Origin of the sequence: Streptomyces sp. BE303 (assembly GCF_036290945.1) — a bacterium.
In the GTDB taxonomy this organism is placed as follows: domain Bacteria; phylum Actinomycetota; class Actinomycetes; order Streptomycetales; family Streptomycetaceae; genus Kitasatospora.
The window spans coordinates 1-57,671 of record NZ_JAQYWZ010000717.1; the positions used below are offsets into that span (position 1 = coordinate 1).

Genomic DNA, 57,671 nt, shown 5'->3' on the forward strand with positions numbered 1-57,671 from the left:
TGACAGTTTCATAGTGTTTCGGTGGTCATAGCGTGAGGGAAACGCCCGGTTACATTCCGAACCCGGAAGCTAAGCCTCACAGCGCCGATGGTACTGCAGGGGGGACCCTGTGGGAGAGTAGGACGCCGCCGAACAATCATTCCAAAAAGACCCCCTCCCGTTCGGGAGGGGGTCTTTTTGCGTTAACGTCTCTCCACCACGTCCAAGCCCGGTGGAGAGGCACGAGCCCTTGCAGAACCTGACCCTTACCTGGGAGTCCGCCGGGGGCGCCGCGGTCGCACTCTACGGTGGCTCGTACGCGGCCGCCCGGGTCCGGCGGGGGGCCGTCTCGGCGGTCCTGCGGGAGGCCGGCACCCTGCTCGCACTGTTCGCGCTCTGGCAGCTGGTCGGGAGCCTCTCGCTGATGAGCACCGAACACGCGCTGGACCGGGCGAGCTGGATCCACCGGACGGAGCTGGCACTCGGGCTGCCGGACGAAGCGGCCTGGCAGGAGGCGGTGACGCCGTACCCGGTGCTGGTGAGGCTGGCCAACTACTACTACGCGGCGATGCACTTCACGGTGATGATCGCGGTGCTGGTCTGGGTGTTCCTGCGGCACCGCGAGCGGTACGCGTGGGTGCGGACCACCGTGGTGGTCACGACGGCGGTCTGCCTGGCCGTGCAGTTCATCCCGGTGGCCCCGCCCCGGATGCTGCCGCAGGAGGGCTTCGTGGACGTCGCGGCGGAGTACGGGCAGTCGGTGTACGGGGGAGCGGTCGCAGGGGTGGTCAAGGCGGCGCAGCTGTCGGCGATGCCGTCGGTGCACGTGGCCTGGTGCGTGCTGGTGGCGGTCGCCGTGATCAAGGTGTCGCCCAGCCCGCTGCGCTGGCTGATGCTGCTGCACCCGGTCCTGACGGTGACGGTCGTGGTCGTCACGGCCAACCACTTCTGGGCGGACGGCCTGGTGGCGGTGGCGATCCTGCTGCTGGCGTACGCGGCCCAGGCCGGTGTCGCCCGTCGGCGGGCCCGGCGCGAGGCTGCGGTGCGGTCCGCGGCCGAGCCGGAGCGGGTGTCCGCGGGCGGTTGAGCCGTCACCGGACAGCAGCGTCGCCCCGGCAGCAGCGTCGCCCCGGCGGCGGTGGCGGCCGGGGCGACGGCGGGGCGAGGGTGAAGCGTGATGTGCCGGTGGGCCGGGCCCCGTGGGGGGTGGGTCCGGACCACCGGCACCCCTGCCGTTACTTGACGGGCAGGGCGTCCCGGCCCCACGCGCTGTTGGTCAGCGACGCGGTGGCCCAGTACCAGGCCGTCAGCCCGGAGGCTGCTGCGACCCAGCCGGCGGCCTTGGCGAGGCCCCCGGAGGTGTTGAAGACGGCGAGTGCGGAGAGCAGCAGCGAGACCGTCAGCAGGCCGTAGACGGCCCGGCTGAACAGTCCTGCGTTCCAACTGGCCGCGGTGAGGGTGAGCGCGAGCAGGGCCCACAGGAGCAGGAACAGGCCGGCCGCGTTCTTGTGGGCGCCGGAGGCCGTGGACCAGGTGGCCCAGAAGGCGCCGAGGCTGGTGAAGGCGGTGCCGGTGAAGCCCTCGCCGCCGCGGAACTGCCAGAGACCGGCGATGAAGAGGGTGAGACCGCCGACGACGTGGGCGAGACGGGCCGAGTCCCCTACGGCGGTGCCACTGAAGATGCCGGTGGAGAGGAGGCCGTAGGCGAGGAGAGTCAGGCCGAGTGCGAGGTAACCGAGGTTACCCGCGTCGGCGCCGGTTGAGCGGGCGTTCAGTGCCCCGGTAGCTTCGTTGCTCACCGGAGGCTCCTTTCACTCTGGGCGCGCGCAGGGCGCAGTGAACTCGGGTGAGTTTCGATGAGGTGGATGCGCGCGATCGCGCCGAGGGCGCACGGCTGGAGCGTGCGACGGCTGCGATCAGAATGCTGGGCCAGCGGAGAACCGCTGGTCACGTCCCCGCCGGGGGATTCCCCGGTGAGATCGGTGTACCCAGGGTGAGCGGGCTTGTACCCTTGTGAATCGCACAATTTGTGACGCCGTCAGCCAGGGATCGTTCACGGTCCGACAGGACCCGAACCCGAGCCCGGAGTCGAACGGCCCGAACCCGCGTCGACCCGAACCCGGTCCGGACCCGAGCCCGGGTAGGGCTCAGGCGGTGCGCTGGGTGGGGACCCGCAGGGTGAGGATCGCCATGTCGTCGGACGGCGGCTCGGGGGCGAACCGCTCGACCGCCCGCTGCACCCGCATCGCGACCGCGCCCGCGGTCAGCCCGGTGCAGCCGGTGAGCACCTCGGCGAGGCCGTCGTCGCCCAGCATCCGCCGGCCCTCACGGCGTTCGGTGACCCCGTCGGTGACACACAGCAGGACCTCGCCGGGCAGGAGCACCAGGCGCTCGGCGGTGAGTTCGAGGTCCTCCATGACGCCGAGCAGCGGCTGCGGGGTCGCGGCGCGGTCGACCTGGCCGTCGGTGCGCAGGCGGAGCGGCAGCGGGTGGCCGGCGCAGACCAGGGAGAGCTCGGTGCTGCCGTCCGGAAGGGGCGTCAGCTCGCCGTACAGCAGGGTGAGGAAGCGGCTGCGCGAACCCTCGTCCAGGATGGCGGTGTTGAGCCGGCTGAGGACCTGCGGGGCGTCCAGGCCCTCGCGGGCGAGCAGGCGCAGCGAGTGCCGGGCGAGGCCGGTGACGGAGGCTGCCTCCGGGCCGGTGCCGCAGACGTCGCCGATGGCGAAGCCGTAGGTGCCCTCGCGGATCGGGAAGAGGTCGTAGAAGTCGCCGCCGACCTCGTTGCCCTCGCCGGCCGCCTGGTAGTAGACGTCCACCTCGACGCCCGGGATCTCCGGCAGGTCCGGTGGCAGCAGGCTGCGCTGGAGGGCCTGGCTGGTGGCGGTGCGCTCGGAGTAGAGGCGGGAGTTGTCGAGGGCGAGGGCGGCCCGGCGGGAGAGGTCCTCGGCGAGTTCGAGGACCTCCTGGCGGAACCGGACACCGGTCGGGGTGCCGAGGACGAACAGGCCGATCACGCGGTTGCGGGCGGTCAGCGGCAGGACGACCGTCTCGCCCAGGAGCCCGGACAGGTCGGGACTGTCGGCGAGTCCGTTGCCGCGCGCGGTGTCGGTCGGCGCGGTCCAGAAGCGGGCTCCGTGGGTGGGGCCGGCGTCGGGCGCTGGGGTCTTGTCGAGCAGGGCGCGCAGCGGGTCGATGCGGTCCTCGTCCTCGTGCAGGACGAAGGCGAGCGAGGCCGCGGCGCCGTGGTCGCCGTTGGTGTAGACGGCGCACCAGGAGGAGAGGGTGGGGACGGCCATCTGCGCCATCAGGGCGAGGGTCTGCTCGTGTTCCAGGGTGCCGGCCAGCAGGTCGGAGGCCTCGACGAGGAAGGAGAGCGAGCCGCGGCGCAGCCGTTCGAGTTCGGTGAGCCGGGTGGACTCGACGGCCAGGGCGAGCCGGTCGGCGGCGAACTGCAGGCGGAGCGCGTCCTCGTTGTCGTACCGGCCGGGTGCGGCGGTGGCGATGCCGAGCGAGCCGATGAGCCGGCCCTCGACCTTGAGCGGGACGGTGAGCAGGGAGCGCATGCCGCTGCCGCCGAGGACGGGCAGGCCGGTGGGCCGGGAGACGAGGTCCTCGTGGACGGAGGGGAGGCGGGGCGAGTCGTAGCGGTTGCCGGTGTCGACCGGGAACCGGCTGTGCCGGCGGTGGCCGGAGGTGAGTCCGGTGGCGGCGCGGACCTCGAACTCGGTCTCGTCGTCGGTGGTGAGCAGCAGGTAGGCCGCGTCGGCGTCGAGCAGGTCGCGGGCGCGTTCGACGGTGTGCTGGAGCATGGTGTCGAGGTCCTCGCCGGAGCCGAGGCCGGCCAGCAGGTCGAGGCGGGCGGCGGTCTCGGGCTTCTCGCCGGGCAGGGCCCGGGCGGGGGAGCGCAGGACGGCGCGGTCGTCGTCGAGGACGAGCAGGCAGAGCGCGGAGGGTGTGCCGTCGGTGTCGCGGAGGCGGACCTGGACGCCGTAGACGTCGACGGTGGAGCCGTCGGCGCGGCGCAGGGCGTAGCCGCCCTCCCACCGGGCGAGGCGGAGGGTGGCGGCGAGGCCGAGCCCGGGGGTCTGGGGCCAGACGGCGAGGTCGGCCCAGGGACGGCCGAGCACGGTGTCGGCGGGGTGCTGGAAGAGCGCCTCGGCGTCGGGGTTCCAGGCGAGGACGCGGCCGTCGTCGTCGAGCTGGACCACGGCGACGTGGACCGGGCCGCTGCTGCTGGGCAGTTCGCTGCCGGGGGTGGCGGGGACGGCGTAGCGGGTGCCGGCGACGTGGGCGGGAAGGGCGAGGCGGAACCAGACGGTCTTGCGGCCGGCGCCGTACTCGACGCCCCAGCGTTCGGCGAGGGCGGCGCACATCAGCAGGCCGCGGCCGCCCTCGCCGTCGGGGTCGGCGTAGTGGTCGGAGGCGGTGGCCGGGACGTCGGCGAACGTGGGCAGGCCGCGTTCGGGGTGGTGGTCGGTGACCTCGATCCGGACGGTGTCCGCCTCGCGCAGGCAACAGACCTCGGCGGCGGTGCCGGCGTGGACGACGGCGTTGGTGACGAGTTCGCTGACCAGCACCACGGCGTCGTCGACGACCTCGGGCAGGCCCCAGCCCAACAGGGCGTCGCGGACGAACGAGCGGGCGGCGGAGGCCGACCGACCCACCGGTTCGAAGGTGGCGGCTGCGCGCGCGGTGACCACGTTGCCACGTCTCCTCTGCTCTGGCCCTGGCTGTCCGGTGTGCGGCGCCGGCTCGCGGTGTGCGCCGACGGGGTGGGCGGCGGCTCGGGGCGGGGCGCGGCCCGGTGCAGCGCTCCACCCTACTTTCCGCTTGGTTCCCCGTGGGGGCGGGGCGTCGAAACAGGCACCGGAGGGTGATTCTGACCACCTGTTTCGGCCGGGGCGGTACCAACCGAGCGCAACCGGCCTTATACCCGGCGCGAGTACTGCCAGACTGGGGGGTCCGCGGTGTCCGGTCCGAGCAGTACGGTCGTTGCGGGTGCCGGTGGTCCGCGTGCGGGTCACCGGGACGTCACCGGGACGGTACCCGGTGCCGGGCCCGTCCGGGGCGCGGTCGCGCGGTGCCGGACAGTTCACCATTTGGGAGGGGCCCGTTGAGTTCGGCCACCAAGGACGCAACCGGTACGACGCCGCCCGCCCAGCGTGGCGGACGCTCCGGGGCCGCGCCGCGGAGCGCGGCCGGCCGGCGTGCCAATCACAGCCGCGGTGCCGAGCCGGCCGAGCTGCGCAAGCTCCTGTCGGCGCTGACGGCGATGCGCGACGGCAACTTCCGGCGCCGGCTGACGGTGCCGGGGGACGGTCCGCTGGCGGAGATCGCCGCGGTGTTCAACGAGGTCGCCGAGCGGAACCAGCACCTGACGGGTGAACTCGCGCGGGTGCGGCGTGCGGTGGGCCGGGAGGGCCGGCTGAACGAGCGGCTGGAGACCGGTGCGGGCGAGGGCGCCTGGATGGCGGCGGTCGACAACTGCAACGCGCTGATCGACGACCTGGCGCGGCCGATGGCCGAGGTGGGCCGGGTGCTGGCGTCGATCGCCGAGGGCGACCTGGACCAGAAGATGGAGCTGCGCTCGCTGCACAGCAACGGGGTGAGTCACCCGCTGCGCGGCGAGTACCTGAAGATCGGGCGGACGGTCAACGGGCTGGTGGACCAGCTGTCGGAGTTCACCGACGAGGTGACCCGGGTGGCCCGGGAGGTCGGTACCGAGGGCAAGCTCGGCGGCCAGGCCAAGGTGCGCAGCGTGTCCGGCAGCTGGAAGGACCTCGCGGACTCGGTCAACACCATGGCCGGCCGGCTGACCGCGCAGGTGCGGAACATCGCGCAGGTGACCACGGCGGTGGCCAAGGGCGACCTCTCCCGCAAGGTGACGGTCGAGGTGGCCGGCGAGATGCTGGAGCTGAAGAACACCGTCAACACGATGGTGGACCAGCTGAACGGCTTCGCGGCGCAGGTGACCGGGGTGGCCCGGGACGTGGGGACGGAGGGCCGGCTCGGGGGCCAGGCGCAGGTGCCGGGCGTCGCCGGGGTCTGGCGCGACCTCACCGACTCGGTGAACTTCATGGCCGACAACCTGACCGGCCAGGTCCGCAGCATCGCGCAGGTGACGACGGCGGTGGCGCGCGGCGACCTCTCGCAGAAGATCGAGGTGGACGCGCGCGGCGAGATGCTGGAGCTCAAGAGCACCATCAACACGATGGTGGACCAGCTCTCCGGCTTCGCCGAGCAGGTGACCCGGGTGGCCCGTCAGGTGGGCACCGAGGGTCGGCTCGGGGGTCAGGCGCAGGTACCCGGCGCGGCCGGGGTCTGGCGGGACCTGACCGACAACGTCAACTTCATGGCGAACAACCTCACCGATCAGGTGCGGAACATCGCGCAGGTGACCACCGCGGTCGCCCGGGGCGACCTGTCGCAGAAGATCCAGGTGGACGCGCAGGGCGAGATCCTGGAGCTGAAGAACACCATCAACACGATGGTGGACCAGCTGAGCGCCTTCGCCGACGAGGTGACGCGGGTCGCCCGGGACGTCGGCACCGAGGGCATCCTCGGTGGTCAGGCGAGCGTGCCCGGGGTGTCCGGCACCTGGAAGGACCTGACCAACAGCGTCAACCTGATGGCCAACAACCTGACCAGCCAGGTCCGCAACATCGCCGAGGTGACCACGGCGGTGGCGCTCGGGGACGTCTCGAAGAAGATCACCGTCGATGCGCGCGGGGAGATCCTGGAGCTGGTCACCACCGTGAACACCATGGTGGACCAGCTGTCGGCGTTCGCCGACGAGGTCACCCGGGTGGCGCGCGAGGTGGGTACGGAGGGGATCCTGGGCGGCCAGGCCCGGGTGCGCGGGGTGTCGGGCATCTGGAAGGACCTGACCGACAACGTGAACTTCATGGCGTCGAACCTGACGGGCCAGGTGCGGAACATCGCCGAGGTGGCGTCCGCCGTGGCCCGCGGTGACCTCTCCAAGAAGATCACCATCGAGGCCCAGGGCGAGGTCGCGGCGCTGGCCGGGACGCTCAACACGATGGTCGACCAGCTGTCCGCGTTCGCGGTCGAGGTGACCAGGGTGGCGCGCGAGGTGGGCACCGACGGCACCCTGGGCGGTCAGGCGAGCGTGCCGGGGGTGGCCGGGATCTGGAAGGACCTGACCGACAACGTCAACCTGATGGCCAACAACCTGACGGGCCAGGTGCGGAACATCGCGCTGGTGATCACGGCGGTGGCCCGCGGCGACCTTTCGCAGAAGATCGACGTCGACGCGCGGGGCGAGTTCCTGGAGCTGAAGACCAGCATCAACACCATGGTCGACCAGCTGGGCTCGTTCGCCGACGAGGTCACCCGGGTCGCCCGCGAGGTGGGCACCGACGGGCGGCTCGGCGGCCAGGCCCGCGTGCCGGGCGTGGACGGCACCTGGCAGGACCTGACCGAGTCGGTCAACGAGCTGGCCAACAACCTGACCCGGCAGGTGCGCGCGATCGCGCAGGTCGCCACCGCCGTGACCAGGGGCGACCTGTCGCTGCGGATCGACGTGGACGCCGCCGGGGAGCTCGACGAGCTCAAGGACAACATCAACCAGATGATCGCCAACCTGCGCGAGACCACCCGCACCAACCAGGAGCAGGACTGGCTCAAGACCAACCTGGCCCGGATCTCCGGCCTGTTGCAGGGCCGCCGGGACCTGGAGGCGGTCGCCTCGCTGATCATGACCGAGCTCACCCCGGTGGTCTCGGCCCAGCACGGCGCCTTCTTCCTCGCCCAGCCGGCCGGGCGCACGGCGGAGCTGATCACCGAGGACGACGACGAGAACGACACCGTGCTGCGGCTGATCGGCAGCTACGGCTACCAGCGGCGGGCGATGCCGACCACCTTCCGTCCCGGCGAGTCGCTGATCGGCCAGGCGGCGGTGGAGAAGCGGGCGATCATCCTCAAGGAGGCCCCGCCCGGGTACCTGAAGATCGCCTCGGGCCTCGGCGAGGCCTCGCCGGCCCACATCGTGGTGCTGCCGGTGCTGTTCGAGGGCAGGCTGCTGGGCGTGATCGAACTGGCCACCTTCAGCTCGTTCACCACCGTCGCACTGGACTTCCTCAACCAGATCGCCGACCTGATCGGCGTCACCGTCAACACCATCAGCGTCAACACCAAGACCGAGGGCCTGCTGTTGGAGTCCCAGCGGCTGACCGCCGAACTCTCGATGCGGTCCGCCGAGTTGGAGGCGCGTCAGGAGGAGCTGGAGCGCACCAACGAGGAGTTGCAGGAGAAGGCCGAGCAACTCGCCCAGCAGAACCGGGACATCGAGATCAAGAACAGCGAGATCGAGGAGGCCCGGCAGGTGCTGGAGGAGCGGGCCGAACAGCTCGCGCTGGCCTCCCGGTACAAGAGCGAGTTCCTCGCCAACATGTCGCACGAGCTGCGCACCCCGCTCAACTCGCTGCTGATCCTCGCCAAGCTGCTCTCCGACAACAACGAGGGCAACCTCTCGCCGAAGCAGGTCGAGTTCGCCGACACCATCCACGGCGCCGGATCGGACCTGCTCCAGCTGATCAACGACATCCTCGACCTCTCCAAGGTCGAGGCCGGGAAGATGGACGTCCGGCCGGCCCGGATCGCGCTGGTCCAGCTGGTCGACTACGTGGAGGCCACCTTCCAGCCGGTCGCGCTGGACAAGAACCTGGAGTTCGGGGTCCGGGTCTCGCCGGCCCTCCCGGTCACCCTGCACACCGACGAGCAGCGGCTCCAGCAGGTGCTGCGCAACCTGATCTCCAACGCGGTGAAGTTCACCGACGCGGGCGCCGTCGACTTCTCGATCACCCCGGCCGGCCCGGACGTCCCGCAGCACGTGCGGGAGCGGCTGCTGGAGGCCGGGGCGATCCAGGGGCCGGACGACCCGCTGATCGCCTTCGCGGTCTCCGACACCGGCATCGGCATCCCGGACAACAAGCTGCGGGAGATCTTCGAGGCGTTCAAGCAGGCCGACGGCACCACCAGTCGCAAGTACGGCGGCACCGGTCTCGGACTGTCGATCAGCCGGGAGATCGCCCGGCTGCTCGGCGGCGAGATCCACGCCGAGAGCGAGCTCGGCAAGGGATCCACCTTCACGCTGTACCTGCCGCTGCGCAGCGAGGCTCCGGAGGCCGTTCCCGGGGCCGGCCAGATGCCGCGTGCCGCGGTGGGGGTGACCCCTGCCGGGACGCCGGTGCCGGTCGGTGAGAACCCGGCCGACCACTGGGCCCAGGAAGTGCGCGAGCTGGCCGAGGTCCGCCGCCGGGGCGCGGTCGAACGACGCCGCGCCGCGGCCCTGGAGTCGCCGCCCGCCGAGGGCAGGTCCGTCGGCGGCCGTCCGGTCGAGCCCGTTCCGACGATCCGCCACTCGGCCCGGGTGGACACCCGGTTCGACGGCGAGCAGGTGCTGATCGTGGACGACGACGTCCGCAACGTCTTCGCGCTCACCAGCGTGCTGGAGCAGCACGGCCTGACGGTGCTGTACGCGGAGAACGGCCGCGAGGGCATCGAGATGCTGGAGCAGCACGAGAACGTGGCGCTGGTCCTGATGGACATCATGATGCCGGAGATGGACGGCTACGCGACCACCGAGGCGATCCGCCGGATGCCGCAGTTCGCGGGCCTGCCGATCATCGCGCTGACCGCCAAGGCCATGAAGGGCGACAAGGAGAAGTCCCTGGAGGCCGGTGCCACCGATCACATCACCAAGCCGGTGGAGACCGACCACCTGCTCGCGGTGATGCACGAGTGGCTGACCGCCCGGAGGCGGTAGGCGGCATGGCGGGGGCGTGAACTCCGTGATTCGCTCCGGGGTTCACGCCGTGGCGGCGGGCGGTTTGCTGGCGGGGAGGGGTGGGAACCGGGTAGGGTCACCGATCGTTGCGAACAGTGACCGGGCGGCGACTCGCTGGTGAGCGTGCGCCGGTGCACTGTGTGCGTGCCGTTCCGGAACCAGACGCGACGGAGCGATGTGCCGGGCGAGGGGGTGCGGCTAGCATGACCGGGGTAGTGGTGGGCAGTACGCGGGTGCCTTCCCCAGGTAGGCAAGCGACAGGAGGGCGCGTCGTGATGCAGAAGGCGAAGATCCTCCTGGTCGACGACCGACCGGAGAACCTTCTCGCGCTGGAGGCGATCCTCTCGGCGCTGGACCAGACCCTGGTCCGGGCGGCCTCGGGTGAGGAGGCGCTCAAGGCGCTGCTCACCGACGACTTCGCGGTGATCCTGCTGGACGTGCAGATGCCCGGGATGGACGGCTTCGAGACGGCCGCCCACATCAAGCGGCGCGAGCGCACCCGGGACATCCCGATCATCTTCCTGACCGCGATCAACCACGGGCCGCACCACACCTTCCGCGGCTACGCGGCCGGTGCGGTCGACTACATCTCCAAGCCCTTCGACCCGTGGGTGCTGCGCGCCAAGGTCTCGGTCTTCGTCGATCTGTACATGAAGAACTGCCAGCTCAAGGAGCAGGCGGCACTGCTCAGGCTCCAGCTGGAGGCGAGCGGCGCCGAGCCGGCCCTCGGCGGTGCGCTGCTGGGCGAGCTGTCGGCGCGGCTGGCGTCGGTGGAGGAGCAGGCCGAGGCGCTGACCAAGCAGCTGGACGGCACCGAGGACAGCGGGGTGGCGGCCACGGCGGCGCACCTGGAGCGCAAGCTGGCCGGCCTGCGGCGCGCGCTGGACGCCCTGCGCCCCGGCGCCGACTAGGAAGCCCCGGGCGCGGCGTCGAGAGTGCCGCGCCGTTCCTTCTTCCGGGTGAACCGCGACCGGGGTGACGGTGTGTCTGCGACACGTTCCGCCGCCCCGGTACGACGACATGGGCACAGGTCGCGGACCCCGGTAGGCTGCTGACCCATGGCCACACGCACGCCCGGAAGCGCGGCACGCAACCCGAGCCCGGGACCGTCCAAGAAGGCCGCGGCGAAGGCTCCGGCCAAGGCGCCGGTGAAGAAGGCGGCCGCCAAGAAGGCCGCCCCGGCGAAGAAGACGGCGGCCAAGCCGGCTGCCGCGCCGCCCCCCGCGCCCAGGCCGATACTCTTCCGCGCCGTGCGCGCCGTCTGGCTCGGCACGGCCCACGGCATCGGCGCGGTCTTCCGCGGGTTCGGCGACGGGGCCAAGAACCTGGACCCGGCCCACCGCAAGGACGGCGTCGGCCTGCTGCTGCTCGCGCTCGCCCTGGTCACGGCGGCCGGGACCTGGTTCAGCCCGCAGGGCTGGCTGGGCGAGGCCGCCACCAACGTGGTCTCCGGCCTGTTCGGCCGGCTCGACGTGCTGGTGCCGTTCCTGCTGGCCGTGGTCGGGGTCAGGCTGATGCGCCACCCGGAGCTGCCGGAGGCCAACGGGCGGATCATGATCGGTCTGACCACCCTGCTGATCGGCGTGCTGGGACTGGTCCACATCGGCTGCGGCGCCCCCATGATGGGCAGCGGGGCGACCAGGATAAGGACGGCCGGCGGGATCGTCGGCTGGGCCGCCTCCACCCCGATGATGGCCGCCGCCGGGCCCGCGCTCGCGGTGCCGCTGCTCCTGCTGCTCGCCTTCTTCGGCCTGCTGGTCACGACCGCCACCCCGGTCAACCGGATCGGTGAGCGGGTGCGCGGCGTCGGCGTCCGGCTTGGCGTGGTCGAGCCCGGTCCCCAGGACGAAGTCTCCGGGGGGCGTACGCCGGAGCGCGAGCACTCCACCGAGCCGCCGGAGGACGCCGACCCGTCGGCGCTGCCCTTCACGGTGGACACCGAGGGTGACGGCGCCGTCGACGAGGTGGGCGCCCGCCGGCGCCGCCGACGGCGCAAGCCGGCCGAGGAACAGGCCGCGGAGCCGGACCCCTTCGCGAAGGAGGCCGTCGACCCGTACGCGACCCGGGACCTCGCCGCCGGGGCCGCCGCCGACCTGGACGGCGCACTGGTCTACGGCGTGCCCGCCTCCTCGGCGGTGGCGGACATGATGCACCAGGTGCAGGACCGCACCGCCCTGCCGGAGGAGCCCGCGGTCCCGGCAGCCCGCACCGGCGGCCTCGCCGCCGCCGAGGAGCACGGCGCGGCGCCGGTCCGGATGGAGCAGCTCCAGCTCTCCGCCGGCCTCACCTACTCGCTCCCCCCGCTCGACCTGCTGGAGCGTGGCGGCCCGGCCAAGGCCCGCAGCGCCCTCAACGACGAAGTGGTCGCCCAGCTCACCGTGGTCTTCGCCGAGTTCAAGGTGGACGCCCGGGTCACCGGCTTCACCCGGGGCCCGACGGTCACCCGCTACGAGGTCGAGCTCGGCCCGGCGGTCAAGGTCGAGCGGATCACCGCGCTCGGCAAGAACATCGCGTACGCGGTGGCCAGCCCGGACGTGCGGATCATCAGCCCGATCCCGGGCAAGTCGGCCGTCGGCATCGAGATCCCGAACCGGGACCGCGAGATGGTCAACCTCGGCGACCTGCTGCGCTCGCGCACCGCCGCCGAGGACACCCACCCGCTGGTCGTCGGCATGGGCAAGGACGTCGAGGGCCACACCGTGACGGCCAACCTCGCCAAGATGCCGCACATCCTGGTGGCCGGTGCGACCGGCGCCGGCAAGTCGTCCTGCATCAACTGCCTGATCACCTCGGTGCTGGCCCGCGCCACCCCGGACGAGGTGCGGATGGTGCTGGTCGACCCCAAGCGGGTCGAGCTCACGGCGTACGAGGGCATCCCGCACCTGATCACGCCCATCATCACCAACCCGAAGAAGGCCGCCGAGGCCCTCCAGTGGGTGGTGCGCGAGATGGACATGCGGTACGACGACCTCGCCGCGTACGGCTTCCGGCACGTGGACGACTTCAACGCGGCGGTCCGGGCCGGCACGGTCACCCCACCGCTCGGCAGCGAGCGCGAGCTGACCCCGTACCCGTACCTGCTGGTGATCGTCGACGAGCTGGCCGACCTGATGATGGTCGCCCCGCGGGACGTCGAGGACTCGGTGGTCCGGATCACCCAGCTCGCCCGAGCGGCCGGCATCCACCTGGTGCTGGCCACCCAGCGGCCGTCGGTGGACGTCGTCACCGGGCTGATCAAGGCCAACGTGCCGTCCCGGCTGGCGTTCGCCACCTCGGCGATGGCTGACTCCCGGGTCATCCTGGACCAGCCCGGCGCGGAGAAGCTGATCGGCAAGGGCGACGCGCTGTTCCTTCCGATGGGTGCGAGCAAGCCCATCCGGATGCAGGGCGCGTTCGTCACCGAGGCGGAGATCGCCGCGGTGGTGAACCACTGCAAGGACCAGCTGACCGCCGTCTACCGGGACGACGTGACGGTCGGCGGCGGGCCGAAGAAGGAGATCGACGAGGAGATCGGCGACGACCTGGACCTGCTGATCCAGGCCGCCGAGCTGGTGGTCTCCACGCAGTTCGGGTCCACCTCGATGCTCCAGCGCAAGCTGCGGGTCGGCTTCGCCAAGGCCGGGCGGCTGATGGACCTGATGGAGTCGCGGGGGATCGTCGGCCCGAGCGAGGGCTCCAAGGCCCGCGACGTGCTGGTGAAGCCGGACGAGCTGGACGGGGTCATCGTCACCATCCGGGGGTGACGGACCGCCCGGGCGGAGCAGCGGGCACCCACCGGTTCCGCGCCGCTCCGCACCCCGGGAACCCGGTCGCCGCGGGGGCCGTCGCCCCTCGCCGGTCCGGCCCGTCCGAGGGGTGTTCACCCGTTCGGAGAGGGGTAGGCGAGCGGTGCGGAACCGATCGGGTGCGTACCGCGTCCCATGAGCCACACCGGATGCGCGGCCGGGAGCGGGCGCTCCGGCGGCGGTGACCCCCCGTACTGACGGGCGGTCAGTGCACGCCCGGCCCCGCGTCGGGCCGGCCGCGCGCATTCGGGCCTGTTCCGCTTGAGAAACGATCCGCCCCCGCCCCTAGACTGTTCCCCAGCAGGTGGCCCACCGCTCGAAAGGCGTGCACCGTGACCATCGGCAAGTCCCCCGACCGCGAGAACGCCCCGTCGTCCGCGCCGCCCCCCGGCGCGGCGGAACAGACGGCCGATGCGCCGAGCATCGGCCGGGTGCTGTCCGCCGCCCGGATCGAGGCCGGACTCACGGTGGATCAGGTGAGTACCGCCACCCGGGTCCGGGTGCCACTCGTGCATGCCATCGAAGAGGACGACTTCGACCGGTGCGGCGGCGACTTCTACGCCCGCGGCCACATCCGCTCGATCGCCCAGGTCGTCGGTGTGGACGGCGAGGCGCTGGTCGCCCGGTACGACGCCGACCACGGTGGCTCCCCGGCCTCCCGGCGGCCCACCCAGCTGATCGAGAGCGGCCCGATCAAGGTCCCGGGTCGCGGCCGGCCGAACTGGACGGCGGCGATGGTCGCGGCGATCGTCGCGGTCGTCGGGCTGATCGGCTTCAACCTGGTCAGCGGCAAGACCGGCGGCAGCACGACCACCGGCTCGGCCAGCGCCCCGCTGCCCGCCGGCTCCGGCACCGGTTCGGTCGCCCCGGCGGCCCCCGTGCCGACCCCGGCCGTGCAGCCGCCCGCGCCGGTGCCCAGCGCCGCCGCGATCGCCGCCGCCCCGGCCGACAAGGTCACCGTGAAGCTGGTCGCCGAGAAGGACACCAGCTGGGTCTCGGCGGTCGACGGCAACGGGAAGTCGCTGTACCAGAACAACATCGAGGAAGGTCAGGACCAGACCTTCACCGACCCCAAGCAGATCAAGTTGGTGATCGGCAACGCCGGCGCCGTGCACGTGTACGTCAACGGCAAGGACCTCGGCCCGGCGGGCAAGAACGGCCAGGTGGTGCACGTCACGTACACCCCGGGCGACCCGCAGGCGGGCTGATCGCAGGGGGCGTCCGGCCCGGTCCGGACCCCGTGAACCGAGGCGCGCGGCCTCCGGGGCGAACGGCTCCGGCGGCCGCGCGTTAATCTTGGCCCTATGCCTGAACGCCGTACTGTCGCCCTTGTCACGCTCGGATGCGCCCGCAACGAGGTGGACTCCGAGGAACTCGCCGGGCGACTGGAAGCCGACGGCTGGTTGCTCGTGGACGACGCCGCCGAAGCCGACGTCGCCGTCGTCAACACCTGTGGCTTCGTCGAGGCCGCCAAGAAGGACTCCGTCGACGCCCTGCTGGAGGCCAACGACCTCAAGGGCCACGGCCGCACCCAGGCGGTCGTCGCGGTCGGCTGCATGGCCGAGCGGTACGGCAAGGAGCTGGCCGACGCCCTGCCCGAGGCGGACGGCGTGCTCGGCTTCGACGACTACTCGGACATCTCCGACCGCCTGCAGACCATCCTCTCCGGCGGCCACCACGCCCCGCACATCCCCCGCGACCGCCGCAAGCTGCTGCCGCTGAGCCCGGTCGAGCGGCAGTCCGCCGCCGCCGAGGTCGCCCTGCCCGGCCACGGGGCCCCCGAGGACCTCCCTGAGGGCCTCGCCCCGGCCTCCGGGCCGCGCACCCTGCGCAAGCGGCTGGACGACAGCCCGGTGGCCTCCGTCAAGCTCGCCTCCGGCTGCGACCGGCGGTGCTCGTTCTGCGCGATCCCGGCCTTCCGCGGCTCGTTCATCTCGCGCCGTCCCTCCGACGTGCTGCACGAGGCCCAGTGGCTGGCCGAGCAGGGCGTCCGCGAGGTGGTCCTGGTCAGCGAGAACAACACCTCGTACGGCAAGGACCTCGGGGACATCCGGCTGCTGGAGACGCTGCTCACCGAGATCTCGGAGACCGACGGCGTCGAGCGGGTCCGGGTCTCCTACCTGCAGCCCGCCGAGATGCGCCCCGGGCTGATCGACGCGATGACCGGCACCGAGGGCGTGGTGCCCTACTTCGACCTCTCGTTCCAGCACTCGGCCCCGGCGGTGCTCCGCCGGATGCGCCGCTTCGGCTCCACCGACCAGTTCCTGGAGCTGCTCGGGACGATCCGCTCCAAGGCCCCGCAGGCCGGCGCCCGGTCGAACTTCATCGTCGGCTTCCCCGGCGAGAGCGAGGCGGACTTCGCCGAGCTGGAACGGTTCGTCACGCACGCCGGGCTGGACGCGATCGGCGTCTTCGGTTACTCCGACGAGGACGGCACCGAGGCCGCAGGCTTCGAGGACAAGCTGTCCGAGGACGTGGTCGCGGACCGGCTGGCCCGGCTCAGCAGGCTCGCCGAGGAGATGACCGCCCAGCGTGCCGAGCAGCGGATCGGCACCGAGATCGAGGTGCTGGTCGAGTCGGTCGACGGCGACCTGGTCGAGGGCCGCGCGGCCCACCAGGCGCCCGAGACGGACGGTCTCACCACGCTCACCGGCGTCGAGCACCCCGAGGTGGGCGGGTTCTACCGCGCCCGGGTGGTCGCCAGCGAGGGCGTCGACCTGGTCGCCGAGGCGCTGGAGCAGGTGCGCGTCCGCCGGGCACCCGGAGCAGGGGAATGACCCACGGGCCCGGCGCCCCGGCCGCGGCCCACCCGGGCAGACCGGAGGCCGCGGTGCCCCCGGAGCCGGGGATCTGGAACATCGCCAACATGCTCACGATGCTCCGGCTGCTGCTGGTGCCGGTCTTCGTGACGCTGCTCTTCGCCGACGGCGGCCACGACCCCAAGTGGCGCTCGGTCGCCTGGGCGTCCTTCGCCGTCGCGATGATCACCGACCTGTTCGACGGGGAGCTGGCCCGCCGCAAGGGCCTGGTCACCGACTTCGGCAAGATCGCCGACCCGATCGCCGACAAGACGATCATGGGCGCGGCGCTGATCGGCCTCTCGGTGCTGGGCGACCTGCCGTGGTGGATCACCGTGGTGATCCTGGCCCGCGAACTCGGCATCACGCTGATGCGGTTCTGGGTGATCCGCTTCGGCGTGATCCCGGCCAGCCGGGGCGGCAAGCTGAAGACGCTCACCCAGGGCATCGCGGTCGGCATGTACGTCCTGGAACTCACCGGCTGGCTGGCCACCGCCCGGGCCCTGCTGATGGGGCTCGCGGTGCTGCTGACCGTCGGTACCGCGCTGGACTACGTCGGCCAGGCGCTGCGGCTGCGCCGTGAGGGCCTCGCGGCGGCCCGTACGGAGCGCTGAGACCCCGGACGGAGTGCCGCGGTCCCGCCGGCGACGGTTCCCGTCCCGGCGGGGCCGTTCCGACTTTTGCCGGTCGAGGCGGGGGGCTGCGGGGGCTGCCGGGCGCACAATGGCGGGTACTCCGGGGCGGGCCCGGGGGGTGCGAGGGAGGGACGTCGGGATGAGTGGCAGAGCTGCGACGGACGGCAGAACCGACTCAGTGACGGCCGCCGGGGGCGGGCAGGCGGTGCCCGGGCAGTCCGGGGACGCGGGGCGGTCCGGGCAGTCCGGGCCCGGACCGGTGCCCGGTGGGCGGGCCGCGGACGGGCCGGCGGACCGGGGGTCGACGGACCGGGGACCGGCGGACTACGGGCTGGCGGAGCGGGCGCACGCCGCACTGCGGGCCGAGGGCGGGACGGTGGCCGTCGCCGAGTCGCTGACCGGCGGGCTGCTGGCGGCCGCGCTGGTGGACGTCCCGGGGGCGTCCACCACCTTCCGGGGCTCGGTGACCGCGTACGCGACCGAGCTGAAGGCCTCGGTGCTCGGGGTCGACGAGGGCCTGCTGGAGGTCAACGGGCCGGTCCACCCGGTGGTCGCCCGGCAGATGGCCGAGGGCGTACGGAAGTTGCTGGGTGCCACCTACGGGGTCGCGACGACCGGGGTGGCCGGTCCGGACCCGCAGGACGGACAGGCGGTGGGCACGGTGTACCTCGCGGTCGCCGGCCCCGGGGGAAGTCTGGTCACTTCGCCACGGTTGTCGGGAGAGCGTGCCACAATCCGTCACGGGGCGGTGACCGCCGCTCTGGAGCTGCTCGTCGGGCGGCTTCCGTCCGGTACGCCCACGCACTGAGTCCTCGTCCGCCGCCGCTCCCGCCGCTCGCCCGACGTCCCGCAGCGGCGGTGCCGTCGAGGTGCCGCCGCAGCGCCGCCGGTCCCGTCCGCCGAGATCTCCACCGAACCGAGATCTGCCGAACTGGCGTACGGGCATCGTGCGGCTGGAGGATCGTGTTACATCAGTGGGCCCGGATGGGCAGAAACCAGGTGGCGAACGAGTGGCGCGGCGGTAGCCGGGTGCCGCCCGGAGGGTACGACGAGGTGCCCGCAGACCCGGGTGCGACACCGAAATTGGGGAGGGGACAGCCTTGCAGCCCAGAGTGAACACGACCATGGTCCCCGCACGCGAAGCGGGCAAGGCGGTACGGTGGGGGCGTGACATCTCGATCCGCAGTCCGAGGAGGGAGGCACCGATGATCCTGCTTCGTCGCCTACTGGGCGATGTACTGCGTCGGCAGCGCCAGCGCCAGGGCCGCACACTCCGCGAGGTGTCGGCAGCCGCCAGGGTTTCGCTCGGTTACCTCTCCGAGGTCGAGCGGGGACAGAAGGAGGCCTCCTCGGAGCTGCTCTCCGCCATCTGCGACGCACTCGACGTCCGGATGTCCGAGGTCATGCGCGAGGTCAGCGACGAACTGTCGCTCGCCGAACTTGCGGCGATGGCCACCCTCTCCGAAGGTGAACTGCTGAGGCCGGTGCTCGAACCGGTACAGCTGCCCGCCCCCGGCGCCGACCGGGCGAACATGTCGCCCAAGGCCGCCGCGATGGACGTGGTCGCCGCCTGATCCGGCCTCGACACCCGGGCGCCTGGTGCCCGGGGCGAGCGAAGGAGGGCGGTCGTGCGGAGAACGGTGGTGGCGCGTACGCGTACCGGGGCCCGAATACGGCTCCGGCGGCGGTGGCCGCAGCCGGTCCGCCGTGGTCTGCCGGTCCTGGCCGGCGGACTCGGTTGGTGGCTGCTGGCCGCCCCCGGACAGCTGCCCGACGGTGCGGTGCCGGTCCTGCTGGCGGCCGGCGGCTGGGGGCTCGGGTTGATCCCGGTCCACGCCGACCGGAACGCCACGGGCCCGGCGAGGCGCCGGACGGGTGAGCCGACGGCCCGGGCGGAGGCGGAGTCTCCGGTCGGGTGAGGACGAACGCGGACGAGGGCCGCGGCACCGGGAAACCGGCGCCGCGGCCCTCGTCGTGTGTCCGGCGGGCGGTGGGCGGCGGGCCGGGACCGGGGCCGGGCGGTGACGGGGACGGTGCCTAGGGCCGCAGGCGCAGGCCGCGCGGGGTGGCGTGGAAGCCGGCCTCCTCCAGGGCGGCACCGAGGTCCGAGCCGAGGGCGGGCGTGCCGTTCGCCCGTTCGACGGTGACGCTGCCGAGCGCCCCCGAGCGGACCGCGGTGGCCAGCGCGGCGGTCGCCGTGGCGAGCGTCGACGCGTCCTCCGGCCAGGCCAGCAACGACTTGCCGCCGCGTTCGACGTAGAGGCTCAGCTCGCCGTCGACCAGGACCACCAGGGCGCCCGCCTTCCGGCCCGGGCGGTGTGCCCGGGTCGCGGCGCCGTCCCCCGTGCCGCCCGCACCGGCCGGCGGCTCGGGCCAGGGCAGTGCGGCGCCGTAGGCGTTGGCCGGGTCCGCGGCGGCCAGCACCAGGGCCTGCGGCGGCTCCGCGGAGGGGGCGGCCGGCCACTCGGTGGCCCGGGTGCGCTCCAGCCGGCCGTTGACCGACCGCAGGCGGTCGGCCGCGCCCTCCATGGCGAACTGGGCACCGCCCAGCCCCTCCACGAAGTAGCCCCGGCGGGTCCGCCCGCGCTCCTCCATCGCGGCGAGCACCCGGTACACCCCGGCGAAGCCGCCCGGGACCCGTTCGGCCGCCACCGCGCCGCGGGTGAGCAGGCCGTGCCGGTCCAGCAGGCTCTGCGCCTGGGCGGTGGCCCGGACGGTCTGTTCGGTGGTGAAGGCGGGCAGCAGCGACCAGCGTCCGCCGACCGTCGGCGGACCGCTGCGCAGCGCGCCGCCGGCCCGGCCGAACGGGCGCCCCGCGCCGCCGTAGCGTCCGCGCGGGACGGCCCGGGGCGCCCGGTGCGCGGTGGACCCGGCCGTCCGGCCCGAACCGAGCAGGGCGCGCAGCGGCGCCAGGGTGTCGTTGCTGACGTAGCCCGCCCAGACGAGGTCCCAGAGCGACTCGACGAGCTCCTGCTCGGGGGTGTCCGGGAGGTGTGCGACCAACTGGCGGAAGAAGAGGCCGTAGCCGCCGGCCAGTGCCTCCATGAGCGCGGTGTGCACCGGGGTGACGGTGGGCGGGATCGGTTCTGGGCGCAGCAGCTGGGCGTTCTCGGCCAGGTGCAGGCTGATCCAGCCGTCCTTGCCCGGCAGGGCGCCGGCGCCGGTCCAGCCGATCTCGCCGGCCGCCATCAACTCGTCCAGCAGGCCGGGGGAGTAGTCGGTGAGCCGGGCCGGGAGGACCAGCTTCTCCAGGGCCGACGCGGGCAGCGCGGCGCCCTGGAGCTGCTCGACCACCCGGAGCAGGCCGTCCGGGCCGCGCAGCCGGTGGCCGGCCAGGTGCTGCCACTGCGGCAGGAAGGCCGCCAGGGCGCGGGGCGGGACGGGTTCGACCTCCTGGCGCAGGGCGGCCAGCGAGCGACGGCGCAGCCGGCGCAGCACGTCGGTGTCGCACCACTCGACGGCGGCGGTGTGGCCCTCGACCGGTCGGAACTCGCCCTGGACCAGGCGGCCGGCGGCGGTGAGCCGGTGCAGGGTGCCGGTGACCACGGCGGTGCCGAGACCGAAGCGGTCGGCGGCCTCGGCGGCGGTGAACGGCCCGTGGGTGCGCGCGTGCCGGGCGAGCAGGTCGCCCAGCGGGTCCTTGACCGGTTCGGTGAAGGCTTCGGGGACGCCGACCGGGAGGGGGGTGCCGAGGGCGTCGCGCAGCCGCCCGGCGTCCTCGATGGCGGCCCAGCGCCGTTCGCCGGCGATCCGGACCTGGATCACCCGGCGGGCGGACTCCAGTTCCAGGGCCCAGAGCGGTTGGGCGCCGCGGGCGGTCAGCTCCGCCTCGGTGAGCGGGCCGAGCAGGCGCAGCGCGTCGGCGACGCCCTCGGCGTCCTTGATCCGGCGCTCGGGGGTGAGCCGCTGGAGCTCGGCCTCCAGCTCGGCCAGGACCTCCGGGTCGAGGAGCTCGCGCAGTTCGGCCTGGCCGAGGAGTTCGGAGAGCAGCCGGGAGTCGAGCGAGAGCGCGGCGGCCCGGCGTTCGGCGAGCGGGGAGTCCCCCTCGTACAGGAACTGGGCGACGTAGCCGAAGAGGAGCGAGCGGGCGAACGGGGAGGGCTCGGTGGTGGTGACCTCGATCAGGCGCACGGCGCGGGATTCGAGGTCCCCCATCAGCTCGACCAGGCCGGGGACGTCGAAGACGTCCTGGAGGCACTCGCGGACGGCCTCCAGGACGATCGGGAAGGAGCCGTACTCGGAGGCGACCTCCAGGAGCTGGGCGGAGCGCTGCCGCTGCTGCCACAGCGGGGTGCGGCGGCCGGGGCTGCGGCGGGGGAGCAGCAGGGCGCGGCCGGCGCACTCGCGGAAGCGGGAGGCGAACAGGGCGGAGCTGCCGACCTGGTCGGTGACGAGCTGTTCGATCTCGCCGGGCTCGAACAGGGCGGCGTCCGCGCCGACCGGGGCGTCGTCGGCGGGAGGCCGCCCGGCGGGGTTGCCGAAGTCGAAGTCGACGGACAGCAGGTCGGCGTCCGGGAGACGGAGCACGATGCCGTCGTCGGCGTGCATCACCTGCGGGTCGAGGCCGTGCTTCTCCCGCAGCCGGGCGCCGAGGGCGAGCGCCCAGGGGGCGTGCACCTGGGCGCCGAAGGGGGAGTGGATGACGATCCGCCAGTCGCCGAGTTCGTCGCGGAACCGCTCGACCACGATGGTGCGGTCGTCGGGGAGGTGGCCGCAGGCGGTGCGCTGCTCGGCGAGGTAGGCCAGCAGGTTGCCGGCGGCCCAGTCGTCCAGGCCGGCCCCGCGGAGCCGGGCGGTGGCGGCCTCGGTGTCGAGGGCGCCGAGCTCGCGGGTGAAGGCGCCGAGGGCGCGGCCGAGTTCGAGCGGGCGGCCGAGGGAGTCGCCCTTCCAGAACGGGAGGCGGCCCGGGACACCGGGGGCGGGTGTGACCAGCACCTTGTCGTGGGTGATCTCCTGGATCCGCCAGGAGGTGGTGCCGAGGGTGAAGACGTCGCCGACACGGGACTCGTAGACCATCTCCTCGTCCAGCTCCCCCACCCGTCCGCCCCCCTTCTTGGGGTCGGCCCCGGCGATGAAGACGCCGAACAGGCCGCGGTCCGGGATGGTGCCGCCGGAGGTGACGGCGAGCCGCTGCGCGCCGGGCCGGCCGGTCACGGTGCCGGCCACCCGGTCCCAGACCAGGCGGGGCCGCAGCTCGGCGAAGGCGTCCGAGGGGTAGCGGCCGGCCAGCATGTCGAGCACGGCGTCGAAGGCGGACTGGGGCAGGGAGGCGAACGGCGCGGCGCGGCGGACCACGGCGAGCAGCTCGTCGACCTGCCAGGTCTCCATCGCCGTCATGGCGACCAGCTGCTGCGCCAGTACGTCCAGCGGGTTGCGGGGGATGCGCAGCGCCTCGATCCGGCCGGTGCGCATCCGTTCGGTGACCACGGCGGACTGGACGAGGTCCCCGCGGTACTTGGGGAAGACGACGCCGGTGGAGACGGCGCCGACCTGGTGGCCGGCCCGGCCGACGCGCTGCAGGCCGGAGGCGACCGAGGGCGGGGACTCGACCTGGACGACCAGTTCGACGGCGCCCATGTCGATCCCGAGCTCCAGGCTGGAGGTGGCGACCACGGCGGGCAGCCGGCCGGCCTTGAGCTCCTCCTCGACCAGGGCGCGCTGTTCCTTGGAGACCGAGCCGTGGTGGGCGCGGGCGATCACCGGCGGGGCGCCCTTGGCGGCGCCGGAGCCGCCCATCAGGAGGGCGGGGGCGTGGTCCTCGGGGAGGGCGGCGCCGGTGGCGCGCTCCAGGGCGATCTCGTTCAGCCGGTTGCAGAGCCGCTCGGCGAGGCGGCGGGAGTTGGCGAAGACGATGGTCGAGCGGTGCGCCTGGACGAGGTCGACGATCCGCTCCTCGACGTGCGGCCAGATCGAGTTCTGCCGGGCCGGGTCGTCGTCGGAGGCGCTGCCGGCGGTGGGGGAGGCGGGCAGGTCGTCGAGGTGGGGTACGGGCACCACCACGGAGAGGTCGAACTCCTTGGTGGACGGCGGCTGGACGACGACGGCGCCGCGCCCGGGGCTGAGGAAACGGGCCACCTCCTCGACCGGGCGGACGGTGGCGGAGAGGCCGATCCGGCGGGCCGGGCGGTCCAGCAGCGCGTCCAGCCGCTCCAGGGAGAGCGCCAGGTGGGCGCCGCGCTTGGTGCCCGCGACGGCGTGCACCTCGTCCAGGATCACCGTGTCGACGCCCCGCAGCGCCTCGCGGGAGGCCGAGGTGAGCAGCAGGAAGAGTGATTCGGGGGTGGTGATCAGGATGTCCGGCGGGTGCGTGGCGAAGCGGCGGCGGTCGGCGGCGGGGGTGTCGCCGGAGCGGATGCCGACCTGGACGTCGGGCTCGGGCAGGCCGAGCCGGACGGCGGCCTGCCGCAGGCCGGCCAGCGGGGCGCGGAGGTTCCGTTCGACGTCGACCGCGAGGGCCTTGAGCGGCGAGATGTAGAGGACCCGGCAGCGGCGCCCGGCCTCGTCGGGCGGCGGGACGGAGCTGAGCCGGTCCAGCGCGGACAGGAAGGCGGCGAGCGTCTTGCCGGAGCCGGTGGGGGCCACGACCAGGACGTCGGTCTCCCGGCCGATGGCGCGCCAGGCCTCGGCCTGGGCGGCGGTCGGGGCGGAGAAGGCGGCGCCGAACCAGGCCCGGGTGGCCGGGGCGAAGCCGGCCAGCGGGTCGGACGGGGACGGTGTCTGGGTCTGCGGCGCCATGCCCCCATGGTGCCGGGTGCCACTGACAGAGGGGGGACCCGGAGACGGCACGGCGGGTGTGTGGCCGTTCGGTGGAGCTGATCGGGCAAAACAGACAATCCGACCATATGGTGATGGTTCAGACCTGCGATGCCCCTGTGAAGACCAGCCCTCCGGTGGCCGCCCGACCGCGTCCGGCCACCGGGACCGACGAGCGGAGACCGTGCCATGGCGCAGGTGGACCCGTCCGGCCGCGGTCCCGTCCACGTCCCCGTCCGGACCGCCCGTACCGGCCCGGCCGCCCGGCGCCGGGTGCGGGGCCCCTTCCGGGTCCTGCTCGCCATGCTGCTCACCGCGCTCGTGGTGGGCGGCGCCGTGCCGTACGTCTCCGGGCCCGGCCGGTCGTACCTCAGCTACCTGGTCCTCGCCGAGCAGGCGGACGCCGCCGGGGCCGCCCTGGCCGCGGGAGAGGCCCGGGCGGCCGGCGGAGAGGTGGTTCAGGAGTACCCGCAGATCGGCGCCGTCCTCGCGTACGCCGCCGGGGGCTTCGCCGGCAAGGTCAGGGACCGGCCCGGGGTGGCCGCGGTCGGCGCGACCAGGACCGCGCCGGTGCCGGGGCCGCCCCGGTCGCTCGACGGGGCCGGCGACTTCGGCGCGGGAACGGTGCGGGCGGGGAGCGCGGACGGCCGGGACGACACCACCGCCACAGTGGCCGACCCGGGCGAGCGCGACGCCTGGAACCTCGCCCTGCTCGGCGCCGCCGCCGGCCCGGGCGGCGACGCCACCCCCAACCTGCTGGGCGGCCCGGACGCCCCCGCCGCCGGGGCCCTCGGCAAGGTGCTCGTCGCGGTGCTGGACTCCGGCGTCGACGACACCCACCCCGACCTGCGCGCCGCCGTCGACCCGAAGGCCTCCGCCTCCTGCGCCGACGGGCGCCCGGACGCCCGCACCGGCGCCTGGCGGCCCGACGACGGGGTCGGCGAGAGCGGCCACGGCACGCACGTCGCCGGGATCGTCGGCGCCGCCCGGGACGGTCACGGCGTGAGCGGGGTCGCGCCGGGCGTCCGGATCGCCGCGGTCCGGCTGCTCGGTCCGCTCGGCCAGTACTACGCGGAGAACATCGTCTGCGGGATGCTCTGGGCCGCCGACCACGGCGCCAGGGCGATCAACAACAGCTACTTCGCGGACCCGTGGAAGTACAACTGCCCCGACGACCGCGACCAGGCCGCGCTGACCGCCGCCGTCGGCCGGGCGGCCGACTACGCCCGCCGCCGGGGTGCGGTGGTGGTCGCCTCGGCGGGCAACGACGGCCAGGACCTCGGCGCCCCCCGCCCCGACGAGCGCAGCCCGAACGACCGCACCGCCGGCCCGGCGGAGTCACGGTTCGTCGGCCCCGAGTGCGTGCGGCTGCCCGGAGAGCTGCCCGGCGTGGTCACGGTGACCGCCGTCAACCGGGACGGGCGTCCGTCCGCGTACACCAACCACGGACGCGGCAGGGTCTCGCTGGCCGCGCCCGGCGGCGACCCGGACGGCGGCGCCCAGGGGGCGGTCGTCTCCGACTGGCCCGGCGACCGCTACGCCGCGCTGGCCGGCACCTCGATGGCCGCCGCGCACGTCACGGGCGCCGTCGCGGTGGCCGCCGCGCTCCACCCGGACTGGGACGCCGGCCGGCTCGCCGACCTGCTGGCCGCCACCGCGGCGGCCGCCTGCCCGCCCGGCCCGCACGCCTGCGGCGACCGGCAGTACTACGGGGCGGGGACGCTGACGCTGCCGCGCTGACGCGGCGGGCGGGCCGCGCGGGGGCGAGGTCGCGGGCCGGGCGGGTCCCCGGCGGGTGCCGGGGGCGCGGCAGGGGCGTGAGGTGCGGAAAACCGGGTGACGGGCGGGGCGGGGTGGGTGAGGATCGGAGCATGGAGGTCTTCCTCACCACCGAGCGGCTGGTGCTGCGCCGCTTCACCGCCGCCGACGCCGACCACCTGGAGGAGCTGGACGGCGACCCCGAGGTGATGCGCTACCTCACCGGTGGCCGGGCCACACCGCGCGAGGTCGTCGAGAACACCCTGCTGCCGCTGTACTTCGACCACTACCGCCGGTACGGCGACCTCGGCTGGTGGGCCGCCGAGGAGCGGACGGGCGGGGCCTTCCTGGGCTGGTTCGAGTTCCGGCCGCCGGACGGCGACCGCACCGAGGTCGAGCTCGGCTACCGCCTGCGGCGCGCTGCCTGGGGGCACGGCTACGCCACCGAGGGCGCCCGGGCGCTGATCCACCGGGGATTCACCGAGCTCGGGGTGGAGCGCGTGGTGGCCTACACGATGGCGGTCAACCACGGATCGCGGCGGGTGATGGAGAAGTCCGGGCTCTCCTACGTCCGGACCTTCCACGAGGATTACCCCGAAGCGATCCCGGGCAGTGAGTACGGCGAGGTCGAGTACGCACTGGTGGCGGCGGACCGGCGGGCCTGACGGCGGGCCGGTCCGGGATACTGGTGGGCATGAGGCTGACGGAGTTCTGGCGGCGGATGCACGCACACTTCGGCGAGGTGTACGCCGAGTCCTTCGCGACCGACCACGTGATGAGCGAGCTGGGCGGTCGGACGGTCCGGCAGGCGCTGGAGGCGGGCTGGGAGGCCAAGGACGTCTGGCGGGTGGTCTGCGAGACCCAGGGAGTCTCCGCGGTTCTCCGCTGATTCCGGCCCGATGCTCGAACGGGCGTCGGACATGGGTCAGACTGTGCGGGTGAAAAGCAGTGCAGAACCGCAGAATTCGGACAGGTCGGCGCAGGTCGCCGACGAGGCCGCGGGCTCCCCGCCCGCCTCGCCGCCCCGGACCGCCACCGACGGTCTCTGGGGTTCCGGGATGCCGCGCTGGCTGCCCCGGGCCATGGTGCTGGCACTGCTCATGGTCGGGCTGTTCCAGCTCGCCGACTGGGCGTTCCACCAGCTGATCGACCTCTTCGTGATGCTGCTGGTCTCCTTCTTCCTGTCCTTGGCCCTGGAGCCGGCGGTCGACCGGATGGCGGCCCGCGGGGTGCGCCGGGGGGTCGGCACCTTCCTGGTCTTCGTCGCGGTGGCGATCGCGGTGGGCGGTTTCCTGGCCGCGCTCGGCACCCTGCTGGTCGACCAGGTGGCGAAGATCGCGGGGGACCTGCCGCACCTGCTCGACAGCCTGATCGACTGGATCAACCGGACCTTCAACCAGGACCTCTCGCTGGACGAGCTGCAGAAGAAGCTGCTCAAGGACTCCGGCGCCATCGAGACCTACGCCCAGCAGGCCGCCGACAACGTCTGGGGCGTCTCCTCGACCCTGATCGGCGGACTGTTCCAGGCCTTCACCGTCGGCCTCTTCACCTTCTACTTCACCGCCGACGGCCCCCGGGTGCGACGGACCGTCTGTTCGCTGCTGCCGCCCGCCAAGCAGGGCGAGGTGCTGCGCGCCTGGGAGATCGCGCTGGCCAAGACCGGCGGCTACCTCTACTCCAGGGCGCTGCTCGCCGTGGCGTCGACGTTCGCGCACTGGGTGATGTTCGCCGTGGTGGACCTGCCGTACGCGGCCGCGCTGGCGATCTGGGTCGGCGTCATGTCGCAGTTCGTGCCGACCATCGGCACCTACCTGGCGGGGGCCCTGCCGGTGCTGGTGGCGCTCACCGTGGAGCCGGTGGACGCACTCTGGGTGCTGGCGTTCGTGGTGGTCTACCAGCAGATCGAGAACTACCTGCTGCACCCGCGGATCACGGCGAAGACGGTGGACGTCCACCCGGCGGTGGCGTTCGGTTCGGTGATCGCCGGGGCCGCGCTGCTCGGCGCGGTCGGCGCGCTCATCGCCATCCCGGCGGCGGCCACCCTGCAGGGCTTCGTGGGGACGTACGTGCGCCGCTACGAGGTGGCGACCGACCCGCGGATCGACCGGGGCGAGCAGCGCCGGCTGCGGCGGGCGCTGCGCCGGGAGGCGGCCCGCCGGCTGCGGCGGATGGTCGGCGGGGGGTCGGACGGCGCCGCGGGTAGGGGCGCCGGCTCGAACAAGGACGCCGGCTCGAACAAGGGCGCCGGGTCGGACCGGGGCACCGGCGCGGGGCCCGGTGCCGGTCAGGGACCGAAGGGCGGGGACGGCAAGGAGGGCGGGGGGAAGCGGGGCGAGTAGGCCGAACGGCTTCGGCTTGAATCGAACACTTGTTCTTTGTACTCTCCGGCGAAGAGTTTTCCCCAGGCCGAGCCCGGTCAGGGTCGATTGTCAGTGGGACGCGCTAGCGTCGATGACGATGAAGCGCACAGCACAGAACCCGAGGGTGGAAGCCATGGCAGGCACGGACCGCGAGAAGGCTCTTGAGACCGCACTCGCCCAGATCGAGCGGCAGTTCGGCAAGGGCTCGGTGATGCGCCTGGGCGAGAAGGCCAACGAGCCGATCGACGTGATCCCCACCGGGTCCACCGCCCTGGACGTCGCCCTCGGCGTCGGCGGCATCCCGCGCGGCCGGGTGGTGGAGATCTACGGTCCCGAGTCCTCCGGCAAGACCACGCTGACCCTGCACCTGGCGGCCAACGCCCAGCGGGCCGGCGGCACGGTCGCCTTCGTCGACGCGGAGCACGCGCTCGACCCGGACTACGCCAAGAAGCTCGGCGTGGACACCGACGCCCTGCTGGTCAGCCAGCCGGACACCGGCGAGCAGGCCCTGGAGATCACCGACATGCTGATCCGCTCCGGCGCGATCGACCTGGTGATCATCGACTCGGTCGCCGCGCTGGTCCCGCGCGCGGAGATCGAGGGTGAGATGGGCGACTCGCACGTCGGCCTGCAGGCCCGGCTGATGAGCCAGGCACTGCGGAAGATCGCCGGTGCGCTGAACCAGTCGAACACCACCGCGGTGTTCATCAACCAGCTGCGCGAGAAGATCGGCGTCATGTTCGGCTCGCCGGAGACCACGACCGGTGGCCGCGCGCTGAAGTTCTACGCCTCGGTCCGCCTCGACATCCGCCGGATCGAGACCCTGAAGGACGGCACCGAGGCGGTCGGTAACCGCACCCGGGTCAAGGTCGTCAAGAACAAGGTCGCCGCGCCGTTCAAGCAGGCCGAGTTCGACATCCTCTACGGCGTGGGCATCAGCCGCGAGGGCGGTCTGATCGACATGGGCGTCGAGCACGGCTTCATCCGCAAGTCGGGTGCCTGGTACACCTACGAGGGCGACCAGCTCGGCCAGGGCAAGGAGAACGCCCGCAACTTCCTGAAGGACAACCCGCAGCTGGCCGACGAGATCGAGCGGAAGATCAAGAGCAAGCTCGGCATCGGCCCGAAGACGGCGGAGCCGGTCGAGGCCGAGGCTGCGGACACCGCCGAGGGCGGGGCCAAGCCGATCACCGCGACCGCCGCCAAGACGGCCGCGGCGAAGAAGACGGCGGCGGCCGCCAAGGCCTGATCCGTTGATGCAGCACAGTGGGCCGGCGGGCAGCGCGCCGGTGGACGGCCCGGACGACGATGACGACGGCCCGCCGGACTGGTTCGCGGCCGTGGCCGACCCCGCGCCGGCAGCACCGCCGCCGGCCCGGGCGGCGGACCGGTGGCCGTCCGGTCGAGCAGCGGCGGACGGCCCGGCGGACGCGGGCGACCTCGGGTTGGTCACGGCCTCCGAGCTGCCCGCAGGGCGGCGCCGTCGCCGCTCGGCGCTGGAGGAGGAGAGCTCCGGCCCCGGTGCCGGGGAGAGCCGGGCCGGGGCGGCCGGTCACGGGGGTGTGGCCGCCCCGGCCCGATCTGCAGCGTCCCGGACCGCAGCGCCCTCCGCCGGGCGGCCCGCGTCCGGGCGGCGGTCCCGTGGGCGGGCCGGGCGGTCGGAGCCGAGCGAGGCGCCGGGCGCCGACGCGCGACGCTCCCGGGCGGAGGAGTCCGTCGACCCCGCGACGCGGGCACGGGACATCTGCCTGCGGCTGCTCACCGGCGCGGCCAAGAGCCGCAAACAGCTCGCCGACGCCCTGCGCAAGCGGGAGATCCCGGACGAGGTCACCGAGGAGGTGCTGACCCGGCTGGAGGAGGTCGGTCTGATCGACGACGCGGCCTTCGCCCGGGCGTGGGTGGAATCCCGGCACGCCGTCCGCGGACTCTCCCGTCGGGCGCTGGCCCAGGAGCTGCGGACCAGGGGAGTGACCGGGGAGCAGGCCGAGCAGGCCCTCGCCCAGCTCGACCACGACGACGAGACCGAGGCGGCCCGGGCCCTGGTCGACCGCCGGCTCCGGACCACCCGGGGCCTGGAGCGGCAGGCCCGGACGCGCCGGCTGGTCGGCATGCTGGCCCGGCGCGGCTACTCCGAGGGCCTGGCCTTCCGGGTGGTCCGCGCGGCGTTGGACGAGGAGGAGCCCACGGAGTCGGTGGACGCCGGAACGGACGGGGACGGACCGTCCGACGCCTGGGACTGACGCCCGGGACTGACGCCCGGTCGGCTCCGGGCGGATCGTGGCGTCGGCCGACTACCAAGCCAGTCTTGACCGTTTCGTAACCCGCGCTTAGCCTCGCACTCAGTGCGGGAGCACATCGATCATTCCTCGGCCGCCCCCGGCCGGTCGCCCGGTCGCGCCCGTGACCGGGCAGGTCCGGGACCGGCCGCGCGGCTGGTCCCGGGCGTCGTGCCGCCACGGGACGGGGAGTGGGCAGGATGAGGATCGCGGTGAGTGCCGGATCGGCCACCTCCTCGCTGGTGGCGGTCCTGCCGGCCGTCGCCGTGGTGGCCGTCGTCGCAGTGGCGGCCCGGCTGACCGTCGGGCGTCTGCGGCACGTGCGGCGCCGGGCGGCCGCCGAGACCGAGCGGACGAGGCAGCGGGCGGAGCAGCAGGCCACCCGGCTCCGGGCCGAACTCGACCGGCGCGAGGAGCGGTTGACCGAGGAGCTCGACCGGCTCCGGACGCGCGAGGGCGAACTGGCCGAACGCTCGGCCGCGTTGGAGCGGGCCCGGGGCGAGGCGGCGGCACTGGTCCGCCGCCGGGCCGAGGAACTGGAGCGGACCGCCGGGCTCTCGGCGGACCAGGCCCGCGCCGAACTCGTCCGCGAGGCGGCGTCCGAGGCCCGCCGGGAGGCGGCGGTCACCGTCCGGGAGATCGAGCGCGAGGCCCGCGACGAGGGTGAGCAGCGGGCCCGGGGGATCGTCGCCGGGGCGATCCAGCGGCTGGCGGCCGAGCAGACCGCCGAGACCGCGGTGTCGTCGTTCCGGCTGCCGAACGAGGAGATGAAGGGCCGGGTGATCGGGCGTGAGGGCCGGAACATCCGGACGTTCGAGGCCGTCACGGGCGTCAACCTGATCATCGACGACACCCCGGCGGTGGTGCAGCTCTCCTGCTTCGACCCGGTCCGCCGGGAGGCGGCCCGGCTCACCCTGGAGCACCTCGTCGAGGACGGCCGGATCCACCCGTTGCGGATCGAGCACGTCCACGAGCGCAGCCGTGAGGAGGTCGAGCGGCGCTGCGTGCGGGCCGGCGAGGACGCGCTGCTGGCCGTGCGGATCGGCGGGATGCATCCGGACCTGGTCCGCACCCTCGGCACGCTCCGCTACCGCGCCTCGTACGGGCAGAACGTACTGGGCCACCTGGTGGAGTCGGCGCACCTGGCCGGGCTGATGGCCGCCGAGCTGGGGGTGGACCCGGAACCGGTGCGCCGCGCGGCGCTGCTGCACGACATCGGCAAGGCGCTCAGCCACGAGGTGGAGGGGAGCCACGCGGCGGTCGGCGCGGACCTCGCCCGGCGGCACGGCGAGTCGGCGGACGTGGTGCACGCGATAGCGGCGCACCACGGGGAGGTGGATCCGCGGACCGTCGAGGCGGTGCTCACCCAGGCGGCCGACGCCTGTTCGGGCGGTCGGCCCGGCGCGCGCAGGGAGTCGTCGGAGACGTACGTGCGCCGGCTGGAGCGGTTGGAGGAGATCGCCCGGGCGCACGACGGCGTGGCCGCGGTGTACGCGATGCAGGCCGGCCGGGAGGTCCGGGTGATGGTCCGGCCGGAGGTGGTGGACGACCTCCGGGCGCAGGTGATCGCCCGTGAGGTCGCCAGGAAGGTCTCCGAGGAGCTGACCTATCCGGGTCAGATCCGGGTCACGGTGGTCCGGGAGAGCCGGGTCACCGAGGTGGCCCGCTAGGTTCGGCGGCCGGCTCGGGCTCCGACCCGGCCGCGGGTTCGGCCGAGGAACCGGCTCCCGACCGGGGCTCGGCGTCGGGCTCGGTGACGGCCTCGGGCTCGGTCTCTCCGCCGGTCAGCGAGGCCGGACCGCCCCGGGCCCCGTCGGCCAGGGCCCGGAGGTCCTCGGCCGCTGCGCCCCGGGTGACCCCGACCAGGTGCCCGTCGGGCCGGATCAGCAGGACGGTGTGCGGTCCGGCCCCCGGGTAGGCCTCGGTGACCAGGACCTCGGCCGGCACCGGCAGCGACGCGGCGACCTCGGCCAGCCGGGGCATCAGCCCGGCTCCCAGCCAGTGCTCGGCGGACCAGACGGTGGTACCGGGGGCGACCAGCAGCAGCAGGAAGTGGGTGCCGAGGCGGGCGTGCAACTGGTCCGGGGTGCCGTCGGCGGCGAGTACCGGCAGGTCCGGGACGAGCACGCCGGGGGCGGTGGCTGGCAGCAGTTCGCTGAGCGTGGTGGTGCCGCGCGCGCCGCGCTGGACCGGGACCCGGCCGGGCACGCCGGAGGGGGCCGCCGGGTAGGCGGGGACGCCGCCGAACCGGCCGGTGCCCAGCTGGCCGTCGGCGAGCATCGGCGCGTGCTTGCGGAACGAGCCGGTGAAGAGCGAGCGGCGGGTGGCCTGCCAGCCGCGCAGCGGGCGCAGCAGTGGCATGGCCTGGTCGACCGCGCGCAGCCGGGCGCCGACCGCGCCGCGCCGCTCGGACTCGTACCCGTCGAGGAGGGATCCGCCGGGCTGGGGGCCGCCGGAGTGGAGGTGCCACGCGAGGGAGAGCCGCCAGGCGAGGTTGTCGGCGTCGCGCAGGCCGTCGGCGAGGTTCTGCATGCCGAGTGCGCCGTGCAGGTGGGCGGCGTCGCCGGCGAGGAAGCAGCGGCCGCTGCGGAAGCGGGCGGCCAGCCGCTGCTGGGCGGTGTGGTCGGCGGCGGCGAGCAGGTCGAAGCGGGGGAGCTCGCCGCACCAGCCGGTGAGCGTGGCGGTGACCCGGGTGAGCAGGGTGTCGCCGGTGACGATGCCGGGCCAGGTGGCGTGCGGGTCGACCGTCTCGGCGGGCGCCGGCCGGCCGGGGGGCAGCCGCCAGTCCAGCCGCCAGACGCCGTGCGGCAGCGGGCGGGCGGAGGCCTCGCGGTCGCCGCGCCACGGGGGCTCGCGGTGCAGCCGGGGCTCGGTGAACGGCAGGTCGACCCGGACGGTGGCGATGGCGCTGCGGTCGACGGCCGGGCGGCCGGGGAAGCGGATCTTCAGGAGCTTGCGGACGGTGGACCGGGCGCCGTCGCAGCCGACGAGGTGGCTGCCGCGCCACCAGGTCTCGGTGCCGTCCTGCGGGTTGCGGGTGTGGACGCTGACGCCGTCGCGGTCCTGGTCGAGCCGGGTGACCCGGCTGAGCGGGACCAGCCTGACCAGGGGGGTGCCGGTGAGGGCGTCCCGCAGGCCGCGCTGGAGCCGGTGCTGGGGCAGGTGCAGGACCGGGGTGTCGGCGAGGTCGATCCGGAGCACCTCCTGGCGGCGTCGCCAGATGGTGAAGGCGTCCCACCGGGCGGCGTCGGCGACGGCCCGGGGGTAGCCGATCCGGCTCAGGAGGGCGGCGGTGTCGGCGCCGAGGACGACGCTGCGCGGGCTCTCGGGGGAGAGCCCGGAGCCCTCGTCGAGGACGACGGTCGGCACCTCGTGCCGGGCGAGGGCGAGGGCCAGGGCCAGGCCGACCGGCCCGGCCCCGACCACGATCACCGGGTCCATGCCGGGACCTCCGGGCACGGACGGTCCGGTGCGGCGCGGCCGGGGACCTCCGGGCAGGGGCAGGTCGACGGGGTGGCGTCATATGCCGCGTGGATGCTCCCGGATGGTGTCACGAAGAGCAATGCAACAGTTCACCTGCGTGTCCGTCAAGCAGCAGCTGAAGTGCGCCGGTTCGCGCCGCGTCGGCCACGTGCCTCGATCCACCGGGCGAGCGCGGTGAGCAGCAGGCACATCGCGATGTAGATCGGCCCGATCACCAGCACCACGGGGATGTAGGGGAAGCCCGCGGCATTGAGCGGCTGGGTGGCGATGGCCTTGCCGACGAACAACAGCTCGGGGTAGGTGATGATGAAGCCGAGCGACGTGTCCTTGAGGGTGACGACCAGCTGGCCGATCATCGTGGGCAGCATCGAGCGGACCGCCTGCGGGACCAGGATGGTGGTCATCACCTGGCTCTTGCGCAGGCCGAGCGCGTATCCGGCCTCTCCCTGGCCCCGCGGGACGGCGTTGACGCCGCTGCGGATGATCTCGGCCTGGACCGAGCCGTTGTAGAGGGTGAGCCCGAGCACCAGGGCCCACATCGGCTCCTTGGCGAAGAAGGCGTAGTAGAGCGCGACGATCAGGATCAGCAGCGGCATCGCCCGGAAGAACTGGACGAAGGAGACGGCCGCCCAGCGCACCGGCCGGTGGTCGGAGAGCTGTCCGGCGGCGAGCAGCGCGCCCAGGGCGAGCGAGCCCGCGGCGGCCAGCGCGAAGGCCTCCACGGTGGCCAGCAGGCCGTCGACGATCCGCTGCTGGATGGTGTTGTACGCGAACGCGTCCCAGAGCTCGGCCTCGAACTGGCCGTTGTCGGCGAGCGCCGTGACGGCGTACCAGAGCAGGCCGGCGATCGCGAGCAGCGACAGGACGCCGAACGCGCGGTAGCGGGAACGGGCCCGCGGGCCGGGGGCGTCGTAGAGGACGCTGGCCGTGGAGGGGCGGGTGAAGAGGGAGATCATCGGGCCACCGCCAGTCGGGTCTCCAGGAAGCGGAACAGCAGGGCGATGCTGGCGCTGATCGCGAGATAGGCGCAGGCCACCCAGAAGAAGATCGCGAAGATCGAGTAGCCGTCCTCGGAGAAGGTCTGCTGCGCGCTGTACAGCTCGCTGACGCTGAACGCGCCGGCGATCGCCGAGTTCCTCGGCAGGGCGATGAAGACACTGCTCATCGGGGCCAGTACGGTCCGCGCCGCCTGCGGCAGGACGATCTGGGTGAGGGTCTGGCCGAAGGTCATGCCGAGGCTGCGGGCGGCCTCGGCCTGGCCGAGGGGCACGGTGTTGATGCCCGAGCGCAGCACCTCGCAGACGAACGCGGCGGTGTACCCGCCGAGGGCCAGCACCGCGAAGGTGAGGTGGTCGAAGTGCACGCCGAGCGGCGGGAGCCCGAACGTCACGGCGAAGAACAGCAGGGTGAGCGGGGTGTTGCGGAAGAGCGTCACCCAGGCCGTGCCGAAGCCGCGCAGCACCGGGACGGGGGAGACCCGGAAGGCCGCCAGCAGGGTGCCCAGCAGCAGGGCGAGCAGCGCGCTGAGCGCGCTCAGCTCGATCGTCTGCAGGAAGCCGTCGCGGAACAGCGCGAAGTTGCCGTCCTCGAACAGGAATCCCATCCGGCGGCCCTCCTCTCAGGGGGTCGGTGATTCAGGTGGTCCGGGGGAGGGTGGTCGCCGCCGGACGGGGCCGGCGGCGACCGGGGGTCAGTAGCGCTCCAGGGCCGGCGGCTGCGGGGCGGTCGAGCCGGAGAGGCCGAGGGTGGCGTCGTAGGCCTTCTTCCAGTCGCCGTTGTCCTGGTGGGCCTTGAGCGCGTCGCTGATCGCGTCGCGGAGCGCCTTGTCGTCCTTGTTCAGGCCGACGCCGTAGTTCTCCTTGGTGAACGGCTTGCCGACCACCTTGAGCTTGGGCGCGTACTTGGAGGCGTAGCCCTTGAGGATGGCGTCGTCGGTGGTGACCGCGTCGACCTCGCCGGACATCAGCTTCTCGACGCAGGCCGAGTAGGTGTCGAACTGGGTGATCTTCGGCGAGTACTGCTGGATGTTCTTGATCGAGGTGGAGCCGGTGGCGGTGCAGACGTTCTTGCCGTTGACCGACTCCGGGCCGGTGATCGTGGTGTTGTCGGACTTCACCAGCAGGTCCTGGCCGGCGATGTAGTACGGGCCGGCGAAGGAGACGGACTTCTTGCGCTCGTCGTTGATGCTGTAGGTGCCGACGTAGAAGTCGATCTGGCCCTTGGAGATCGCGGGCTCGCGCTGCGAGGAGACCAGGGTCTGCCACTTGATCTGCTGCGGCGTGAAGCCGAGGTCGGCGGCGACCATCTTGGCGATCTCGATGTCGAAGCCGCTGCGGTCGTTGGTGGCGAGGTCCTCCCAGCCGAGGAACGGCTGGTCGGACTTGGCGCCGATGATCAGCTGGCCGCGCTTCCTCGCCTCGGCCAGGGCGGGCGAGTCCACCTTGACGTCGGACTTCACGGCGTAGGTGGGCAGGGCCGGCGCGGAGCTGCTGCCGGAGCTCGCCTTGTCGGCGCCCGGCGTGCCGTCCTTTCCGCAGGCGGCGGTGGCGGTGAGCGCGACGGCACAGAGCGCGACGGCGAAGGTGCGACGAGTCCTCATGAGGGTAGCTCTCCTGGGGCTTGGCCACGGTTCAACCGGGCTCTGGCGGAGGGAAGTTCGTTTGCGGCAGGCGGGCCGGCGGCGGCGCCCGTGCCGCCGGCGGCCGGAGCCGGCCCGGCGGGTCAGTGGTGCAGGATCTTCGAGAGGAAGTCCTTGGCGCGGTCCGACCGGGGCGCCGTGAAGAAGGCCTCGGGGGTGTTCTGCTCGACGATCCGGCCGTCGGCCATGAAGAGCACCCGGTTGGCGGCGGAGCGGGCGAAGCCCATCTCGTGGGTGACGACGACCATCGTCATGCCGTCGGCGGCCAGCTGGCGCATGACCTCCAGCACCTCGTTGATCATCTCGGGGTCGAGCGCCGAGGTGGGCTCGTCGAAGAGCATCACCTTGGGGTTCATCGCCAGCGCCCGGGCGATCGCGACGCGCTGCTGCTGCCCGCCGGACAGCTGGGCCGGGAACTTGTCGGCCTGCGCGGCGACGCCGACCCGCTCCAGCAGCTCCCGGGCGGTCCGCACGGCCTGGTCCCGGGCGATGCCGCGGACCTTGACCTGCCCGATCACCACGTTCTCCAGCACGGTCTTGTGCGCGAACAGGTTGAAGCTCTGGAACACCATGCCGACCTCGGCCCGCAGCCGGGCGAGCTCCCGGCCCTCGGCGGGCAGCGGGCGGCCGTCGATGGAGATCGTGCCGGAGTCGATGGTCTCCAGCCGGTTGATCGTCCGGCAGAGCGTGGACTTGCCCGAGCCGGAGGGCCCGATCAGGACCACCACCTCGCCCTGGGCGATCTCCAGGTCGATGTCCTGGAGCACGTGCAGTGCGCCGAAGTGCTTGTTCACATTGCGCAGGACCACCAGAGGAGCGGCGTCGGCGCGGGAGTCCTTGGTGAGGCTCGTGGTCATCGCGCCTGCTCCCTCGTGTCGGCCCAGGGGAGGCGAACTCCCTTGGGCGGCAATGGTGGTAGGAATCCCGAGGGCCGCGGCCGGCGGAGCCGCAGCCCTCGGTGGGCTGACCATAGGAGCCCTGACGGTGTCACGTCAGCCGATCTGAGCGGAACTTGAGGATCACGATCCGGCCACACGACGGGTGCGGACTGTTCACCGGGGCCCTGTACGGGCACAGTGACAGCGTCCGGCGCCCCCTGTGACGGCCCCGCCGGGCCGCGGTGACAGCGGGCGCCCGCCCCGCCGCTCCCCGTCCCACCGGGTTCCGGCGGCCGGTCGAGCCTGGCGCCCGGGCCCCGGCTGGCCCATACTGCGCAGGACCGGGACCTGCCCGGGAGGGGGGCCGTGGCGACCACGAGAAGACCCCCGGGAACGTCGGGGAGAGGAGGAAGAACCGAGATGCGACTACTGCTCGTGGAGGACGACGAACGCGTGGCCGCGGCACTCGTCGCGGTGCTGGGCCGGCACGGTTTCCAGGTCAGACACGCCCGCAGCGGCCACGAGGCGCTCGACGCGCTGGTACCGGACGGCAACGAGCCCTACCGGGTGGTCCTGCTCGACCTCGGACTGCCCGACCGCGACGGTTTCGAGGTGTGCAGCCGGATCCGCGCCGGCAGCGGCGTACCGGTGATCATGGTGACCGCGCGCGCCGACATCCGCTCCCGGATCCACGGCCTCAACCTGGGCGCCGACGACTACGTCACCAAGCCCTACGACATGGGCGAGCTGCTCGCCCGGATCCACGCCGTGGCCCGCCGCGGCACCGCGCCGGCCGCCGTCGCCGCCCCCGCGCCGGACGCCGTGCCGCAGCAGCGCGGCCCGCTGGAGTCCCGCGGCATCGTGATCGACCGCGAGCGCCGCCGGGTCAGCGTGGACGGCCGGGACGTGCCGCTCACCCGCAAGGAGTTCGACCTGCTGGCGCTGCTCGCCCAGAGCCCCGGCGTCGTCTACCGCCGCGAGCAGATCTTCAGCGAGGTCTGGCGCAGCGGCTGGGAGGGCAACGGCCGCACCCTTGAGGTGCACATCGGTTCGCTCCGCACCAAGCTCGCCCTGCCCGGCCTGGTCGAGGCCGTCCGGGGCGTCGGCTACCGGCTGATCCCCGAGTCCCCGGCCGCCGTCGCCGAGACGCCGCCCCCGGCCCGCGCGGAGCACTGACCGCACGTGCGCACCCGCCTTCTCGGCATCCTGATCGCGCTGATGCTCTGCGTCCTCGCCGCGCTCGGACTGCCGCTCGCCGCCGCGGTCGCGGCCGCCGAGCAGAGCCGGGTGGTGGTCGACCGCCTGGACGACGCCGCCCGGTTCGCCCAGGACCTGCCCACCTCGGGCGTGTCCGGCCTGGAGTCCGCGCTCAAGGGCGACCCGCAGCCGGCCCCCGGCGACCTCAGCCGCCGGCACGCCCTGGGCAACGAGGTGGTCCGCTACCACGAGCTGTACGGGGTGCGGATCGGCATCTTCCAGCGCGACGGCATGCCGATCGCGGTCGCCCCGGCCGACTGGCGGGTGCCGGTCGCCGGCTGGGGCGAGCAGGCCTTCCAGGAGGCGCTCGACGGCCGGCGCAGCCACAACCCGCCCCAGGTCTGGCCGTGGACCCCGGACCGGACGCTCACCGTCGCGACCCCGGTGGTCCGGGACGGCGACGTGGTCGCGGTAGTGCTCAGCGAGTCCCCGACCGGCGCGCTGCGCACCCGCGTCCTGCACCGCTGGCTGGTGATCGGAGCCGGTGAGGCCGCCGCGATGATCGTCGCGGTGCTGCTGGCCGGCCGGCTCACCGAATGGGTGCTGCGCCCGGTCCGCACCCTGGACCGGGCCACCCACGACATCGCCACCGGCCGGATGAACGCCCGGGTGGCGCCCGGCGGCGGACCGCCCGAGCTGCAGCGGCTGGCCCGGTCGTTCAACGAGATGGCCGACCACGTGGTGCTCGCCCTCGACCAGCAGAAGGCCTTCGTCGCGGACGCCTCGCACCAGCTGCGCAACCCGCTGGCGGCGCTGCTGCTGCGGGTCGAGGTGCTGGGCCTGGAGCTGCCCGAGGGGCACGACGAGGAGCTCGGCGGGGTCCGCGAGGAGGGTGTCCGGCTGGCCCGCGTGCTGGACGACCTGCTCGGGCTGGCCACCGCCGAGCACGCCCGCCCCGAGCCGGAGCCGACCGACCTCGCCGTGCTCGCCCTCGCCAGGGCCGACGCCTGGCGGCCGGTGGCCGCGCAGCGCGGGATCGAGCTGGCCTGGGAGGGACCGGCCCTGGCGCTCGGCCTGGCGGATCCGATCGGCTTCGGGAGCGCGTTGGACGCGGTGCTCGACAACGCGATCAAGTTCGGGCCGGACGGGAGCCGGGTGCGGGTGCTGGTCGCGGTACGGCGTGACGAGGTCGCGGTGACCGTCTCGGACCGGGGGCCGGGCCTCACCGAGGAGGAACTGGCCCGGGCCGGCGACCGGTTCTGGCGCAGCGCGCGCCACCAGAACGTGGACGGCTCGGGCCTCGGGCTGTCGATCGCCCGCACCCTGCTGCAGGCGGCGGGCGGCTCGCTGACCTTCGGCGCGGTCGTGCCGACCGGTCTGGCGGTCACCCTGGCGGTGCCGCGGGCGACCAGGAAGCAGCTCTAGAGCGCCCCGCCCCGGCCCCGGCGGCAGCCGGGGCGGCCGCTACGGCTTGACCGAGCGGTAGTAGCGCATCGCGCCCTCGTGCAGCGGGAGCGGGTCGGTGTAGACGGCGGTGCGCAGGTCGACGAGCTGGGCGGCGTGCACCTGGGCGCCGATCTGGTCGCGGCTGTCTATCACCGCCCCGGTCATGCCCTGGACCAGGTCGTCGTCGACGTCGGCCCGGGTGATCAGCAGGTTGGGGACGGCCACGGTGGCCACGGCGTCCTTGGGCTCGGCGTTGGGGTAGGTGCCCTTCGGCATGGTGGCCGCGCGGTAGGCGTCGGTGCCGCCGCCCTCGACCTTGTGGACCGCCTCGGCGAGGTCGCCGAGCGGCACGATCCTGATCCGGACGTGGTCGGACAGGTCGGTCAGCGCGCTGGTCGGCAGTCCGCCGGACCAGAAGAACGCGTCCAGCTCGCCGGCCCGCAGGCCGTCGGCCGCGTCGCCGATGCCCAGGAAGGCGGGCTTGATGTCGCGGTCCGGGTCCAGGCCGGCGGCGGCCAGCAGCCGCCGGGTGACCAGGTTGACCCCGGACAGCGACTGGCCGACGCCCACCCGCAGGCCCTTCAGGTCGGCCGTCCGGCGGACCGGCGAGGAGGCCGGGACGACCAGCTGGAGGTAGTCGTCGTAGAGCCGGGCGATCGCCCGGAGCTTCTCCCGGCCGGGCCCGGAGTACTGGGCGACGGCGTCGGCGGTGGCGATCGCGAAGTCGTCGCGGCCGTTGGTCACCCGGGCCAGGTTGTCGATCGACCCCTCCGAGTTGTCCAGCCGCAGCCGGACCCCCGGCATCGCCTTGGCGACGTGGGTCTCCAGCAGCTGCCCGTACCGGTCGTACACCCCGCGCTTCACCCCGGTGGCGAAACCGGTGTCGCCCTGCGGGTAACCGGGCGAGCGGCTCTCCGAGAGCCACCAGCCGCTGAGGCCCGCCGCCACCAGGACCAGCACCATCGCCACCCGCCAGAGCGGGCGGCGGGCCGCCGTGCGGACGGCGCTGCCGAGGTGGGTGCGGGTGTCGGGGGCCATGCAGGGATAGTGCCAGGCGCATGCGGCGAACGGGAGGGGAAAGTCGTTCGCGGCTGCCCGTACCCTGGTCGGGTGAGCGGTGACAGCGGATCGAAGAGCTACAGGGTCGTCACGTACGGCTGCCAGATGAACGTCCATGACTCCGAGCGGCTCTCCGGGCTGCTCGAGGACGCCGGGTACGTGAAGGCCGGGCAGGAGGGCGACCCCGACCTGGTCGTCTTCAACACCTGCGCGGTCCGGGAGAACGCCGACAACAAGCTGTACGGCAACCTCGGGCAGCTGGCACCGGTCAAGACCCGTCACAAGGGCATGCAGATCGCCGTCGGCGGCTGCCTGGCCCAGAAGGACCGCGACACCATCGTCCGCAAGGCCCCCTGGGTCGACGTGGTCTTCGGCACCCACAACATCGGGCACCTGCCGGCGCTGCTGGAGCGGGCCGCGGTCGAGCGCAAGGCCCAGGTCGAGATCCTGGAGTCGCTGGAGACCTTCCCCTCCACCCTGCCCACCCGCCGCGAGTCCGCGTACGCCGCGTGGGTCGCGATCTCGGTCGGCTGCAACAACACCTGCACCTTCTGCATCGTCCCGGCGCTGCGCGGCAAGGAGGAGGACCGCCGCCCCGGCGACGTCCTCGCCGAGATCGAGGCGCTGGTCGACGAGGGCGTCATCGAGGTCACCCTGCTCGGCCAGAACGTCAACGCCTACGGCTCCGACCTGGGCGACCGCGAGGCGTTCTCCAAGCTGCTGCGCGCCGCCGGGCAGATCGAGGGCCTGGAGCGGATCCGCTTCACCTCGCCGCACCCGCGCGACTTCACCGACGACGTGATCGCCGCGATGGCCGAGACCCCGAACGTGATGCACCAGCTGCACATGCCGCTGCAGTCGGGCTCGGACACCGTGCTGAAGGCGATGCGCCGCTCGTACCGGCAGGAGCGCTTCCTGGGCATCATCCGCAAGGTGCGGGAGGCGATGCCGGACGCCGCCATCTCCACCGACATCATCGTGGGCTTCCCCGGCGAGACCGAGGAGGACTTCGAGCAGACCATGCACACGGTCCGCGAGGCCCGCTTCACCAACGCCTTCACCTTCCAGTACTCCAAGCGCCCCGGCACCCCGGCGGCCGACATGGCGGACCAGATCCCCAAGGCCGTCGTCCAGGCCCGCTACGACCGGCTGATCGCCCTCCAGGAGGAGATCTCCTGGGACGAGAACAAGAAGCAGGTCGGCCGCACCCTGGAGGTCCTGGTCGCCGAGGGCGAGGGCAAGAAGGACGACAAGACCGACCGGCTCTCCGGCCGCGCCCCCGACAACCGGCTGGTCCACTTCACCCGCCCGTCGGGGCCGGTCCGGCCCGGCGACATGGTCACGGTGGAGATCACCTACGCGGCCCCGCACCACCTGCTGGCCGAGGGGCCGGCCCTCGCGGTGCGCCGCACCCGGGCCGGGGACGCCTGGGAGAAGCGCCAGGCCCGGCCGGCCGCCAAGCCGGCCGGCGTGATGCTGGGCCTGCCGTCCGTCGGAGCCCCGGCGGCGCTGCCGCTCGCCGCCCCGGCGGGCGGCTGCTGCGGCGACTGAGCGAGCTCCGCGCGCGGCGGCCCGGCGGGATCACGGATCCGGCCGGGCCGCTCGCGTTGTTCGTTACAGTGATCCACATGCTGGTTGCCGCCGCCGTCTGCCCCTGCCCGCCGCTGCTCGTCCCGGAGGTCGCCGCCGGGGCGGCCGCCGAACTGGAGCCGCTCCGCGCGGCCTGCGACGAGGCGGTGGCGGCGGTGCTCGCCGCCGCTCCGGACCTGCTCGTGGTGGTCGGCACCGGCCCCGAGCCCGAGGTGTGGACCGAGGGCGGCGCCGGCTCCTTCCACCGGTACGGCGTGCCGCTGGTGGCCGCGCTGCCGGGCGGCCGGGCCGAGGGTCCGGAGCTGGCGCCCGCGCTGACCGTCGGTGCCTGGCTGCTGCAGCGGGCCGGGGTGACCGTGCCCACCCACGCCTGTGCGGTGCCCGCCGACGCGCCCGCCGACCGGATGCTCGGGCTGGGACAGGGCCTGGCCGGGCTGGCCGACCGGGTCGGGCTGCTGGTGATGGGGGACGGCAGCGCCTGCCGCTCGGTCAAGGCGCCCGGCTACCTGGACGAGCGCGCCGAGGGGTTCGACGCCGCGTCGGCGCGGGCCCTGGGGTCGGCGGACACCGCGGCGCTGGCCGCGCTGGACGCGGACCTGGCCGCCGAGCTGAAGGCCGAGGGACGGGCCCCCTGGCAGGTCCTGGCCGGCGCCGCGGAGGGCGCCGGCCTGACCGGGCGGCTGGGCTACCAGGACGCCCCGTACGGGGTGGGTTACCTGGTCGCGGCCTGGAGCTGACCTCCGGGCGGGGGCGTCCGTCAGACGGTCGGCCCCGGGGTGCCGCCGGCGGGGGCGTCGGGGCCGGACGCCGGGGGCTTGTGGGCGAAGTCGTCCACCGCCCCCTTGGCCTTGCTGGTGCCGTGCTCGATCTTCTCGGCGTACTTGCCCTTGGTGGCCTTGTCGATCGCGCCGCCGGCTTTGTCGACCGCCTGCTCGATCTGCGCGCTGTGCTTGCCGGCGAACTCGCCGGCCTTGTCCTTGAGCTCTCCGGCCTTGCCCTTGAGGTTGTCCATCAGACCCATGGCGCCTCACCCTTCCTCGTCCGTTTCCCTCACAACGTCCGTCGCGGGCGAACCGTTCGCAAGGACCCGGCGCGGCCGAAAACGGAGGTAATCGGTCATATGGTCGCCCGATCGGACGGGCCGGCCGGGGAGGGCCGTCGGCGGGTCGCCGTTTTTGGCAGACTTGACCGGTGAGCAGCTCCCCCACCGCCCCGCCCGCCCGCCCCGTCGAGCCCGGCCGGCCCCGCGTCGTCTCGGTCGTCGGCGCGACCGCCGCCGGCAAGTCCGACCTGGCCGTCGCCATCGCCCGCGCGCTCGGCGGCGAGGTGATCAACACCGACTCGATGCAGCTCTACCGGGGCATGGACATCGGCACCGCCAAACTCGCGACGGACGAGCGCGGCGGGATCCCGCACCACCTGCTGGACATCTGGGACGTCACCGAGGCCGCCAGCGTCGCCGAGTACCAGCGGTCGGCCCGGGCCGTGATGGACCGGCTGCTCGCGGCCGGCCGCACCCCCGTCCTGGTCGGCGGCTCCGGGCTGTACGTCCGGGCGGCGATCGACGAGATGGAGTTCCCCGGCACCGACCCGGAGGTCCGCGCCCGGCTGGAGGCCGAACTGGCCGAAGCCGGCCCGTACGTGCTGCACCGGCGGCTGGCCGCACTGGACCCCACCGCGGCCGAGGCGATCCTGACCGGCAACGGCCGGCGGATCGTCCGCGCGCTGGAGGTCATCGAGATCACCGGGCAGCCGTTCACCGCCAACCTGCCGACGAACACCGCCGTGTACGACGCCGTGCAGATCGGCGTCGCGGTGCCCCGGCCCGAGCTGGACGAGCGGATCACCCTGCGGGTGGACCGGATGTGGCAGGCCGGGCTGCTCGACGAGGTGCGGGAGCTGGAGAAGGCCGGCCTGCGGGAGGGGCGGACGGCCTCCCGGGCCCTCGGCTACCAGCAGGTGCTGGACCACTTCGCGGGGGAGTGCACCGAGGACGAGGCGCGCGCCGAGACCGTCCGGGCCACCAAGCGGTTCGCCCGGCGACAGGAGTCGTGGTTCCGCCGGGACGACCGGATCCACTGGCTCGCCCGCCCGGCCGGCACCGATCCGGTCGAGCTGCTCGGCCGCTCGCTGGAGCTGATCGACCGTCAGGAACCCGCCGTCCGATAGGCGGTTTCCGGCCACCCGGCGGTGCAGCTGCGCGCGCAGACGGGCGTGCAGGACGACCCGGCGGTCACGGCCGGATCACGTGATGGCCACGGATCACCCGTCTACCCCGGTCAGGCCCGGAACGCCCTCCTGGACATGCCATCATCGATGCCATAAGGGATCGGCCGGGCGGCCGATCGTGCCCGGCCGCGAGTTCGCACTCGTGTCGAACTGTCAGGGGAGGCCGCGTGTCGACGGGTACCGGCCCCGAAACCGGCCAGAGCGCCGGACAGCGGAGCGGCCGTGCCGCCACCGCGCAGGCCGACGGCCTCGACGCCTCGACGCTGCCCGATCTGCCGGTCCTGCCGGGCCTCGACGCACCCACCTCCTACGCGGTCGCGCTGCCGGCGCTGGACAGCGCCCCGGCCGGTGCCGTGCACGAGCGTGAGATCCGCCCGCGCCGCCGGCTCCGCTGGTGGCAGACCCTGCCGATCGCCCTGCTGGCCACCGCCGGTTCGCTGATGTTCGCCTTCCCGCTGGCGTTCGGCTCGGCCGGGGCCGGGTCGGCGATGATCGGGATGCTCGGCCTGCTGCTCACCGCGGCCTCGGTCGGCTGGGGCGCGATGGCCGCCCGGCACGCCGGCTACAAGTGGCCGGGTCTGCCGCGCCGCGGCACCGGCGAGCGGGCCGGGTGGAAGTCGATCGTGATCTACACGCTGATCGTGCTGGCCGCCTGCGCGCTGGCCCTGTGGCGAGTGGTCCGGCTCTCCGGTCGGTAGGGCCCGGGTGCGGCCGTCCGGTTCGTCCGCGCCGTCCGTCCCGTGCTGCCCCGCCCGTCCGCCCCGCCCGCCCGTCCGCCCGGTGGAACCGGAGCGCGGCCGTCCGGCCCGGCTCGGTAGCATCGGGAGGGTGACCGCCTCCTCCGCTCAGCCCGTCGGCCTTCCCTTCCTCAAGGGGCACGGCACTCAGAACGACTTCGTCATCGTCCCCGACCCGGACGGCCGGCTGGACATCGGCCCGCGCGCCGTCGCCGCGCTCTGCGACCGCAGGGCGGGGATCGGCGGGGACGGGCTGCTGCGCGTGGTGCGCTCCGCCGCCGACCCGGCCGCGGCCGGCCTGGCCGACCGGGCCGAGTGGTTCATGGACTACCGCAACTCGGACGGCTCGATCGGCGAGATGTGCGGCAACGGGGTCCGGGTCTTCGCCCGCTACCTGGTCGAGGCCGGGCTGGCCGAGCCGGGCGAGCTGGCGGTGGCCACCCGGGCCGGGGTGCGGACCGTGCGGATCGCCGAGGACGCCGAGGACGGCACGCCCGGCGAGGTCACCGTGGACATGGGCCGCGCGGTGCTGCCCGGTCCGGACGGGATCGAGGTCGCCGTCGGCGAGCGGCGCTGGCCGGCCCTGAACGTGAACATGGGCAACCCGCACGCGGTGGCCTTCGTCGAGAGCCTGGACCACGCCGGCGACCTGCTGGCCGCGCCGGCGACGAGCCCCGAGGGGGCCTACCCGGAGGGCGTCAACGTCGAGTTCGTGGTGGACCGGGGCCCGCGCCACGTCGCCATGCGGGTGCACGAGCGCGGCTCCGGCGAGACCCGCTCCTGCGGCACCGGCGCCTGCGCCGTCGCGGTGGCCGCCGCCCGCCGGGACGGCGTCGACCCGGCGGTCACCGGCGAGGCCGTCACCTACACGGTGGACGTCCTGGGCGGCCGGCTGATGATCACGGAGTACCCGGACGGCCGGGTGGAGAAGACCGGTCCGGCGGTGATCGTGGCCCGTGGCGAGCTGGAGCCCGGTCTGACGGCCGCACGGGAGGGGTGACAACCGCACGGCAGTGCGGAGCCGGTCGCGTCGGGCGGTGTGGTCGGCAGGTTTGCCCAATCCGTATGCGGCCGAATCCCCCCGTTCGGGTGATACCGATGACGGACGGGAAGCAGGGCATCGCGGAACGTGCTCTGCTCGGTAGCATGGACCACCGGGTCGGCCCAAGCTCCCGGTGACCGCTGCCGGAGGTGCCGATGACCATCGAAGCCGGGCAGCCCCTGGCGGGGCAGCCGACGACCGCACGGCAGGCCGGGCCCAGACGGCCCCTCGGAGGGCTGGGCCGGGCCGCCCTCGGCCGGGCCGGCCGGGCCGCGCTGCTGGCCACCGACCGCCCGCCGGTGCCGGACGCCCTCGAACCGCTGGTCCAGGCGCACCGGCGGCACCACCCGCAGGCCGACCTCGGCCTGCTCGGGCGCGCCTACCGGCTGGCCGAGGCCAGCCACCGCGGGCAGAAGCGGAAGAGCGGCGAGCCCTACATCACCCACCCGCTCGCCGTCACCATGATCCTGGCCCAACTCGGTGCCGGGACGACCACGTTGGTCGCCTCGCTGCTCCACGACACCGTGGAGGACACCGAGTTGACGCTGGAGCAGGTGGGCGCCGGGTTCGGGCCCGAAGTCGCCTACCTGGTCGACGGGGTGACCAAACTGGAGAAGGTCGACTTCGGCGCCGCCGCCGAGGCCGAGACCTTCCGCAAGATGCTGGTCGCCACCGGGGACGACGTCCGGGTCATGGTGATCAAGCTGGCCGACCGGCTGCACAACATGCGCACCATCCGGCACATGAAGCCGGCCAGCCAGGTGCGGATCGCCAAGGTCACCCGGGACGTGCTGATCCCGCTGGCCGAACGGCTCGGGATCCAGGTGCTCAAGGCGGAGCTGGAGGACATCGTCTTCGCCACCCTGCACCCCGAGGAGCACACCCGCGCCCGCGCCCTGCTCACCCGCCACGAGGCGGGCCAGGACACCCTGTTGGAGCCGTTCGCCCGGGCCCTGGACCGCCAGCTCGCCGAGGCCGGGATCGCCGCCGAGGTCACCGTCCGCCCCCGGCACGGCGTCTCGCTGCACCGGGTCCTGCTCAAGCGGGCCGCCGCGCCCGGCCCGGACGGCAGGCCGCAGGGGCCGCAGCCGGCCGACTTCGGGCGCCTGCTGGTGGTGGTCGAGGAGAACGCCGACTGCTACGCCGTGCTCGGCGAGCTGCACACCTGCTGGACGCCGCTGCCCGGCGAGTTCAAGGACTTCGTGGCCGCCCCCAAGTTCAACCTCTACCAGTCCCTGCACACCGCGGTGGCGCTGGCCGGCGGCGAGGTCGTCGAGGTGCTGGTGCGCACCCGGCGGATGCACGAGGTCGCCGAGACCGGCGTGGTCGCGCTCGGCGACCCCGGACAGCCGGGCGGCGGCGACCAGGGCGGCGACGAACTGGACCGCACCGACCCGGCCCGGCCCGGCTGGCTCTCCCGACTGCTGGAGTGGCAGCAGGAGACCCCGGACCCGGACGCCTTCTGGTCCGCGCTCACCGCCGACCTGGCCGGGGACCGCGAGATCACCGTCGTCACCGAGCACGGCGAAACGCTTCAGCTGAGGGCCGGCGCCAGCTGCGTGGACGCCGCGTACCTGCTCGGCGAGGAGACCGGCCACCGCTGCATCGGGGCCCGGGTGAACGGCCGGCTCACCGCGCTCTCCACCGTCCTGCGGGACGGCGACCGGGTGGCCATCCTCACCGACGAGCCCGCGGCGCCCGCCGGGTCCGCGACGCCCGACGGCGCCGGGACGCCCGGCCGGGAGGACGGCGCCCCGTCCGGGCCCGGCCGCCACCGCGCCGAACCGTCCGGCCCGGCGCCCGAGTGGCTGGCGCACGTCCGGACCCCGGCGGCCCGGCTGGCCATCGAACGCTGGCTGGCCGACCACCCGCCGCGCCGCCCGGTGGTCCGCACCGGCCCCTCGGCCGGGCAGCCGGCGCCGCCCGCGCACCGCGCCGCCCCCGACCGGCCGGCCGCCCCGGTCACCGTGGCCGGCCGCCCCGGTGCTCCGGTCCGGCTGGCGCGCTGCTGCACCCCCGTACCGCCCGACGCGATCGCGGGCTACCCGATCCGGGGCGGCGCGGTCGCCGTGCACCGGGCCGGCTGTCCGGCGGGGGAGCGGATGCGGGCCGACGGCCGCGGTGCGCTGGAGGTCGACTGGCGGCCGGGCGCGCCGCCCGCGGGCTACCGGGCCACCCTGCGCGCCGAGGCGCTGAACCGGCCCCGCCTGCTCGCCGACCTCACCGCGGCGATCTCGGAGGAGGGGGTCGGGATCGTCTCCGCCGAGGTCGAGCCGCCGCAGGAACTCCGGGTCCGGCACACCTACACCGTCGAGCTGCCCGACCCGGCCTCGCTCGCCGCCGTGCTCCGGGCCATGCTGAAGGTCTCCGGCGTGTACGACGTCAGCCGTCCGCACGCCCCGGCGGGCGGCGGCGGAGGGCGGACCCCGGCGGGCGGGGCGCCGGGGGAGGCCGTGCGGGAGGGGCCGGCGGACTCGCCGGGCGACGCGCCGCCGGAAAATGGGGATGACCGGTCCGCACCGGGCGTGCGAACATCATGGGGAATTCACGGCCGGACCGCGGCGTTCACCGGGCAGAGGAGTCTCAGCCGGTCCCTCGGTCCCGAGGGGTAGCTCACACCTCGCCCGAGTGGTAGACGGGGCGGCAGCTGGGCAGACTCCGGGCACGACCGTCCGTACGGTCGCGCACAGGCCACCCGTACCAGCAGCCTAAGGACAGAATGACCTCCACGTTCGACACCCGCGACCACGCCGACGCCCCGCGCCGCACGGACGGTCTGCGGGCGGAAGCCCTCATGGACGAGGACCTCGCGGCCATCGACGAGGACCTCGGCCACCACTACGACGGCGACCAGTACGACCGCAGCGAGCGTGCCGCGCTGCGCCGCGTCGCCGGCCTCTCCACCGAACTCCAGGACGTCACCGAGGTCGAGTACCGACAGCTCCGCCTGGAGCGCGTGGTGCTCGTCGGTGTCTGGACCGACGGCACCGTCGAGGAGGCGGAGAACTCGCTCGCCGAGCTCGCCGCCCTGGCCGAGACGGCCGGCTCCGAGGTGCTGGACGGCGTCATCCAGCGCCGCGACAAGCCCGACGCCGCCACCTACATCGGCTCCGGCAAGGCCAAGGAACTGCGCGACATCGTCGCCGCGACCGGGGCCGACACCGTCGTCTGCGACGGTGAGCTCACCCCCGGCCAGCTGATCCACCTGGAAGACGTGGTCAAGGTCAAGGTCGTCGACCGGACGGCCCTGATCCTCGACATCTTCGCCCAGCACGCCAAGTCCCGCGAGGGCAAGGCGCAGGTCTCGCTCGCGCAGATGCAGTACATGCTTCCGCGCCTGCGCGGCTGGGGTCAGTCGCTCTCCCGGCAGATGGGTGGTGGCGGCGCCGGCTCGTCCGGCGGCGGCATGGCCACCCGTGGTCCCGGTGAGACGAAGATCGAGACCGACCGTCGTCGGATCCGCGAGAAGATGGCGAAGCTCCGCAGGGAGATCGCCGACATGAAGAAGGGCCGCGACACCAAGCGGCAGGAGCGCCGGCGCCACCAGGTGCCGTCGGTCGCCATCGCCGGCTACACCAACGCCGGCAAGTCCTCCCTGCTCAACCGGCTCACCGGTGCGGGCGTGCTGGTGGAGAACTCCCTGTTCGCCACCCTCGACCCGACCGTGCGCCGGGCGCAGACGCCGAGCGGCCGGGTCTACACCCTGGCCGACACCGTCGGCTTCGTGCGGCACCTGCCGCACCACCTGGTCGAGGCGTTCCGCTCCACCATGGAGGAGGTCGCCGACGCCGACCTCATCCTGCACGTGGTGGACGGCTCGCACCCCGAGCCGGAGACCCAGCTGGCCGCCGTCCGCGAGGTGGTCGTCTCGGTCGACGCGCAGAACGTGCCCGAGATCGTGGTGATCAACAAGGCCGACGCCGCCGACCCGCTGGTGCTCCAGCGGCTGCTGCGCCGCGAGCCGCACGCCATCGTGGTGTCGGCCCGCACCGGCCAGGGCATGGAGGAGCTGCTCAAGCTCATCGACGACGAGCTGCCGCGCCCGGCCGTCGAGGTGCACGTCCTCGTCCCGTACACCCAGGGCGGCCTGGTCTCCCGGGTGCACGCCGAGGGCGAGCTGATCGCCACCGAGCACACCGCGGACGGCACGCTGCTGCACGCCAAGGTGCCGGCCGAGCTGGCCGCCGAGCTGGAGCGCTACACCGTGGCGCTGACGCCGCAGGGCTGATCCGGTACGCCGACGGGCCCCGGTCCGCCCTCCCTCGGGAGGGCGGACCGGGGCCCGTCGGCGTACGGCCGGTTACTTCTTCTTGGAGATCCAGTCCAGCGCCTGCTTGGCGACCGTCTCCAGGTACGGCCCGCTCAGCGAGGTGTGGTCCTGGGTGCCGATCGAGGTGTTGGAGACCAGGGCGGTCCGGCCGTCCGGCATCGGCGCGAACCAGCCGCCGCCGCTGGAGCCCTGGGTCATGTTGCAGCCGATGGTGAGCATCGACGGGCGCTTCGGGTCGAAGGAGAGCCGGGTCGGCTTCCCGCCCTCGCACTTGTAGAGCTCCTGGCCGTCGAACGGCTTGAAGAGGGGGTAGCCGACGGCCGAGACGGCGACCTTGTCGCGCGGGGCGTCGAACCAGACCGGGACGGCCGAGCCGACCGTCTCCTCCAGCGACTTGCCGGTGTCGTTCTGGTTGCTCACCCGCATGATCGCGAAGTCGTACTGGCTGGCCGCGTCGCCGGTGCCGCCGCCCTCGACCAGCCACTGCGGCGAGGTCACCACGTCCTTCGCCCACCAGGTGCCGAGCGGTGCGAGCTCGGCCAGCGGGGCCTTCTTGCCGCCGCTGGAGGCGCCGGAGTTGTTGTAGGCCGGCACGAAGACCAGGTCCTTGAAGTACTTGCCGCCCTTGCCCGGGTGGACGCAGTGGCCGGCCGTCCAGACCAGGTTGCTCCTGCCCGGGTGCGCCGGGTCGGCGATCACGGTGGCCGAGCAGTTGCCGCGACCGCCGTCGGCGGAGAAGAAGATCTTCCCGGAGGGCTGCTTGGTGTACGGGCGCGGCACCGGCACGGCCTTGACCACCGGCGGCTCGGGGTCGGTGACCCCGGCGTCGCCGGCCGGCTTGGCGGTGGGCGGCGCCGGGTCGGCCGGCTTGGAGTCGCCCATCTTGTCCGGGTTCCAGAAGTCCTTCACGATCGGGTTGTTGAAGACGTTCTTGGACGCCCACTTGTCCCAGTCGTCGAAGGTCCACTTCGTCAGGTCGTCCCAGCTCTTCGGCAGGCCCTCCAGCAGGCCGCTCGGGAGACCCGTCGGGAGCGTGATGCCGCCGATCGCGCCGCTGCCGCCCCCCGTGGCGGTGGCACTGCCCGTGGCGGGCGGCGGCGCGGCGGTACCCCCGCCGCCGGAGGGCCCGTCCGGGCCGCAGGCGGTGACGGCGAGCAGGGTCCCCGCGGCGAGGGCCGCGGCCACGGCTGACCGGTGGATCACTGGCATGGTGTGCTTCCCCCTGGTAGTTCGGCGTACGGGCGGCGCACCGCCGCCTCGGAGTCTTTCACTGGGCATCAGGACGGCACCGGCCGACCCCCGGGTTCCGGGCGCGGCCGGCGGTCACCGATCTGTGACGTGGACCGGGCGGCCTCGGCGGGGTGGTCCCGCCCGGCTCGTCGGTACGAAGGGCCCTCCCTCCCCCTGAGCGGTGAACAACGGCCGTTCTTCACCCGGACGAGTGAGCCGTTCTTGTGATCACCCGTCAGGGATAGGTAACCCTTACCTGACGCGACGGTGCGAGCGCCCGCCAGTTCCTCTCCACCCCACGCGCGTCGGCATCCCACGCGCCCCAAGGAGCAGCATTGAGCACCGCCCTCACCGGAGCACCGCCCGACGTCCCGTCCGCCACGGCCCCGCCCCTCCCGGTCGCCGTTCCGGCGCCCGCCGCCGCGCCGGTGCCCGCCCCGGCCGCCGCCGCGCCGGTGCCCGCCCCGGCCGCCGCCGCGCCGGTGCCCGCCCCGGCCGCCGCCGCGCCGGTGCCCGCCCCGGCCGCCGCCGCGCCGGCGGTCTCCGTCCCGGTGCCCGCGCCGGCGGTCGAGGGCCGGGCGGACCGGCTGCTCCACCCGGATCCGGCCGTCGCCGCCGAACAGGCGGCCCTGGAGGCCCTGCTGCGTTGCTGGGCCCGCGAGACCGGCGCCACCCCCGGCCCGGACGGGCACCTGCGGATCGCCGTCCTCGGCGGCGCCGCCCGGCTCTCCGCCCCCGTCCGCCACTGGTCGCCGGCCGGCTGGCACCGCTTCGGTCCGGCCACCCTCGCCGCGGGCCCCGGCACCGCCGACGCCCCCGTGGACGCCGTCACCGCCGCCGCCCTGCTCGCCGCGGCGGCAGCCGACCGGCCCGACCCCGGACAGATCGCCGACCTCGCCGCCCGGGTCGCCGACTCGGTGGTCCGCACCGCCGACATCCTCACCCACCACCGGACCACCCCCGCCCCGCCCGCCGGCGGGCCGGAGGGCTCCCGGTTCCTCGCCGCCGAACAGTCCCTCCTGCTCGGCCACCCGATGCACCCCACCCCGAAGAGCCGGGACGGCCTCGGCCCCGCCCAGAGCGCCGCCTACTCGCCGGAACTGCACGGCTCCTTCCAGGTGCACTGGTACGCCGTCGACCGGGAGCTCCTCGCGGCCGGCTCGGCCCTCCCCGAGAGCGTCGACCGGATCACCGCCCGGCTCCTCGGCGACGCCGCCCTGTTGCCGCCCGGCACCGCGGCCCTGCCGCTGCACCCCTGGCAGGCCCGCGAACTGGCACACCGCCCGGCCGTCGCCGCCCTGCTCGCCGAAGGCCGGCTGCACGACCTCGGCCCGGTCGGCGCGGCCTGGTACCCCACCTCCTCGGTCCGCACCGTCTACCGGCCCGGCACCCCCTGGATGCTGAAGCTCTCGCTCGGCCTGCGGATCACCAACTCCCGCCGGGAGAACCTCCGCAAGGAGCTCCACCGCGGCCTGGAGATGCACCGGCTGCTGGAGAGCGGCCTCGGCGCCGAATGGCGGGCCGCCCACCCCGGCTTCGACGTGGTCCGCGACCCCGCGTGGATCGGCGTCGACCACCCGGGCCTGGGCGATCCGGGCGGCCTGGACACCGTGCTCCGCGCCCAGCCCTTCGCGCCCGCCGACCGCGCCTACTGCGTGGCCGGGCTGGTCGCCGAACGGCCGGACGGCACCGCCGCCACGGGGATCGAGGGGATCGAGGGGATCGCGGGCGCCGCGGCGTCCGCGGCGTCCGCGGCCACCGGGGGCGCCGGGGGCGCCGCCGGGACCGTGCCGTCCCGCCTCGGCGACACCCTGCGCGCCCTCGCCGCCCGCACCGGCCGCCCGCTGCGCACCGTCGCCGCCGAATGGTTCCTGCGCTACCTGGACGCCGTCGTGCTGCCCGTCCTCTGGCTCGACGGACAGGCCGGCATCGCGCTGGAGGCGCACCAGCAGAACAGCCTCGTCCTGCTCGACGCCGACGGCTGGCCGCGCGGCGGCCGCTACCGCGACAACCAGGGCTACTACTACCGGCAGAGCGCCGCCGACCGGCTCACCGCCCGGCTGCCCGGCCTCGGCGCGCAGAGCGACACCTTCCTCGACGACCAGGTGATCGACCACCACTTCGCCTACTACCTGGGCATCAACCACGTCCTCGGCCTGATCGGCGCCCTCGGCTCCCAGCAACTCGCCGACGAGGCCCTGCTGCTGGCCGCGCTGCGCCGGTTCCTCGCCGGACCGGCCGCCGGCGCCACCGGCTCCACGCTGCCCGCGCTGCTGCTGGACGCCCCCACCCTGCCCTGCAAGGCCAACCTGCTCACCCGGCTCAACGGCATGGACGAACTGGTCGGCCCGGTCGCCACCCAGTCCGTCTACGTCGACATCCCCAACCCGGTGGCCGGCGCGTGACGACGCCCGACGACCCGTCCGGCTGGGGTGCCATGCCCACCCCCGCCGGCGAGTTCCGGCTCCGCCCGGTCCGGCTCCCCGCCGACCTCGCGCTGCTCGTCCGCTGGATGAACGACCCCGAGGTCGACGCCTTCTGGGAGCTCGCCGGCCCGCAGGCGGGCACCGAACGGCACGTCCGGGCCCAGCTCGACGGCGACGGGCGCAGCGTGCCCTGCCTCGGCCTGCTCGACGACGCCCCGATGAGTTACTGGGAGGTCTACCGGGCCGACCTCGACCCGCTCGCCGCGCACTACCCCGCCCGGCCGCACGACACCGGCCTCCACCTGCTGCTCGGCCCGGCGGCCAGCCGCGGCCGGGGCCTCGGCGCCACCCTGCTGGCCGCGCTGGCCGCCCGTGTCCTGCGGGAACGTCCGCGGTGCGAGCGGGTGGTCGCCGAACCCGACGTCCGCAACCGGCGCTCGGTCCGGACCTTCGAACGGGCCGGGTTCCGGCTCGCCGCCGAACTCGACCTGCCCGGCAAACGCGCCGCGCTGATGGTCCGCGACCGGCTCCCGGACCCCACCCTCCGCCTCCCGGACCCCGTCACGTCCCACGGCCCGCACCCCGTCACCTCCGGCGGCCCGGACGCCGCGGCGTCCCGCCCCGCGCCCGGACCCGCATCCCGTCAACCCACGCATCCCGCCTAGGACACCTCCCGACTCATGGACACCCCAGCAGCCCCGCCCGAGCCGTACGACCTGCTCGGCGTCGGCATCGGCCCGTTCAACCTCTCGCTCGCCGCGCTCGCCGAACCCGTGCCCGGCCTGCGCACCCTCTTCTGCGACCAGCGACCGGAGTTCCGCTGGCACCCCGGCATGCTGGTCGACGGTGCGCGGATGCAGGTGCCGTTCCTCGCCGACCTGGTCTCGCTGGCCGACCCGACCAACCCCTGGTCCTTCCTGAACTACCTGCGCGAACAGGACCGGCTCTTCCCGTTCTACTTCACCGAACGCTTCCAGCTCACCCGCCGCGAGTACGACCACTACTGCCGCTGGGCCGCCGGCCGGCTCGCCAACTGCCGCTTCGCCACCGAGGTCACCGCCCTGCACTGGACCGGCGACCGGTACCGCGCCGAACTGCGGGAGACCGCCACCGGCCGGTCGACCACGGTCGAGGCGTACCACCTCGTGCTCGGCGTCGGCACCCGGCCGGTCCGCCCCGAGGCCTTCGCCGCGCTCGACGGCCACCCCGGAGCCTTCCACTCCGCCGACTACCTCGACCGGCGCGACGGGCTGTCCGGGGCCCGGGACATCACCGTGGTCGGCAGCGGCCAGTCCGGTGCCGAGGTCTTCCTCGACCTGCTGCGCCGCCACGACGGCGACGGGGTCCGGCTGCGCTGGCTCACCCGCACCCGGGCGCTCGCGCCGATGGAGTACTCCAAGCTCGGCCTGGAACACTTCACCCCCGACTACACGCGGTACTTCCACGGCCTGCCCGCAGCCGTCCGGGGCGCCCTGGTCGAGGCGCAGTGGCAGCTGCACAAGGCCGCCTCCGCCGAGACCCTCGCCGAGATCCACGACCACCTGTACGAGCGGACCGTGGGCCGGCCGATCGACGCTGCCCCGGTCGACATCACCCCCGGCACCGCCGTCACCGACGCCCGGCCCGGTCCCTGCGGGGGACTCGAACTCCGCTGCCGGCACACCGACTCCGGCGCCGAGCACGTCCTGCGGACCGACGCGGTGGTGCTCGCCACCGGCTACCGCGCCGCCCGCCCCGCCGCCCTCGAACCCCTCTCCCACCTGATCGACTGGGACGAGGACGGCCGCTACCGGGTCGACCTCTCCCACCGGGTGGCCACCCTCCCCGAGGTGACCGGCGGCCTCTACGTGCAGAACGCCGAGCTGCACACCCACGGCGTCGGCACCCCCGACCTCGGGCTCGGCGCCCACCGGGCCGCGGTGATCCTCAACGCCGTGACCGGCCGGACCCTCCACCGGTTGCCCGCCCGCACCGCCTGGACCGGCTTCGCGCCTCCCGTCGGAGCCCGGCTCCCTCCCGCCGGTGACCCCCGCACCGGTGACCCCCGCACCGGCGCCGACCGTGCCCCCGCCGACCGCCTCTCCGCCGACCACGCCCCCGCCGACCACGTCCCCGCCGTCCCCCGACCCCAGGAGCCGACCCGTGCCGCAACCGCCGGCCGCTGAACCGCCGCTGTACCTGCCCCCGCAGCTCACCGCCGGGCACTGGCAGCGGGCCGGCCGCGCGCTGCTGGCCAAGATGCTCGGCGAGTTCGCCTACGAGGAGCTCATCACCCCCGTCGAGACCGGAACCCCGGTCCCGACGGGGGACCGCGCCGGGACGGGGGACCGCACCGGGACCGGCGCCGGCCGCGACCACCTGCTCAAGCTGCCCGAGGCCGAGTACCGCTTCACCGCCCGGCGCGGCGCCTACGGGAGCTGGCTCGTCGACCCCGCCTCCGTCCGCTGCACCCGGCCCGACGGCCTCGACCCGCTGCGCTTCCTGCCCTACGCCCGGCACGTCCTCGGCCTGCGCGGCGACACCACCGGCCACCTGATCCGTGAACTCACCGCCACCCTGATCGCCGACGCCCACCTCCTCGCCACCGGCCTCACCGCCGCCGAACTCGCGGACCTCGGGCACACCGACCTGGAGGGCCGGCAGGGCGGCCACCCGTGGATCGTCCCGAACAAGGGTCGGATCGGCTTCTCCGCCACCGACGCCGCCCGCTGGGCCCCGGAGGCCCGCACCCCCCGGCCACTGCCCTGGATCGCCGTCCACCGCAGGCTCGCCGAGTACCGCGGCGTCCCCGGCCTGACCGACCCCGAGCAGCTCTACCGGCGCGAGCTGGACGACCCCGCCGCGCTGCGCGCCGCGCTGGGCCCCGACGCCGACGACTACCTGTTGCTGCCGGTCCACCCCTGGCAGTGGGACGAGACCGTCGTCCCGCTCTTCGCCCCCTGGATCGCCTCCGGCGAGATCGTCCCGCTCGCCAGCGACGGCGACCTGCGGCTGCCCCAGCAGTCGATCCGCTCCTTCTTCAACCGGAGCCGTCCCGACCGCTGCACCGTCAAGCTGCCGCTCGCCGTCCTCAACACCCTGGTCTGGCGCGGCCTGCCGACCGAGCGCACCCTGGCCGCGCCCGCCGTCACCGCCTGGATCCACGGACTGCGCGACGCGGACCCGTTCCTGCGCGAGGAGTGCCGGGTGGTGCTCCTCGGCGAGATCGCCTCCGTCACGGTCGACCACCCGCTCTACCGCGAGCTGCCGGAGGCGCCGTACCAGTACAAGGAACTGCTCGGCGCGATCTGGCGC

The 57,671-nt window shown here is 74.0% G+C and carries 41 protein-coding genes and 1 rRNA gene (1 of these 42 running past the window's edge); 31 read left to right on the forward strand and 11 right to left on the reverse strand.

The window, feature by feature from the left end:
- Nucleotides 1-17: 17 nt before the first annotated feature.
- Both rrf and PUR56_RS20505 read left to right on the forward strand, forming a co-directional pair.
- Nucleotides 18-134 (forward strand): 5S ribosomal RNA (rrf, locus tag PUR56_RS20500).
- A 95-nt stretch (nucleotides 135-229) separates the two neighbouring features.
- Complete coding sequence (locus PUR56_RS20505) at nucleotides 230-1,066, forward strand: phosphatase PAP2 family protein (RefSeq protein ID WP_329882543.1); 837 nt, start codon at nucleotides 230-232, stop codon at nucleotides 1,064-1,066.
- A gap of 148 nt (nucleotides 1,067-1,214) precedes the next feature.
- Here PUR56_RS20505 and PUR56_RS20510 read toward each other — a convergent pair whose 3' ends face one another.
- Both PUR56_RS20510 and PUR56_RS20515 read right to left on the reverse strand, forming a co-directional pair.
- Nucleotides 1,215-1,778, reverse strand: coding sequence for an acetate uptake transporter (locus tag PUR56_RS20510; protein WP_329882544.1), 564 nt, complete (start codon nucleotides 1,776-1,778; stop codon nucleotides 1,215-1,217).
- A gap of 348 nt (nucleotides 1,779-2,126) precedes the next feature.
- Nucleotides 2,127-4,679 carry a SpoIIE family protein phosphatase gene (locus tag PUR56_RS20515; RefSeq protein ID WP_329949972.1) on the reverse strand — a complete coding sequence of 851 codons (2,553 nt, stop codon included), beginning with the start codon at nucleotides 4,677-4,679 and terminating at the stop codon, nucleotides 2,127-2,129.
- 542 nt (nucleotides 4,680-5,221) lie between these two features.
- On the opposite strand from PUR56_RS20515, the gene PUR56_RS20520 reads away from it, so the two are divergent.
- From PUR56_RS20520 to PUR56_RS20560, 9 genes are all read left to right on the forward strand, one after another.
- The gene (locus PUR56_RS20520) at nucleotides 5,222-9,766 is read left to right on the forward strand and encodes a HAMP domain-containing protein (RefSeq protein WP_329950053.1); all 4,545 of its coding nucleotides are present in this window, start codon (nucleotides 5,222-5,224) and stop codon (nucleotides 9,764-9,766) included.
- Nucleotides 9,767-10,059: 293 nt separating this feature from the next.
- Nucleotides 10,060-10,698: a response regulator gene (locus PUR56_RS20525; RefSeq protein WP_329882546.1), complete on the forward strand. Its 639-nt coding sequence runs from the start codon at nucleotides 10,060-10,062 to the stop codon at nucleotides 10,696-10,698.
- 147 nt (nucleotides 10,699-10,845) lie between these two features.
- A complete protein-coding gene (locus PUR56_RS20530; RefSeq protein ID WP_329949973.1) occupies nucleotides 10,846-13,530 on the forward strand; it encodes a DNA translocase FtsK in 2,685 nt (894 codons plus the stop codon).
- Between the two features lie 374 nt (nucleotides 13,531-13,904).
- On the forward strand, nucleotides 13,905-14,780 hold the full coding sequence (locus PUR56_RS20535) for a helix-turn-helix domain-containing protein (protein WP_329949974.1): 876 nt from the start codon (nucleotides 13,905-13,907) through the stop codon (nucleotides 14,778-14,780).
- Nucleotides 14,781-14,876: 96 nt separating this feature from the next.
- Nucleotides 14,877-16,349, forward strand: a complete 1,473-nt coding sequence (rimO, locus tag PUR56_RS20540; protein ID WP_329882549.1) for a 30S ribosomal protein S12 methylthiotransferase RimO — start codon at nucleotides 14,877-14,879, stop codon at nucleotides 16,347-16,349.
- A complete protein-coding gene (gene pgsA, locus PUR56_RS20545; protein ID WP_329882550.1) occupies nucleotides 16,346-16,984 on the forward strand; it encodes a CDP-diacylglycerol--glycerol-3-phosphate 3-phosphatidyltransferase in 639 nt (212 codons plus the stop codon). Before rimO ends, pgsA begins: the two co-directional genes overlap by 4 nt.
- 352 nt (nucleotides 16,985-17,336) lie before the next feature.
- On the forward strand, nucleotides 17,337-17,813 hold the full coding sequence (locus tag PUR56_RS20550) for a CinA family protein (RefSeq protein WP_329882677.1): 477 nt from the start codon (nucleotides 17,337-17,339) through the stop codon (nucleotides 17,811-17,813).
- Between the two features lie 397 nt (nucleotides 17,814-18,210).
- Nucleotides 18,211-18,579 carry a helix-turn-helix domain-containing protein gene (locus tag PUR56_RS20555; RefSeq protein WP_327681118.1) on the forward strand — a complete coding sequence of 123 codons (369 nt, stop codon included), beginning with the start codon at nucleotides 18,211-18,213 and terminating at the stop codon, nucleotides 18,577-18,579.
- A gap of 54 nt (nucleotides 18,580-18,633) precedes the next feature.
- Nucleotides 18,634-18,924, forward strand: a complete 291-nt coding sequence (locus tag PUR56_RS20560; protein ID WP_329949975.1) for a hypothetical protein — start codon at nucleotides 18,634-18,636, stop codon at nucleotides 18,922-18,924.
- Between the two features lie 118 nt (nucleotides 18,925-19,042).
- Here the strand turns inward: PUR56_RS20560 and PUR56_RS20565 are convergent, their stop codons facing one another.
- A complete protein-coding gene (locus tag PUR56_RS20565) occupies nucleotides 19,043-23,740 on the reverse strand; it encodes an ATP-dependent helicase (RefSeq protein ID WP_329949976.1) in 4,698 nt (1,565 codons plus the stop codon).
- A 207-nt stretch (nucleotides 23,741-23,947) separates the two neighbouring features.
- On the opposite strand from PUR56_RS20565, the gene PUR56_RS20570 reads away from it, so the two are divergent.
- From PUR56_RS20570 to rny, 7 genes are all read left to right on the forward strand, one after another.
- Nucleotides 23,948-25,498, forward strand: coding sequence for a S8 family peptidase (locus tag PUR56_RS20570; protein WP_329949977.1), 1,551 nt, complete (start codon nucleotides 23,948-23,950; stop codon nucleotides 25,496-25,498).
- Nucleotides 25,499-25,629: 131 nt separating this feature from the next.
- Nucleotides 25,630-26,181, forward strand: a complete 552-nt coding sequence (locus PUR56_RS20575; protein WP_329949978.1) for a GNAT family N-acetyltransferase — start codon at nucleotides 25,630-25,632, stop codon at nucleotides 26,179-26,181.
- A gap of 29 nt (nucleotides 26,182-26,210) precedes the next feature.
- Entirely contained in the window at nucleotides 26,211-26,405 is a 195-nt protein-coding gene (locus PUR56_RS20580; protein WP_329949979.1) for a DUF3046 domain-containing protein, read from the forward strand.
- Nucleotides 26,406-26,574: 169 nt separating this feature from the next.
- A complete protein-coding gene (locus tag PUR56_RS20585; protein WP_329950054.1) occupies nucleotides 26,575-27,855 on the forward strand; it encodes an AI-2E family transporter in 1,281 nt (426 codons plus the stop codon).
- A gap of 154 nt (nucleotides 27,856-28,009) precedes the next feature.
- Entirely contained in the window at nucleotides 28,010-29,125 is a 1,116-nt protein-coding gene (gene recA, locus PUR56_RS20590) for a recombinase RecA (protein WP_329949980.1), read from the forward strand.
- Between the two features lie 7 nt (nucleotides 29,126-29,132).
- Nucleotides 29,133-30,116 (forward strand): regulatory protein RecX, encoded by a 984-nt coding sequence (locus tag PUR56_RS20595; protein ID WP_329949981.1) that lies wholly within the window; start codon nucleotides 29,133-29,135, stop codon nucleotides 30,114-30,116.
- Nucleotides 30,117-30,352: 236 nt separating this feature from the next.
- Nucleotides 30,353-31,822: a ribonuclease Y gene (rny, locus tag PUR56_RS20600; protein WP_329949982.1), complete on the forward strand. Its 1,470-nt coding sequence runs from the start codon at nucleotides 30,353-30,355 to the stop codon at nucleotides 31,820-31,822.
- Here the strand turns inward: rny and PUR56_RS20605 are convergent.
- The 5 genes from PUR56_RS20605 to PUR56_RS20625 all read right to left on the reverse strand — a co-directional run bounded on the left by PUR56_RS20605 (nucleotide 31,803) and on the right by PUR56_RS20625 (nucleotide 37,130).
- On the reverse strand, nucleotides 31,803-33,593 hold the full coding sequence (locus PUR56_RS20605) for an FAD-dependent monooxygenase (RefSeq protein ID WP_329949983.1): 1,791 nt from the start codon (nucleotides 33,591-33,593) through the stop codon (nucleotides 31,803-31,805). The two genes, rny and PUR56_RS20605, sit on opposite strands and share 20 nt — an antisense overlap.
- Nucleotides 33,594-33,739: 146 nt before the next feature.
- Nucleotides 33,740-34,591, reverse strand: a complete 852-nt coding sequence (locus tag PUR56_RS20610) for an amino acid ABC transporter permease (protein WP_329949984.1) — start codon at nucleotides 34,589-34,591, stop codon at nucleotides 33,740-33,742.
- Nucleotides 34,588-35,238, reverse strand: coding sequence for an amino acid ABC transporter permease (locus tag PUR56_RS20615; protein ID WP_329949985.1), 651 nt, complete (start codon nucleotides 35,236-35,238; stop codon nucleotides 34,588-34,590). Before PUR56_RS20615 ends, PUR56_RS20610 begins: the two co-directional genes overlap by 4 nt.
- Before the next feature lie 87 nt (nucleotides 35,239-35,325).
- The gene (locus PUR56_RS20620; RefSeq protein ID WP_329882563.1) at nucleotides 35,326-36,234 is read right to left on the reverse strand and encodes a glutamate ABC transporter substrate-binding protein; all 909 of its coding nucleotides are present in this window, start codon (nucleotides 36,232-36,234) and stop codon (nucleotides 35,326-35,328) included.
- Between the two features lie 122 nt (nucleotides 36,235-36,356).
- Complete coding sequence (locus PUR56_RS20625; RefSeq protein WP_329882564.1) at nucleotides 36,357-37,130, reverse strand: amino acid ABC transporter ATP-binding protein; 774 nt, start codon at nucleotides 37,128-37,130, stop codon at nucleotides 36,357-36,359.
- 441 nt (nucleotides 37,131-37,571) lie between these two features.
- Between PUR56_RS20625 and PUR56_RS20630 the strand changes: the two genes are divergently transcribed.
- The gene (locus PUR56_RS20630; RefSeq protein ID WP_329882565.1) at nucleotides 37,572-38,327 is read left to right on the forward strand and encodes a response regulator transcription factor; all 756 of its coding nucleotides are present in this window, start codon (nucleotides 37,572-37,574) and stop codon (nucleotides 38,325-38,327) included.
- Nucleotides 38,328-38,333: 6 nt separating this feature from the next.
- Nucleotides 38,334-39,773, forward strand: a complete 1,440-nt coding sequence (locus PUR56_RS20635) for a sensor histidine kinase (protein WP_329882566.1) — start codon at nucleotides 38,334-38,336, stop codon at nucleotides 39,771-39,773.
- 39 nt (nucleotides 39,774-39,812) lie between these two features.
- Here PUR56_RS20635 and PUR56_RS20640 read toward each other — a convergent pair whose 3' ends face one another.
- Nucleotides 39,813-40,832 carry a TAXI family TRAP transporter solute-binding subunit gene (locus PUR56_RS20640; RefSeq protein ID WP_329882567.1) on the reverse strand — a complete coding sequence of 340 codons (1,020 nt, stop codon included), beginning with the start codon at nucleotides 40,830-40,832 and terminating at the stop codon, nucleotides 39,813-39,815.
- A gap of 72 nt (nucleotides 40,833-40,904) precedes the next feature.
- Here PUR56_RS20640 and miaB point away from each other — a divergent pair, with 72 nt between their 5' ends.
- Both miaB and PUR56_RS20650 read left to right on the forward strand, forming a co-directional pair.
- Nucleotides 40,905-42,404 carry a tRNA (N6-isopentenyl adenosine(37)-C2)-methylthiotransferase MiaB gene (miaB, locus tag PUR56_RS20645; RefSeq protein ID WP_329949986.1) on the forward strand — a complete coding sequence of 500 codons (1,500 nt, stop codon included), beginning with the start codon at nucleotides 40,905-40,907 and terminating at the stop codon, nucleotides 42,402-42,404.
- Between the two features lie 77 nt (nucleotides 42,405-42,481).
- Nucleotides 42,482-43,180 (forward strand): class III extradiol dioxygenase subunit B-like domain-containing protein, encoded by a 699-nt coding sequence (locus PUR56_RS20650; protein ID WP_329882569.1) that lies wholly within the window; start codon nucleotides 42,482-42,484, stop codon nucleotides 43,178-43,180.
- Nucleotides 43,181-43,200: 20 nt separating this feature from the next.
- On the opposite strand, the gene PUR56_RS20655 is transcribed toward PUR56_RS20650, so the two are convergent.
- Nucleotides 43,201-43,464 (reverse strand): antitoxin, encoded by a 264-nt coding sequence (locus PUR56_RS20655; protein WP_329949987.1) that lies wholly within the window; start codon nucleotides 43,462-43,464, stop codon nucleotides 43,201-43,203.
- A gap of 170 nt (nucleotides 43,465-43,634) precedes the next feature.
- On the opposite strand from PUR56_RS20655, the gene miaA reads away from it, so the two are divergent.
- From miaA to hflX, 5 genes are all read left to right on the forward strand, one after another.
- Entirely contained in the window at nucleotides 43,635-44,612 is a 978-nt protein-coding gene (gene miaA / locus PUR56_RS20660; protein WP_329949988.1) for a tRNA (adenosine(37)-N6)-dimethylallyltransferase MiaA, read from the forward strand.
- 227 nt (nucleotides 44,613-44,839) lie between these two features.
- A complete protein-coding gene (locus PUR56_RS20665; RefSeq protein WP_329882572.1) occupies nucleotides 44,840-45,370 on the forward strand; it encodes a hypothetical protein in 531 nt (176 codons plus the stop codon).
- Between the two features lie 130 nt (nucleotides 45,371-45,500).
- Nucleotides 45,501-46,409 carry a diaminopimelate epimerase gene (dapF, locus tag PUR56_RS20670; protein ID WP_329949989.1) on the forward strand — a complete coding sequence of 303 codons (909 nt, stop codon included), beginning with the start codon at nucleotides 45,501-45,503 and terminating at the stop codon, nucleotides 46,407-46,409.
- A 197-nt stretch (nucleotides 46,410-46,606) separates the two neighbouring features.
- Nucleotides 46,607-49,063 carry a RelA/SpoT family protein gene (locus PUR56_RS20675; RefSeq protein ID WP_329949990.1) on the forward strand — a complete coding sequence of 819 codons (2,457 nt, stop codon included), beginning with the start codon at nucleotides 46,607-46,609 and terminating at the stop codon, nucleotides 49,061-49,063.
- A 107-nt stretch (nucleotides 49,064-49,170) separates the two neighbouring features.
- Nucleotides 49,171-50,679, forward strand: a complete 1,509-nt coding sequence (gene hflX, locus PUR56_RS20680; protein ID WP_329882575.1) for a GTPase HflX — start codon at nucleotides 49,171-49,173, stop codon at nucleotides 50,677-50,679.
- 72 nt (nucleotides 50,680-50,751) lie between these two features.
- Here the strand turns inward: hflX and PUR56_RS20685 are convergent, their stop codons facing one another.
- The gene (locus PUR56_RS20685) at nucleotides 50,752-51,930 is read right to left on the reverse strand and encodes a trypsin-like serine peptidase (protein WP_329949991.1); all 1,179 of its coding nucleotides are present in this window, start codon (nucleotides 51,928-51,930) and stop codon (nucleotides 50,752-50,754) included.
- Nucleotides 51,931-52,286: 356 nt separating this feature from the next.
- On the opposite strand from PUR56_RS20685, the gene PUR56_RS20690 reads away from it, so the two are divergent.
- The 4 genes in view from PUR56_RS20690 to PUR56_RS20705 are tightly spaced (at most 15 nt apart) and all read left to right on the forward strand, a layout consistent with a single transcriptional unit that may run on beyond the window.
- A complete protein-coding gene (locus PUR56_RS20690) occupies nucleotides 52,287-54,356 on the forward strand; it encodes an IucA/IucC family protein (protein ID WP_443034538.1) in 2,070 nt (689 codons plus the stop codon).
- Nucleotides 54,248-55,042 (forward strand): GNAT family N-acetyltransferase, encoded by a 795-nt coding sequence (locus tag PUR56_RS20695; protein ID WP_380520165.1) that lies wholly within the window; start codon nucleotides 54,248-54,250, stop codon nucleotides 55,040-55,042. Before PUR56_RS20690 ends, PUR56_RS20695 begins: the two co-directional genes overlap by 109 nt.
- 15 nt (nucleotides 55,043-55,057) lie before the next feature.
- Nucleotides 55,058-56,542, forward strand: coding sequence for a lysine N(6)-hydroxylase/L-ornithine N(5)-oxygenase family protein (locus tag PUR56_RS20700; RefSeq protein WP_329949993.1), 1,485 nt, complete (start codon nucleotides 55,058-55,060; stop codon nucleotides 56,540-56,542).
- On the forward strand, nucleotides 56,520-57,671 hold the 5' portion of the coding sequence (locus tag PUR56_RS20705; protein ID WP_329949994.1) for an IucA/IucC family protein. 729 nt of this gene lie beyond the right edge of the window; the window shows 1,152 of its 1,881 coding nt (coding positions 1-1,152); the start codon lies at nucleotides 56,520-56,522; its stop codon lies off the right edge, out of view. The genes PUR56_RS20700 and PUR56_RS20705 overlap by 23 nt, the downstream gene beginning before the upstream one ends.

Bases quoted from the DNA above. Each gene is read 5' to 3' on its own strand.
- PUR56_RS20530 (WP_329949973.1), top strand. From the start codon at position 10,846: ATGGCCACACGCACGCCCGGAAGCGCGGCACGCAACCCGAGCCCGGGA.
- rimO (WP_329882549.1), top strand. From the start codon at position 14,877: ATGCCTGAACGCCGTACTGTCGCCCTTGTCACGCTCGGATGCGCCCGC.
- pgsA (WP_329882550.1), top strand. From the start codon at position 16,346: ATGACCCACGGGCCCGGCGCCCCGGCCGCGGCCCACCCGGGCAGACCG.
- PUR56_RS20555 (WP_327681118.1), top strand. From the start codon at position 18,211: ATGATCCTGCTTCGTCGCCTACTGGGCGATGTACTGCGTCGGCAGCGC.
- PUR56_RS20565 (WP_329949976.1), bottom strand. From the start codon at position 23,740: ATGGCGCCGCAGACCCAGACACCGTCCCCGTCCGACCCGCTGGCCGGC.
- PUR56_RS20570 (WP_329949977.1), top strand. From the start codon at position 23,948: ATGGCGCAGGTGGACCCGTCCGGCCGCGGTCCCGTCCACGTCCCCGTC.
- PUR56_RS20575 (WP_329949978.1), top strand. From the start codon at position 25,630: ATGGAGGTCTTCCTCACCACCGAGCGGCTGGTGCTGCGCCGCTTCACC.
- PUR56_RS20580 (WP_329949979.1), top strand. From the start codon at position 26,211: ATGAGGCTGACGGAGTTCTGGCGGCGGATGCACGCACACTTCGGCGAG.
- PUR56_RS20585 (WP_329950054.1), top strand. From the start codon at position 26,575: ATGCCGCGCTGGCTGCCCCGGGCCATGGTGCTGGCACTGCTCATGGTC.
- recA (WP_329949980.1), top strand. From the start codon at position 28,010: ATGGCAGGCACGGACCGCGAGAAGGCTCTTGAGACCGCACTCGCCCAG.
- PUR56_RS20595 (WP_329949981.1), top strand. From the start codon at position 29,133: ATGCAGCACAGTGGGCCGGCGGGCAGCGCGCCGGTGGACGGCCCGGAC.
- rny (WP_329949982.1), top strand. From the start codon at position 30,353: ATGAGGATCGCGGTGAGTGCCGGATCGGCCACCTCCTCGCTGGTGGCG.
- PUR56_RS20605 (WP_329949983.1), bottom strand. From the start codon at position 33,593: ATGGACCCGGTGATCGTGGTCGGGGCCGGGCCGGTCGGCCTGGCCCTG.
- PUR56_RS20610 (WP_329949984.1), bottom strand. From the start codon at position 34,591: ATGATCTCCCTCTTCACCCGCCCCTCCACGGCCAGCGTCCTCTACGAC.
- PUR56_RS20615 (WP_329949985.1), bottom strand. From the start codon at position 35,238: ATGGGATTCCTGTTCGAGGACGGCAACTTCGCGCTGTTCCGCGACGGC.
- PUR56_RS20620 (WP_329882563.1), bottom strand. From the start codon at position 36,234: ATGAGGACTCGTCGCACCTTCGCCGTCGCGCTCTGTGCCGTCGCGCTC.
- PUR56_RS20625 (WP_329882564.1), bottom strand. From the start codon at position 37,130: ATGACCACGAGCCTCACCAAGGACTCCCGCGCCGACGCCGCTCCTCTG.
- PUR56_RS20630 (WP_329882565.1), top strand. From the start codon at position 37,572: ATGCGACTACTGCTCGTGGAGGACGACGAACGCGTGGCCGCGGCACTC.
- PUR56_RS20640 (WP_329882567.1), bottom strand. From the start codon at position 40,832: ATGGCCCCCGACACCCGCACCCACCTCGGCAGCGCCGTCCGCACGGCG.
- PUR56_RS20650 (WP_329882569.1), top strand. From the start codon at position 42,482: ATGCTGGTTGCCGCCGCCGTCTGCCCCTGCCCGCCGCTGCTCGTCCCG.
- PUR56_RS20655 (WP_329949987.1), bottom strand. From the start codon at position 43,464: ATGGGTCTGATGGACAACCTCAAGGGCAAGGCCGGAGAGCTCAAGGAC.
- PUR56_RS20675 (WP_329949990.1), top strand. From the start codon at position 46,607: ATGACCATCGAAGCCGGGCAGCCCCTGGCGGGGCAGCCGACGACCGCA.
- hflX (WP_329882575.1), top strand. From the start codon at position 49,171: ATGACCTCCACGTTCGACACCCGCGACCACGCCGACGCCCCGCGCCGC.
- PUR56_RS20685 (WP_329949991.1), bottom strand. From the start codon at position 51,930: ATGCCAGTGATCCACCGGTCAGCCGTGGCCGCGGCCCTCGCCGCGGGG.
- PUR56_RS20700 (WP_329949993.1), top strand. From the start codon at position 55,058: ATGGACACCCCAGCAGCCCCGCCCGAGCCGTACGACCTGCTCGGCGTC.